49 protein-coding genes and 1 tRNA gene are annotated in these 57,532 nt (G+C 35.5%); 22 read left to right on the forward strand and 28 right to left on the reverse strand.

From position 1 onward, the window contains the following. The first annotated feature begins 267 nt into the window (after positions 1-267). Entirely contained in the window at positions 268-2,355 is a 2,088-nt protein-coding gene (locus H5T45_01080) for a sodium-translocating pyrophosphatase (GenBank protein ID MBC7128310.1), read from the forward strand. Here H5T45_01080 and H5T45_01085 read toward each other — a convergent pair whose 3' ends face one another. Further along, on the reverse strand, positions 2,356-4,761 hold the full coding sequence (locus H5T45_01085) for an SMC family ATPase (protein ID MBC7128311.1): 2,406 nt from the start codon (positions 4,759-4,761) through the stop codon (positions 2,356-2,358). Beyond that, positions 4,758-5,858, reverse strand: a complete 1,101-nt coding sequence (locus H5T45_01090; protein ID MBC7128312.1) for an exonuclease SbcCD subunit D — start codon at positions 5,856-5,858, stop codon at positions 4,758-4,760. Before H5T45_01090 ends, H5T45_01085 begins: the two co-directional genes overlap by 4 nt. A 46-nt stretch (positions 5,859-5,904) precedes the next feature. On the opposite strand from H5T45_01090, the gene H5T45_01095 reads away from it, so the two are divergent. The 9 genes from H5T45_01095 to H5T45_01135 all read left to right on the forward strand — a co-directional run bounded on the left by H5T45_01095 (position 5,905) and on the right by H5T45_01135 (position 21,054). Continuing rightward, complete coding sequence (locus H5T45_01095; GenBank protein MBC7128313.1) at positions 5,905-6,189, forward strand: PRC-barrel domain-containing protein; 285 nt, start codon at positions 5,905-5,907, stop codon at positions 6,187-6,189. 37 nt (positions 6,190-6,226) lie between these two features. Next, positions 6,227-7,156 (forward strand): hypothetical protein, encoded by a 930-nt coding sequence (locus H5T45_01100; protein ID MBC7128314.1) that lies wholly within the window; start codon positions 6,227-6,229, stop codon positions 7,154-7,156. Position 7,157: 1 nt separating this feature from the next. Beyond that, positions 7,158-8,585, forward strand: coding sequence for a hypothetical protein (locus tag H5T45_01105; GenBank protein MBC7128315.1), 1,428 nt, complete (start codon positions 7,158-7,160; stop codon positions 8,583-8,585). Continuing rightward, a complete protein-coding gene (locus H5T45_01110) occupies positions 8,582-9,493 on the forward strand; it encodes a hypothetical protein (GenBank protein MBC7128316.1) in 912 nt (303 codons plus the stop codon). Before H5T45_01105 ends, H5T45_01110 begins: the two co-directional genes overlap by 4 nt. A gap of 453 nt (positions 9,494-9,946) precedes the next feature. Continuing rightward, positions 9,947-10,396, forward strand: a complete 450-nt coding sequence (locus H5T45_01115) for a hypothetical protein (protein MBC7128317.1) — start codon at positions 9,947-9,949, stop codon at positions 10,394-10,396. Between the two features lie 3 nt (positions 10,397-10,399). Further along, positions 10,400-11,479 (forward strand): NERD domain-containing protein, encoded by a 1,080-nt coding sequence (locus H5T45_01120; GenBank protein MBC7128318.1) that lies wholly within the window; start codon positions 10,400-10,402, stop codon positions 11,477-11,479. 678 nt (positions 11,480-12,157) lie between these two features. Then, positions 12,158-14,929 carry an ATP-dependent helicase gene (locus tag H5T45_01125; GenBank protein MBC7128319.1) on the forward strand — a complete coding sequence of 924 codons (2,772 nt, stop codon included), beginning with the start codon at positions 12,158-12,160 and terminating at the stop codon, positions 14,927-14,929. Between the two features lie 2 nt (positions 14,930-14,931). Next, the gene (locus H5T45_01130) at positions 14,932-17,883 is read left to right on the forward strand and encodes a site-specific DNA-methyltransferase (protein ID MBC7128320.1); all 2,952 of its coding nucleotides are present in this window, start codon (positions 14,932-14,934) and stop codon (positions 17,881-17,883) included. A 6-nt stretch (positions 17,884-17,889) separates the two neighbouring features. Next, positions 17,890-21,054, forward strand: coding sequence for a DEAD/DEAH box helicase family protein (locus tag H5T45_01135; GenBank protein ID MBC7128321.1), 3,165 nt, complete (start codon positions 17,890-17,892; stop codon positions 21,052-21,054). Between the two features lie 33 nt (positions 21,055-21,087). On the opposite strand, the gene H5T45_01140 is transcribed toward H5T45_01135, so the two are convergent. From H5T45_01140 to H5T45_01170, 7 genes are all read right to left on the reverse strand, one after another. Continuing rightward, positions 21,088-21,312 (reverse strand): hypothetical protein, encoded by a 225-nt coding sequence (locus H5T45_01140; protein ID MBC7128322.1) that lies wholly within the window; start codon positions 21,310-21,312, stop codon positions 21,088-21,090. A gap of 64 nt (positions 21,313-21,376) precedes the next feature. Next, entirely contained in the window at positions 21,377-22,321 is a 945-nt protein-coding gene (locus tag H5T45_01145; protein ID MBC7128323.1) for a tyrosine-type recombinase/integrase, read from the reverse strand. Beyond that, positions 22,309-22,872, reverse strand: a complete 564-nt coding sequence (locus tag H5T45_01150) for a hypothetical protein (protein ID MBC7128324.1) — start codon at positions 22,870-22,872, stop codon at positions 22,309-22,311. The genes H5T45_01145 and H5T45_01150 overlap by 13 nt, the downstream gene beginning before the upstream one ends. A gap of 46 nt (positions 22,873-22,918) precedes the next feature. Continuing rightward, positions 22,919-23,002 (reverse strand) — tRNA-Ser (locus H5T45_01155). Next, on the reverse strand, positions 22,998-23,972 hold the full coding sequence (locus H5T45_01160) for an RNA-guided pseudouridylation complex pseudouridine synthase subunit Cbf5 (GenBank protein MBC7128325.1): 975 nt from the start codon (positions 23,970-23,972) through the stop codon (positions 22,998-23,000). Before H5T45_01160 ends, H5T45_01155 begins: the two co-directional genes overlap by 5 nt. Continuing rightward, positions 23,957-24,601 carry an FAD-dependent thymidylate synthase gene (locus H5T45_01165; protein ID MBC7128326.1) on the reverse strand — a complete coding sequence of 215 codons (645 nt, stop codon included), beginning with the start codon at positions 24,599-24,601 and terminating at the stop codon, positions 23,957-23,959. The genes H5T45_01160 and H5T45_01165 overlap by 16 nt, the downstream gene beginning before the upstream one ends. Before the next feature lies 1 nt (position 24,602). Next, positions 24,603-25,505, reverse strand: a complete 903-nt coding sequence (locus H5T45_01170) for a transcriptional regulator (protein ID MBC7128327.1) — start codon at positions 25,503-25,505, stop codon at positions 24,603-24,605. A 42-nt stretch (positions 25,506-25,547) separates the two neighbouring features. On the opposite strand from H5T45_01170, the gene H5T45_01175 reads away from it, so the two are divergent. Further along, positions 25,548-26,819 carry a DUF1743 domain-containing protein gene (locus H5T45_01175; GenBank protein ID MBC7128328.1) on the forward strand — a complete coding sequence of 424 codons (1,272 nt, stop codon included), beginning with the start codon at positions 25,548-25,550 and terminating at the stop codon, positions 26,817-26,819. On the opposite strand, the gene H5T45_01180 is transcribed toward H5T45_01175, so the two are convergent. The 4 genes from H5T45_01180 to H5T45_01195 are packed head-to-tail and all read right to left on the reverse strand — an operon-like array spanning position 26,816 to position 30,140. Beyond that, a complete protein-coding gene (locus H5T45_01180; protein ID MBC7128329.1) occupies positions 26,816-28,351 on the reverse strand; it encodes a hypothetical protein in 1,536 nt (511 codons plus the stop codon). The genes H5T45_01175 and H5T45_01180 overlap by 4 nt on opposite strands. A gap of 29 nt (positions 28,352-28,380) precedes the next feature. Then, positions 28,381-29,760 (reverse strand): amidophosphoribosyltransferase, encoded by a 1,380-nt coding sequence (gene purF, locus H5T45_01185; GenBank protein ID MBC7128330.1) that lies wholly within the window; start codon positions 29,758-29,760, stop codon positions 28,381-28,383. Continuing rightward, positions 29,753-29,911, reverse strand: coding sequence for a 50S ribosomal protein L37e (locus H5T45_01190; protein ID MBC7128331.1), 159 nt, complete (start codon positions 29,909-29,911; stop codon positions 29,753-29,755). Before H5T45_01190 ends, purF begins: the two co-directional genes overlap by 8 nt. Before the next feature lie 13 nt (positions 29,912-29,924). Next, positions 29,925-30,140: a small nuclear ribonucleoprotein gene (locus H5T45_01195; protein MBC7128332.1), complete on the reverse strand. Its 216-nt coding sequence runs from the start codon at positions 30,138-30,140 to the stop codon at positions 29,925-29,927. A 589-nt stretch (positions 30,141-30,729) separates the two neighbouring features. Here H5T45_01195 and H5T45_01200 point away from each other — a divergent pair. The 5 genes from H5T45_01200 to H5T45_01220 are packed head-to-tail and all read left to right on the forward strand — an operon-like array spanning position 30,730 to position 35,059. Next, on the forward strand, positions 30,730-31,764 hold the full coding sequence (locus H5T45_01200; protein ID MBC7128333.1) for a 4Fe-4S dicluster domain-containing protein: 1,035 nt from the start codon (positions 30,730-30,732) through the stop codon (positions 31,762-31,764). Next, positions 31,757-32,602 carry a cytochrome-c3 hydrogenase subunit gamma gene (locus tag H5T45_01205; protein ID MBC7128334.1) on the forward strand — a complete coding sequence of 282 codons (846 nt, stop codon included), beginning with the start codon at positions 31,757-31,759 and terminating at the stop codon, positions 32,600-32,602. The genes H5T45_01200 and H5T45_01205 overlap by 8 nt, the downstream gene beginning before the upstream one ends. Next, positions 32,599-33,381 carry a sulfhydrogenase 1 subunit delta gene (locus H5T45_01210; GenBank protein ID MBC7128335.1) on the forward strand — a complete coding sequence of 261 codons (783 nt, stop codon included), beginning with the start codon at positions 32,599-32,601 and terminating at the stop codon, positions 33,379-33,381. Before H5T45_01205 ends, H5T45_01210 begins: the two co-directional genes overlap by 4 nt. Continuing rightward, positions 33,378-34,652, forward strand: coding sequence for a Ni/Fe hydrogenase subunit alpha (locus H5T45_01215; GenBank protein MBC7128336.1), 1,275 nt, complete (start codon positions 33,378-33,380; stop codon positions 34,650-34,652). The genes H5T45_01210 and H5T45_01215 overlap by 4 nt, the downstream gene beginning before the upstream one ends. After that, positions 34,649-35,059 (forward strand): hydrogenase maturation protease, encoded by a 411-nt coding sequence (locus H5T45_01220; protein ID MBC7128337.1) that lies wholly within the window; start codon positions 34,649-34,651, stop codon positions 35,057-35,059. Before H5T45_01215 ends, H5T45_01220 begins: the two co-directional genes overlap by 4 nt. A 2-nt stretch (positions 35,060-35,061) precedes the next feature. On the opposite strand, the gene H5T45_01225 is transcribed toward H5T45_01220, so the two are convergent. Genes H5T45_01225 through H5T45_01235 form a run of 3 tightly spaced genes read right to left on the reverse strand, consistent with a single transcriptional unit; the run spans position 35,062 to position 37,990 of the window. Then, positions 35,062-35,418 (reverse strand): DUF4870 domain-containing protein, encoded by a 357-nt coding sequence (locus H5T45_01225; GenBank protein ID MBC7128338.1) that lies wholly within the window; start codon positions 35,416-35,418, stop codon positions 35,062-35,064. Positions 35,419-35,451: 33 nt separating this feature from the next. Then, a complete protein-coding gene (locus tag H5T45_01230) occupies positions 35,452-36,234 on the reverse strand; it encodes a serine/threonine protein phosphatase (protein ID MBC7128339.1) in 783 nt (260 codons plus the stop codon). Continuing rightward, positions 36,221-37,990, reverse strand: coding sequence for a hypothetical protein (locus H5T45_01235; protein MBC7128340.1), 1,770 nt, complete (start codon positions 37,988-37,990; stop codon positions 36,221-36,223). Before H5T45_01235 ends, H5T45_01230 begins: the two co-directional genes overlap by 14 nt. 83 nt (positions 37,991-38,073) lie before the next feature. Between H5T45_01235 and H5T45_01240 the strand changes: the two genes are divergently transcribed. From H5T45_01240 to H5T45_01250, 3 genes are read left to right on the forward strand one after another with little or no spacing between them, the layout of a single operon-like run. Next, positions 38,074-39,246, forward strand: coding sequence for a M20/M25/M40 family metallo-hydrolase (locus H5T45_01240; GenBank protein ID MBC7128341.1), 1,173 nt, complete (start codon positions 38,074-38,076; stop codon positions 39,244-39,246). Further along, positions 39,243-40,277, forward strand: a complete 1,035-nt coding sequence (locus H5T45_01245) for a radical SAM protein (GenBank protein ID MBC7128342.1) — start codon at positions 39,243-39,245, stop codon at positions 40,275-40,277. The genes H5T45_01240 and H5T45_01245 overlap by 4 nt, the downstream gene beginning before the upstream one ends. A gap of 29 nt (positions 40,278-40,306) precedes the next feature. Beyond that, positions 40,307-41,134, forward strand: a complete 828-nt coding sequence (locus H5T45_01250) for an MEMO1 family protein (GenBank protein MBC7128343.1) — start codon at positions 40,307-40,309, stop codon at positions 41,132-41,134. Here H5T45_01250 and H5T45_01255 read toward each other — a convergent pair. Further along, positions 41,124-41,483: a prefoldin subunit beta gene (locus H5T45_01255; GenBank protein MBC7128344.1), complete on the reverse strand. Its 360-nt coding sequence runs from the start codon at positions 41,481-41,483 to the stop codon at positions 41,124-41,126. The genes H5T45_01250 and H5T45_01255 overlap by 11 nt on opposite strands. 95 nt (positions 41,484-41,578) lie before the next feature. Here H5T45_01255 and H5T45_01260 point away from each other — a divergent pair, with 95 nt between their 5' ends. After that, positions 41,579-42,157 (forward strand): 50S ribosomal protein L15e, encoded by a 579-nt coding sequence (locus H5T45_01260; protein MBC7128345.1) that lies wholly within the window; start codon positions 41,579-41,581, stop codon positions 42,155-42,157. Positions 42,158-42,180: 23 nt separating this feature from the next. Then, positions 42,181-42,441, forward strand: a complete 261-nt coding sequence (locus H5T45_01265) for a hypothetical protein (protein ID MBC7128346.1) — start codon at positions 42,181-42,183, stop codon at positions 42,439-42,441. Here the strand turns inward: H5T45_01265 and H5T45_01270 are convergent. The 11 genes from H5T45_01270 to H5T45_01320 all read right to left on the reverse strand — a co-directional run bounded on the left by H5T45_01270 (position 42,436) and on the right by H5T45_01320 (position 52,820). Further along, positions 42,436-43,068: an MBL fold metallo-hydrolase gene (locus H5T45_01270; protein MBC7128347.1), complete on the reverse strand. Its 633-nt coding sequence runs from the start codon at positions 43,066-43,068 to the stop codon at positions 42,436-42,438. The two genes, H5T45_01265 and H5T45_01270, sit on opposite strands and share 6 nt — an antisense overlap. After that, complete coding sequence (locus H5T45_01275; GenBank protein ID MBC7128348.1) at positions 43,062-43,493, reverse strand: hypothetical protein; 432 nt, start codon at positions 43,491-43,493, stop codon at positions 43,062-43,064. Before H5T45_01275 ends, H5T45_01270 begins: the two co-directional genes overlap by 7 nt. A gap of 36 nt (positions 43,494-43,529) precedes the next feature. Further along, a complete protein-coding gene (locus H5T45_01280; protein ID MBC7128349.1) occupies positions 43,530-44,510 on the reverse strand; it encodes a transglutaminase family protein in 981 nt (326 codons plus the stop codon). A 4-nt stretch (positions 44,511-44,514) separates the two neighbouring features. Next, positions 44,515-45,849, reverse strand: a complete 1,335-nt coding sequence (locus H5T45_01285) for a hypothetical protein (protein MBC7128350.1) — start codon at positions 45,847-45,849, stop codon at positions 44,515-44,517. Positions 45,850-45,911: 62 nt separating this feature from the next. After that, complete coding sequence (locus H5T45_01290; GenBank protein ID MBC7128351.1) at positions 45,912-46,952, reverse strand: response regulator; 1,041 nt, start codon at positions 46,950-46,952, stop codon at positions 45,912-45,914. Continuing rightward, entirely contained in the window at positions 46,949-48,577 is a 1,629-nt protein-coding gene (locus H5T45_01295) for a HAMP domain-containing histidine kinase (GenBank protein ID MBC7128352.1), read from the reverse strand. The genes H5T45_01290 and H5T45_01295 overlap by 4 nt, the downstream gene beginning before the upstream one ends. Positions 48,578-48,690: 113 nt before the next feature. Next, entirely contained in the window at positions 48,691-48,987 is a 297-nt protein-coding gene (locus tag H5T45_01300) for a hypothetical protein (protein ID MBC7128353.1), read from the reverse strand. Positions 48,988-49,016: 29 nt separating this feature from the next. Beyond that, positions 49,017-50,891 carry a hypothetical protein gene (locus tag H5T45_01305; GenBank protein MBC7128354.1) on the reverse strand — a complete coding sequence of 625 codons (1,875 nt, stop codon included), beginning with the start codon at positions 50,889-50,891 and terminating at the stop codon, positions 49,017-49,019. A 29-nt stretch (positions 50,892-50,920) separates the two neighbouring features. Then, on the reverse strand, positions 50,921-51,589 hold the full coding sequence (locus tag H5T45_01310; protein ID MBC7128355.1) for a hypothetical protein: 669 nt from the start codon (positions 51,587-51,589) through the stop codon (positions 50,921-50,923). Then, positions 51,586-52,536 carry a replication factor C small subunit gene (locus tag H5T45_01315; protein ID MBC7128356.1) on the reverse strand — a complete coding sequence of 317 codons (951 nt, stop codon included), beginning with the start codon at positions 52,534-52,536 and terminating at the stop codon, positions 51,586-51,588. The genes H5T45_01310 and H5T45_01315 overlap by 4 nt, the downstream gene beginning before the upstream one ends. Further along, positions 52,533-52,820 (reverse strand): MTH1187 family thiamine-binding protein, encoded by a 288-nt coding sequence (locus H5T45_01320; GenBank protein ID MBC7128357.1) that lies wholly within the window; start codon positions 52,818-52,820, stop codon positions 52,533-52,535. The genes H5T45_01315 and H5T45_01320 overlap by 4 nt, the downstream gene beginning before the upstream one ends. A 156-nt stretch (positions 52,821-52,976) precedes the next feature. On the opposite strand from H5T45_01320, the gene H5T45_01325 reads away from it, so the two are divergent. Further along, positions 52,977-57,532: right-handed parallel beta-helix repeat-containing protein (locus H5T45_01325; protein MBC7128358.1), on the forward strand; the 4,556-nt coding region annotated here is incomplete at its 3' end.

Consider the following 57,532-nt stretch of genomic DNA (forward strand, 5'->3'; position numbering starts at 1 on the left):
TTAACATTTGTTCAATCATTGCCTTTTATTCACAAACGGTTAGATTAGAAAAGAATTGATTTGATGTATTTTTGCTTGTTTTTCAAATCGATCATGCATTTTTACGGAATAACAACCGCAAAACACAAACTATTTTGTTGAAAAATTTGTTATTGCTGAGCTCTCACAATAACAAAATACAGATTTAAAAACGGTAAATCTGTATCTGCCTATTCAACACAGCAAAGAATTCCCAAATTTTAAATATGTTTTTTTCTATATCCTGCCATGGATGCAACTCTGTTTGTACCAATAGGAAGCTTGTTAGCGCTTTTGTTTGCGGTTTATTTAACAATTAAAGTTTTAAGAGAAGAAGAAGGAACCGAAGAAATGAAGAAAATATCTCAGGCTATCAGGGAAGGAGCGAAAGCATATTTGAAAAGGCAGTACAAAACAATAGCGATTTTTTTTGGGGTGATGGTGGCGATAATTGTTCTTCTTTCCTTGCAGGGGCTGCTAACCCCTTTTGTTCCCTTTGCCTTTCTTACAGGAGGATTTTTCTCTGCTTTATGCGGTTACATTGGTATGACAATAGCAACAAAAAGTAACTCAAGAACCGCCAACGGAGCAAAAAAGAGTTTGGATAGAGGATTAAAAATTGCTTTCAGAAGCGGGGCGGTAATGGGGCTTGTGGTGGTTGGATTTGCCCTTCTTGATTTGAGTGTCTGGTTTTACTTTTTGAAATGGTATTATAGCATGCAGGGGCTCGGTCTTGAGGAAACAATAAAAAATATAACGAGCACGATGATAACCTTTGGTTTGGGGGCAAGTTCAGTTGCTCTTTTTGCAAGAGTGGGCGGAGGAATTTATACAAAAGCTGCGGATGTGGGAGCGGATTTAGTTGGAAAAGTTGAGGCTGGAATACCTGAGGATGACCCTCGCAATCCAGCTGTAATTGCTGATTGGGTTGGAGACAATGTTGGGGATGTTGCGGGGATGGGAGCTGATTTATATGAATCTTACGCTGGTTCAATTATCGCAACGATGGCTCTTGCAACTGCTGCATTTTATGGTAGGGGGCTTGCTTTGCAGGCTGTTACAATTCCGATGGTTGTGGCTGTTCTTGGAGTTATTTGCTCAATTTTTGGCATTTTTTTAGTGAGAGCAGAAGAGGAAGCAAGCTATGCGGTTTTGCTAAAAAGTTTGAGGAGAGGAATAATAACAAGCTCAATTTTAGTAGCGATTTTTTCTTTCTTTGCGGTTTATTTCATATTAGGAAAAGAATACATTGGAATTTATTTTGCAATTCTATCTGGATTGATTGCGGGAGTAGCAATTGGGTTTAACACTGAATATTTCACTTCTGCAAATTACAAGCCAACCAAGGAAGTGGCTTCTTCTTCAAATACTGGCTCTGCAACAGTAATTCTTTCTGGAATGGCAACAGGAATGAAAAGCACATTTCTGCCAGCGATTATAATTGCTATTGCAACAATTGCAAGTTACTTTTTAGCCGGAAAAGGAGATGGAGCAATAGGGATATATGGGGTTGGCCTTTCTGCGGTTGGAATGCTATCAACACTTGGTATAACTCTCGCTTCGGATGCCTATGGACCTGTAGCTGATAATGCGGGAGGAATTGCAGAATTTACTCGTCAAAAGCCTGAGGTAAGAAAAAGAACCGATGCTTTAGATGCTTTAGGAAATACAACAGCTGCAACTGGTAAGGGATTTGCCATTGGCTCAGCAGCGATAACCGCTTTAGCATTAATTGCAGCATATAGGGATAGAGCATTTGAAATAAAAGGAAGTTTTGAACTAAGCCTTCTCGACCCGAAAATTATAGCTGGGATGACAATAGGAGCAATGCTTCCTTTCCTTTTTTGCTCTCTTACAATAAACGCGGTACAAAGAGCGGCGGGAAAAATAGTTGAAGAAATAAGAAATCAATTTAAGAAAATTTTCAACGAAAACGCAAAACCAGATTATGGAAAATGTGTTGATATAACAACAAAAGCAGCCCAGAAAGAAATGATTTTTCCCGCTTTGCTGGCTATAATTGTGCCAATTGCTGTTGGATTGACTCTTGGGGCGGAGGCGCTCGCTGGCTTGCTCATTGCTTCATTGCTAAGTGGGTTCATGCTTGCGATATTTATGGCAAATGCTGGTGGGGCATGGGATAATGCGAAGAAATACATAGAAGATGGGGCTTTTGGAGGGAAGGGCTCGCCGCAGCACAAATCGGCGGTAATCGGCGATACAGTAGGGGATCCTCTAAAAGATACTTCTGGCCCATCGCTAAACATTTTAATAAAATTGATGAGCATGGTTTCGATAGTTTTCGCTACTTTTATCTTAAAATTTTCTATCTTCTGATTATTCTATCTCTACTCTCGAAGAGCCATCCTCATTCTCATATATCTTTATAACATTTTCAAGAGATTCTTTTATTTCGTCTATATGTGTTATAAGAATAATCTGAGAAAATTGATCTTTTAGTTCTGCAAGTGCATTTAAAACACTTCTCCTTCTTTCCCTGTCCTGTGAGCCAAATATCTCATCAAGAGCAATCAGATTTAAGGATACATCGCTCCTCTGGCTTATTAATTGAGAAATTGCAAGCCTTAAAGAAAGATTTGCAATATCTTTCTCCCCTCCAGAAAATCTATCTATATCGAATTTTTCCCCTCCATCGTAGATGCCGATATTATAATTTTCATCTATCTCTATTTCTTTATATTTCCCCTGAGTAAATTTTGAGAAAAATTGAGATGCAAACATTGAAAGAGTTGGACCAATTTTTGAAATTAAATATCTTTTGAAATCATTCAGCAAACCAGTTTCTCTGTCACCAGCAAGCATTTCAAGATTTGCAATCTCTTTCCTCAAAAATTTTATTTTTTTCCTCTTTTCTTCCTCTTCTACTATCTCTTTATCCATTCTTTCAATCTCTCTTTTAATATTATCTATATCTCCTTCCAACCTTATGAATTCCTTCTCCTTACCATTTATTTTTTCTTTTAGATTTTCATGTTCTTTTTCAATTCTTGTATATTTTTCTTCATCAAAAGATAAATTCTCTATTTCTGCTTTTATACTATCTATCTGGGAAGAAATAAAGTATATATCCTTTTCTATTTCTTCTATCTCCTTTTCCATCTGAGGAATCTTTTTTATCTCATTTTCAAGAATGGCACTTTTATTCTTTATCGGCAAAAGTTCTTTTAATCTTTTGGAGATTTTATTATATTCTTCCTCATCAAATAAAATTCCTTCATATTCCTTATTTTTCAAAATCAGCAGATTTTTTTCTCCTATTCTAATATTCCTCTGTTCATCAAAAATTTTTATTTTTTCTTTTAATAATAAAACTTTTTTTGCAATTTCTTCCATTTTCTTTTTTCTTGCCTCATTTTCTCTATTCTCTTCTTCAAGTTTTTTATCTTCCTCTTCTATTTCCTTAATTTCTGATCTTATTTCCTCTATCTTTCTGGCATATTCATCTATTTCTTTTTCAATATTACCCAGTATTTCTTTATATTTCTCCTTAAGCGGCCTGCCGCAAGTAGGACAATTACTCTCCTCGCCTACCTCTTTTAATTCTTTTAAATTTTTCTCCAAAACTTTTTTTCTTTTTTCCTTTTCTTTAATTTCTGCACTTTTTTCATTTCTTTCAATTCCAATTTTTTCTCTCCTCTCATTTACTTCTTTAATCCTTTTTTCTATTTCTTCCATATCACAAATCAATTTTTTCTCTTCCTCCGCCTGGCTGGATAATTTCTTTATTTCCTCTTCAAGGTGCAAAATCTCCTTATCTTTTTTAAATAATTCTTCCTCAATCATCTTTTTCTTTCTATATTTCTCCAGAGTATTATCCATTTCTTCCTTTATAACTGAAATTTTATCATATTCTTCCACAAAATTTTTTATCTCTTCATATTCTCTCTTCTTTTCCAAAATTTCCTCTCTTTCCCTTAACTTTGCTTCCCTTACTTCAAATTTGTTTTTTATTCTTTCTTCGAGAAGTTTTTTGCTGTTACTAAGCTCTTTAAATTTCTCCGCCTTTTCTTTCTCTCTTTTCCTTTCTTCTTCCAAAAATTTAAGTTCCTCTAACATTTTTTTTATTTCATTTTCAATCTCCATTTTTTTGTTGATTAGATAATTCAAATTTTCTTTTTTTATTTCTAAACTCTTTTTTAATTCATCAAGATTTCTCAAATTTTTTTCTATCCAGTCAAGAATTTCTTGTTTATTTCTTCTATCCTCCCTAACCTTTTTAATTGCATCATCTAGCAAATCAATCCTCAGCATTTTTAGCATGCTTTTTTTTCTTTCAGAGGATGATTTATTTGAAAGAGCATTGAGCTCCTGCTGCCTTGCAAATATAGATGTATAGAAAGATTCGCAGTCCATCCCTATTTTTTTCTCAAGAAATTCGGTAACGCTGGCGGAAGAAGAAGCCATTATACTCCCATTTACCTTTACCCTCCCATCGGTTGAATTTCCACTCATTATTCTCGTAACTTCATAAACATTTCCTCCCATTTCAAACTTCAAATTAACCCAGCAATCCTCGCCCGGCGGCGCCCATTGTGTTTTTATCTGCTTCTGGTCCCTGTTCCTTAAAGCCCTGCTCCCGTAAATTGCCCAGCCTATTGCCTCTATTATTGTTGATTTACCCACTCCATTGTTGCCAACGAGCCCGATTAATCCAGTTGGAAATTGTATTTCTGCATCTCTGAATTTTCTGAAATTATGCAATCTAAGGCTTATAAGCTTCAAGTTTTCGCCTCCTCAAGATATTTAAGTGCCATTTTTTCCAGTTCTTCTTTCTCCTTTATATTCAGCTGACTTATATATTCTCTCCACTCTTCTTCGATACTTCCAATTTTTGTTTTTCCCTTCACATTTTCAATTTCAAGAAATTCATGAATAATTTCAAAATGGAGTGCAATTGATGCTACATCTTTTATTTTTTCCCATTCAAGCATTTTGTATTTTTCCCTGCTTATACTTTTAAATTCTATTCTTGCTATTTTTTCCTTTATATCATATTCTTTAATTCTTTCTAAAAACTCTTTCATTATTTCATCAGATGAAATTTCGGAACAATCTATTTTTCCCAAATCAATCATACCCCTGACTTTTAGAGGAATAAAATTCAATTCCAATTTATCGGAAATATTAACCTCATAAAATCCCTTTGTTTCACCCGCTTCCTTAAATGAAAGATGCTCTGTTGAGCCACTATAATAAGCATTTTTTGTTACCTGCACACCTTTATGATAATGCCCAAGTGCAATATAGTCAAAATCCTCTGACAGATAGCCAGAAGGTATAATCTGTTCGTTTAAATCACCGCTCCTGAATTCCTTTATTCCAATAATTCCAACATGCATGGTAAGTATATTTAAAAAATCTTTTCTTATCTTTAAACTATCTATGTTTTTCTTCAATTCTTCATTTGAAAAGCAGTGAGGGATTGCATGTACTATGGCTTCACCAATTTCTATTTCCTCCAATTTTCCTTTATATACTGGATAAATGTAAGGTATGTGCTCGAATATCTTCAGTATGCTACCTGTCTCTCTTAATTTTGGTGTTTCGTGATTTCCTGATATTATTATAAAAGGAATTTTTGCCTCAGAAATGCGAATTAATTGTTTTATAGCAAAAACTATTGCCCTGTTGTTTGGGCGAACGCTATCAAATAAATCGCCTGAATGAATTATTAAATCAGGTTTTTTTTCTATGGAGTAATTTACAAATTGCTCAAAAGAATTATATACATCCACCTCTCTCTGGTTTAATCCCTCTTCTGATATTTTATGATAGGCTGAATATCCAAGGTGGGTATCTGAAACATGAAAAATTTTCACGAAAGTTAAATGAATAAATATTTAAAATAATTTTGTATTATGACTTGTGATCAAAATGGAAGTAACGGACTTTGTTAATATGCCTGTTTATACGAGTAAGGGAAAATATGTGGGAGAGGTAAAAGAAGTTCTTGTCGATACGGAAGGATGCAAGGTAGATAAGCTTATAATAACTGATACAAACAGAGAGATTGTTCCAAGTGGTACAGATATAGGTGTGCCATACAGGTGGGTATCTGCGGTAGGGGACATAATAATTCTGAGCTATATGCCAGAGAGGGTTGAAATGCCCGCTGAAAGAAGTGAAGAAACTGAGGAAGAAAAAAAATAAATATTAATTAAATGATAACAGATATTGAGGGATAAAAATGAAAAAAGAGTTGCTGTTTGTAGTGGCGTGTTTTTCGATTATTTTAGCAGGCAATAGCTCCGCAATCTCCTGGGGTAAAATAGATGCAACGCCAAGCTCATCAATAGCTTATGTTGAGAGGTATGGACAGGAAGAAATCTCTCTGGATGTAGTATATAATCCCTATTTAGTTGGTTTTATGCCTATATATGTAGATGTCAGTGCAACATATCCCGATTGGCTAACAGTTGCATCAAATCCTCAAACATTTGTCCTTAAACCCGGAGAGCACTATACAGTAAAGGTTCTATTAAAAGTTTCCAAACATGATGTTGTCGCAGGCACATCTTCAACGGTTGAGATATCCCTCAGGGGAAGGCTGATAAGTGGCGGCGCCCTCCGCCAGATAGATGAGGCAAAGGTTACTCTTGTTGTTGGTTATAATCCATTTACAGAGATTGCAATAAGATCCGTTACTCCTATTGAAAGGACCGCCCCAGATAGAGAGCTAACATTTATTGTTGAAGTAGTTAATTATGGGAATTCAAGAGTTATTGTAAATCTCTATCCTGAAAAAGAGCCAGAAGGATGGAACTATGTTATAAGTCCTCCTCAGGTTGTGATAGACCCAAAGAAGGCGGGAGATGAAACTTTCCCGTATGAAACTGTAAAAATAACATTAACTTCTCCTCACGGAACCGCAATTTCATATCATAACAAATGGCAGGATTTTGCTATAAGTGCAAAAGCGATAGCAGAAACTCCCTACTGGGTAAAGAAAGGAGGAACATGGAGCAGGTCAACAGAAGAAATAGAACTTGTAAATACTCATACTGTCACAGCTTACTTTTTGGCAAAAAATAGGGGATTTTACATTCCAGGATTTGACTCAATTCTACTAATAGCAGGTATTATTATAGCAGGCCTCTTGTTAAGGAAAAGAAAGTAACATGCGACCTTTTTTCCTTCCTTTAATCTTTTTTCTATTTCTCACGACAATTTTTATTCCATTCTCTTATGCTGAAGAAAAATACCCATTTCTTATAAATTTAAGAATTGAAGCGGTTAATGAATCAATTGCTGAAATTGAGCCATTTGGTTCATACTGGTTTAAATTCAAATATTACAACGGAGGAAATTTTCAAAAAAATTACTATGCATTTTATGTTAAATTCAGTGTGGAAGTAGAAGGAAGCGGCTGGCAGGCGTTTGTTGACCCAGAATGGGCTTATTTTTATCCAAATGAAACAAAAATAGGGCAAATTAGGGTTGTTGCATCTGAAAGGCCATCAAATTACGCATACATAACTCTGCATGGTGAGCTATATGATATATGGGGAAATATTCATCCCGCAAACTATACATTCCAGATTAAATCATCTGCATATCACACTTTTGATGTAAAAATGGAGAGAAATTATATAGAAGCAAAACAGGAGCAATACTATACCATACCTGTTAAAATAAAGAATTATGGAAACTACGAGGAAAGATTTTCAATTATAATTGATTACTGCCCTTCGGGGTGGCTGGCTACAGTATCCCAAAATCCTGTTATAATCCCACCAAAAGGGGAGGAGATGACTTATTTAAGCTTTGTTGTGCCTCATGAAAAGTTATATCTTCAGAGGACTGTGTATTTTATCAGGTATAGGGTTGATGCGATTTCAAGCGGTTCAAGTAAAGTTATGTCTATTTTGGTTGTTCTTGAGGGAGGGCATCTCACATTGGGGCAGATTGTTGCTTTAGCCAGTTCGATGCCGTCTTTACTGATTCTTGTTGCTTTGGGAGTTGTTTTTTACAGGAGGAATAATTTATGTACATATGTTCCCAAGATGTGGGTTGAGGAAAAGGAAGAGCTATTGAAAATGAATAAAAGCGAGAGAAAGAAAGCGAAAAAAGAATTAAAGGAGGCGTGGAAATCCGCAGTATATTTCTGCAAAAGCTATTCTGAAGAAGAAAAGGAAATTAAAAAGTTGAGAAAAATTGCAAATAAAAAGCAAAGAAAAATAGAAGAGAAGATAATTAAAACTTATGAAAAAATGAACGAAGATTTGAAAAATGCATGGAAAGAAGAGTGCAGAAAAATAGATGATTTATATGAGAGAAGAAAAAAAAGAGTAAAGCAGGATGTACAGAAAATTTATCCTGCAGAGCCAAAAAGAGTTGAAATGCCAGATATTCCAAAATATGAAATAAATGAAGAAAAATTTGAAATAATTGAGCCAAACAAAATAAAAATTAAGGAATTGTTTGATAGAACTGATAGAGACAAGCTTTCTGTAGAAAGAGAAATTTTAAAAATAAGGGAGATGGGAAATGAAATAAGAGAAAAAATTAACAGGGATTTTGATTTAATCGAAAAAATGAAAAAATGAAAAAAATTCTGGTTGCTTTTGCTATTTTTTTGCTTTTTGGATGCATTAAAAATGAGGATATGGACAAAGATGGATTGCCAGATGAAATTGAGCAAACTGGATGGAGTATAACAGTGATTTATGCTGGAGAGAAAAATCCTGTAAAATATAATGTTACTTGTGATCCATGCAAGACAGATACAGATGGAGATGGATTAACTGATTTTGAAGAAAGTCCTTATTCAGGAAATCTTTTTCCAAGTGATCCATGCAAGACAGATACAGATGGAGATGGATTAACTGACTTTGAAGAAATAAAAATTTTTGAAACAAATCCAGCCAACTGGAAAGACGATATAGATGGTGATAATGTATGGTGGGGTAGCGATTATGAAGAAATAAATTTTTATAGAGGCATTGGGATAGATGATGAAAAAATAAAGGAATATATTCGAAATCCTGATGTTGATGGAGATGGGGTAAGAGATGGAGAGGATATAAATCCAATAAGAAATCTGAGTGTGGATGTAGTTATAAAATATATAAAGATTACATCTGATATGGGGGATAGTGACAACCTTATAGATTTGGTAATAAATATTTCGAGTGGAATAGATTGGGTGCAAGCAGGTCCAATATATGTTTTACCCAATGAGAATTTTACTTTAAATCAAACTTTCCATTTGGATTTAAATGATGAAGGCGAACCAGGCAACGGAACAAGCCCAATATGGATAGTATTATATGATATGGATACAAAAATCACAGAGAAAAATTATAGCGATTATGTCTGGGATTATGATACAATAAATGTTTATGGAAATACTTCTTTCTACAAAAATTTAAAAATACCAGATGATTGCATAGAATATCACATAAGAGGAACAGAAGGAGAAATGGGTTTTGAAATAATTGATACTTCTTCCTGAAGCGCTGAGGGTGGGAGTTTTTTGATTTTTTAATATTAAAATTTTTTGTAAGCCAAGAGAAGCCGAATTGTTTTGGTTAAATGTATATATTGCTCCGCCACCCTGAGATTGATAAAAATCTAACCAATTTTTTAAAAAGCTCCTCCAAAACTCTTAGACTTTTTTAAACATTTTAGTTAAATGTATGTATATCTCGCCTCTAGTAAGCCAGCCTTTTAAAAAGGTGCTCCAAAACTCTTAGACTTTTTTAAACACATTTTAGTTTTAGTTAAATATATATAATGGCGTCCATCAAACTAAATGATTCTCGAAAAGAGTAAAATATGATTTCAACTATATTCTAATTTATTAGAAAATTAAGAAGGAAAAGGAGTTTTGTATCAGGTTTAGAAATTGCAAATCAAGCCCAGCCAAAAATAATAAATAATTTAAATTTGTTTTGTATTTACATATATGGCAAAGAGGATTTTGGAGGCAGGGTTTAAACTTTTTCAGCCATGGGCAAATGATGTAGTAAAAGGAAAATTGCATCTTCTGGTTCGTTCCATTCCTACGAAGAGAAGGGGAAGAGTAGCAGTTATAGCAACAAGAGGAATAGATGATGTTTGGCTGAGAAATGCAAGCGAAAAAGAGTTAAAAGAAATAGAAAATAAAATAGGAGCAATAGGAAGTGTGGAAATAAAAGATTGCATTGAAGTAAAGCCAAATATGGTAAAAGAAAAACTGATTAAACTTGCTGGCAAAAAATATTGGGACTACTATCCGAAATATTTGATTCCAAAAAAATTACAAAAAGATATGGTTTATATTTGGGTACTAGAAGATGCAAGAGAATGGAAGAAGCCAAAACGGATAGAAGGGGGAGGAATTATTTGGGCAAAATTAAAGTTGGAAGACGAATAAACCATGAACAGCAATATTAAATTGTATGTTGGAAAATCGTTTGAAAATAGACACGAAATAGAAGAATTTAATAAGATACTGGCAATAATAAAGGAAAATATAGATAGCTTAGGAGATTTTGTTGTAATTTTTGCTAGTTTATTCTTGGAAGGAGAAGAAATTGATTTAATCTTTTTCAACCAAAGTGCGATAATTATTATTGAAATGAAAAGTTGGAGTGGAGTTATTAAAGGAAAAGAAAATGGTGATTGGGAAGTAAACGGTAAAAAAGAAAAAAACGCTTTTCAGCAATGCATAAGAAAAAGATATGCGTTATTCGAGCATCTGAATAAAACTTATCAAAGTATTGTAAAAATTCGCTTTGATGTCTGTGCTTGGGTAGTATGCGATTATGGAGCAGATTGTTCCGGTGTAGAGTGTAGTGAAAAAAATAAAAAATGGTTTCGTACAATATCTTTGGATGACTTAGGCAAAGAATTAATAATTCAGAGATCGCCTCATGTGATAAGAGGGGGTATAGATGAAATAGAAAAAATAGCAAAAAAATTAGCTCTTAAAGAAAAGAATTTTTCAGATTGGATGAAAACAACATTGGATAAACAATATGAGGAGATAAAATATTTGTTTCCAAAAATAGAAGGAGATTATAAAGAATATGTTCTCGAGAAAAACTCTTACCAAGAATATGTAATAAGATACCCTCCTATTGAGAAAAAGGATATGCCTGTAGTTTGTTTTGTAAGAAATAAAATTACTGGAAAGGAATATATTTCTGCAGCAGTAAGAGTGCCACTCAAAATATGGGAAGATGTTGAGAATTATATCCAGAATGTGGAATACTCGTGGGATGAACTAGAGAGGGAGGACATAGATATGCAAGAAGAAGGTTTGAGTGTTAGAGTTGGTCCTCTCATTTCTCATAAAAAAGAGGGAGTACAAGTTGAAATATTAAAAGATGGCAAAAGTTTATTACCTAGCCCAAAAAGAGTATGGTTTAACATGAGGGGCATTGAACAATTTCAGGATATAATAATGGAAAGAAGAAACGAGGAAAAAGAAGGGAAAAAATGCAAGCCGAACTAAGAGAAAAGATAAGTAATTTCTTGCCTACAATAAAATCTCCAGACAATATTTATGAATTTTTTAAGTTATTAAACTATCCCAAAGAAATCCTGCTCGATAGTTCTTTTAAAAGGAAATTAGAGGGCAATAAAATTTAAGGAGAAAAACAATAGAAAATGGTATAAACTTCATAAATTGTGCAATAGCAAAGGGGAAATATTAGCTTTTGCAATAACTGAAGAAATGTAAATTCGTCTCTTTTTGAAGATTTTATAGAGCATATAACTGCTTGGCTCTAAAATTTATGGGGATAAAACATATTTTTCAAGAAAGAATTAAAATATTGCTGAAAAGTCTTCTCTTAAGAAAAATGCTTTAGCTAAATGAGAGAGTAAAAAATTTGCAGAAGAAGTTAAATTATTAGGATATGAAAAATGGGTAGATAGTTATAAAGAAATATTTAACAAAGGATATTTTTTCAAGAGTTATTTGAAAAACATAAGAGCAATTACTCTTACGAGAATTGCTATTACTCTTGTGAATAATTAATGCAATAAAGTAATTTAAAAAATTTAAGAAGGCAAAAATGATTAAAGGCAAAAATAGTAGAATCTATCTTTATTTATTCTTCATGCCCACTAATTGCGAAAGATTTATTAAGAAGAGTTATAATTATATTTTTAGGTAAGGAGAATAGAAATGATAAAAATATCCAGAGAGAGGGGTACTTCATTTTCGAGATACCCGAAGTTGGTTGAAAAAATTTTGGGTAAACCTTTTCAGCTTTCGCTCGATCAAGAGGAGACTGTATTGTCTAGTTCAAAGTATAATAAGGTTATCGCCGGTGCTGGTGCTGGGAAAACTGAGATTTTGACGAGGAGGATTGTTTACCTTATTTTGGTTAAGGGTGTGGAGCCTTCTTCTATTGTGGCTTTTACTTTTACTGAGCGGGCAGCTCAGGCAATGAAGAGTCGTATTTACCAGAGGGTGGGTGAGCTTGACGAGAACAAGTTGGGAAAGTTGGGCGAAATGTATGTTGGAACGATTCATGCGTATGCTAAGAGGATTCTTGATGATTATTTTAAGTTTGGGAATTACACCGTTTTGGATGAGAATCAAGAGATTGCTTTTTTGATGAGGCATGGTTGGGATATTGGGATTAAAAATTTTGGGCGGAATTATTCTGAGGCTTGTCGGGTTTTTCTTAGGACGGTTAATATGGTTTGGGATGAGATGCTTGATCGGAAGAAGCTTGAGGCTAAGGCGCCTGATTTTTGTGAGAAATTGGCACATTATGAGTATCTGTTAGAAAAGCATAAGCTGCTGACTTTTGGGCGCATGATTCTTCTTGCGGTTCAGAAGCTTCGTGAGAATCCTGAGACTTTGAGCCACGTTAAGCATCTGATTGTTGATGAATTTCAGGATATTAACCGGGCTCAGGAAGAGCTGATTCGCCTTGTTGGACGGAATGGGGAGATTTTTGTTGTTGGTGATCCCAGACAAAGCATTTATCAGTGGCGGGGCTCGGACGAGAAGTTTTTTGATTCTTTTGAGGAGACTTTTAAGGGGACTAAGACTTTTACTATTAGGGAGAATCGTAGAAGTGGCAAAAGAATTGTGGTGAATGCTAACAAGTTTGCCGGAACTTTTAAGAATGCTCATTATGAGCCTATGGAGGCAACTCGTGGAGAAGACGGTTTTATTGGTTTGATTGAGTTTGAATCACCTGAGGATGAGGCTGTTTGGATTGCGGATCAGATAGAGGATTTGGTGAAGAAGCGAGGTTTAAATTATTCGGATATTGGTGTGCTTACTCGTAGTGTGCGCTTGGCTGCTGATCATCTTGTTGGTATTTTGAAGGAACGGAGGATACCTTACATTGTGGGCGGTAAAGTTGGTTTATTTAAGCGTGATGAGGCACAGGCGTTGGGGCGTATTTTTGCTTGGTTTTATGAGAAGGGATTTTGGGTTGAGGATCCTCAGCGATATGGCAAGCGGATAACTGGTGATGATCTTCTTTGGACGGCTCTTGATTGTTGGCGTTCTGTGTATCAGTATAGGATGCCTCGTGATGTGGAGTCAAGGCTTAGGGAGATAAAGGCTAATCTTAACTCGAAGAACTCTTCATATGATAATTTTACGAGCATATACCAAGATGTGCTGATTATCTTGGGTTTTGAGAATTTGATTCATACTGATCCCAATGATGCAACGATTATGGCTAACTTGGGTCGGTTTAACAATTTGTTGACTGATTATGAGACTGCTAATCGGGTTGGGGGTAGGGCTCCTCATTGGAAGGAAGATTTGAGGGGTCTTTGTTGGTTTATGAATAGTTATGCTGCTTGGGCGTATGAGGAGCAGCCGGCTGATGACATTCGTGGTGTGGATGCGGTTCAGATTATGACCGTGCATCAAGCGAAGGGGTTGGAGTGGCCTGTGGTGTTCTTGTTTTCGACTGTTGAGGGGCGTTTTCCTTCTAAGATGGTTGGGCGCGAGCTTAATTGGTGTGGTATTCCGCGGGATTTGTTTGATGCGCGTAGGTATGAGGGTGATTTGGAGGATGAGCGAAGGTTGTTTTATGTGGCTATTACTCGTGCTCGGGATGCTTTGATTGTTAGTTATTTTAAGCGGATGAAGAAAAGTATGAGTAGAAGTCAGTTTATTGATGATTTAGATCTTAATGTGGTTACGCCTCTTGGGAGGAAGAGGCTTCCGAGTTTTCCTGTTGCCAAGTTGGAGGTTGCCGATAGTATGTTAACTTTTTCTGCGAGTGAGATTACTGCGTATTTGAGGTGTCCTTATATGTTTTTGTTGAGGAATGTTTATGGATATCAGCCTGAGCTTGATGAAGCTATTGGTTTTGGTAAGGGTGTTCATTATTGTTTGAGGAGGGCTGTTGAGCTTCTTAAGAAGAATGAGGGGCTTGGTCCTATTACTGCTGCTGTGCAGGCTGTAGATAACGAGTTTTTTATGCCATTTGTGGCTGGAGATGTTTTCGAGAATTATAAGAAGGGTGCGCGTCGGATTGTTTTGAATTATGCTAGAAACTTCGGCGAAGATTTGAGGCAGAGTAGTGAGGTTGAGTATAGGATTGAGTTCCCTATTCATAATGCGACGATTACGGGGAGGATTGATGTGTTGGGTGATAGAGAGGTTAGGGATTATAAGACGTTGGATTATAGTGAGACTGAGGGTTCGGTGACTATGCAAGAAGCTGAGTTGCAGGTTAGGTTATATGCTGCTGGTTTGAAGAGTGTTGGCAGAGCGGTGAATGGCGGGTCTGTGGCGTTTTTGAGTAGTGAGGCTCCGGAGATTGTGCCGGTAGATGTTGGCGAGACTCATGTTCAGAGGGCAGTGAAAGAGGCTGAGCGGGTAGTGGCGAGTATCCGGAATAAGCAGTTTAACTCGAATCCTGGAGAACATTGTGGGGATTGTGATATGAGAGATATTTGTAGGTGGAGGTGGTAAGTATGGTGGTTGGTAATATGGAGAGTAGTCGTGAGAAAGTTAGGCGTTTGTTGAGGGAGCTTTTTCAGTTTGATGCGCAGGATTTGGATTTTGGGATTTACCGTATTTTGAATTTTAGGCGGAAGGAGATTGAGCGTTTAATTGAGAAGGATTTGATTGCGGCTGTTGAGGCGGAGTTTAAGGAGTACGCTAAAGCAGGTATGGTGGAGTTGCAGAGGGAGGTTGAGAGGCTTAAGGCTGAGATTATTCGAGATTTTGGCGAGGGAACCATTGATGCACAAGGTCGGGTTATGAAGCATGAGGATGCGCCGAGGATTAAGGAGTATCTGCGGAAAGTTGAGGAGTTGAAGAGTGCTGAGGTTTCTGAGGCTCAGATGAATGAAGTTTTCAATCATGTTTACGAGTTTTTCTCGAGGTATTATGACAAGGGCGATTTTATTTCTAAGCGGAGGTATGGTGGCAAAGAGAAGTATTATATTCCCTATAATGGTGAGGAAGTTGTTCTTTATTGGGCAAATAAGGATCAGTATTATGTGAAGACCGCTGAGTATTTCAGAAATTATCATTTTAAGGCTGGCGGTTACCGGGTTAACTTTTTGCTCAGAGAGGCTGAAGTGGAAGTGAACAATGTTGTTGGAGCGAACAAATATTTTGTCTTATGCGATTCAGATTTTATTAAGGTTGATGAGGAGAAAAGGGTTGTTGACATTTACTTTGAGTGGAGAGCGCTTACGGATGAAGAAGAGAGGAAGTTTGGAAAGCGGAATGTTCAAGATGCGCTTGTCGTAGATGCGGTTGACAGAATTTTCTCTGAAACTAGCGGCAGTGATGTGAGTAACGTGCTTCGGGTTAAGGAGAATGGCGAGAAAACGGTTCTTGAGAAGCATTTGAGCAATTATGTGCGGAGGAATACGACTGATTATTTCATTCATAAGAATTTGAAGGCTTTTCTTGAGCGAGAGTTGGAGTTTTACATAAAGAATGAGGTTGTGGACCTTGACGAGTTGGAGAATTTGGATGAGAGGAGTTTGCGTATTGCTAGGGCTAAGGTTAAGGCGATTCGTGAGATAAGCCGGAAGATTATCGAGTTTTTGGCTCAGATTGAAGACTTTCAGAAGATGCTTTTCGAGAAAAAGAAGTTCATCATTGGCACGGAGTACGTCATAACTTTGGATAAGATTAAGGAGTATGCTGGCGAAGAGTTTATTGAAAGCATTGTGGAAGAGATTTTGAAAAACACGAGGCAACTCGAAGAATGGAAAGAGCTTTTGGGCATAGAAGTTAAGAGTAAAAAAGATTTGGTTGAAAGGCAGATGTTTGATGGAAAAGAGTGGAAGAAGCTTCCTCTAGATACAAGACATTTTGGAACAGACTTCAAAAACCGGTTACTTGAGGCTCTAAGTGAAAGAAATGATTTAGATGAAATTCTTGACGGGATTCTAATAAAGAGTGAAAATTGGCAAGCCTTAAACTTACTTCTTGGCAAGTTTAAAGGAAAAGTTCAATGTATATATATTGATCCGCCGTTCAACACGGGAACAAACGAGTTTCTCTACAAAAACAACTACCTTGACTCATCTTGGAACTCTATGATGTATGACCGTTTGCGATCAGGAGAAATACTATTAGAGAAAACTGGAAGCATCTATGTACGAATAGACTATCATGGGAACCATTATGTTAGAATGCTCATGGACAATGTCTTTGGGAAACAAAACTTCAAAAATGAAATTATAATCAACAGAACCAAAAAAGTTTTTGAAGGCGCCAACAGGTTTATCACAGCCAATGATTCTCTTTTTGTGTATTCAAAATCTGAAGGCGCTTTCTTCAATATTGCTAAAAAAGAAAGAGGAGAGCAAAAGTGGATACAGGCGCATTCGCCTGGAATTAGATGGTCGGAAGTGAGCGAAAAATATCTTAGTTATTACAAATCAAGTCAGCTGAAACTTGAAAAGGGGAAATACTACTCTCGAGGGAGGGTTTTCAGAGGAAAAGTTTGTATGCCCCCTAATGGTCGTCATTGGACTTTTTCGCAGGAAAGGCTTGAAGAATATGACAAAGAGGGCAGAATAAGACTGAATGAAAAAGGTATATTAGAATATCTTACTTCGCCTTTAGAAACCGTTGATTCAAATTGGACTGACATCCCGGGATATGTTGTTCCTTCAAAATGGGGCTTTCCAACCGAAAATTCAGAGCAGCTTCTTCAACGAGTTATCGAGACTTCTTCGAACAAAGGTGACTTTGTTCTAGATTATTTCTTAGGTAGTGGCACAACAACTGCAGTAGCGCATAAGCTTGGTAGGAAGTGGATTGGCGTTGAGATGGGTGACTTTTTTGATAATATTCCTCTTAAAAGAATGAAGGCTGTTTTAGCTGGTGAGCGGTCAAGCATTAGCAAAGAAGTTAATTGGAAAGGTGGAGGCTTTTTCAAATATCATTATGTTGAGCAGTATGAAGATACGTTAAGCAACATTGTTTTCAGAGAAAAAGACAAGACCCTCCAAGAAACGCTGGAAAGCTTTCAAGACTACTTCCTACGATACATGTTGGATTATGAAACCAAAGACAGCCCAACAAGGCTTAACGTAGAACAATTCCAAACACCTTTCGACTACAAAATATTGGTAACCACTGCCGGCGAAAAAAGACTCGCCACAGTAGACCTCGTTGAAACTTTTAACTACCTTCTCGGCATAACCGTAGAAAAATTCCGTACATTCAAGAACCAAGAACAAGAATACCATTGTGTTTTTGGAAAACTCAACCAAGAAAACATCGCCATTATATGGCGCAACACAAAAAACATAGACCTCAAAAAAGACAAAGAATTCATAGAAAACACAATACTAGCCGGAACAAAACCTGACCGCATTTTCATCAACGGCGACGGCCTAGTTGAAAAAGCCGAACCAATCGAACCTGAATTCAAAAGACTAATGGGGGCGTAGACTACAATGCGAAAGCAAATCAAAGTCAAACAACCAGGTAAATTCCGGCTCGAAGACCACCTCCTCCTAGCAAAATTCATAGCAAACAAACTTGGCATAAGCAAGCTCTCAGATATCAAAGACTTCAAAGACGTGCCAGAAGAATTCGATGCCGAAGGCAGAAGCCACATGTTCCACGCCATACTAATTCGCCCGGGCACCACCATACCCGAAGATAAACTCGAACAATACGACGACAACATCAGAAAACACTTCGAAAACTGGAAAAAACGCAGAAAACCAAACCTCACCCTCAAATACTTCCAATACCTCGCTCTGCTCTTCACAGAAATATTCCTCGACAATTACTTCAACAACCCAACACAACTCCTCGAACAAATAAACAACTGGATAATAGAAAAAGCCGAAGAGCCAGGCTCAGGCATAACCATAGACTACGTTTTCGGCAACATAAACAAAATCGCCTATTGGATGGCAACAGGCTCCGGAAAAACCATGATCATGAACATAAACTACTGGCAATTCATGCACTACAACAAAGGACCACACAAAATAAACTACGAAAACATCATACTCATAACACCATCAGACGAGATGTCCAACCAGCACCTCGAAGAACTAAAAACAAGCGGCATACCCGCCATACTCTTCCAAGGAGATACAGCCGGCTACTTCACCACCGAAGACAAAAACACAATCAAAGTCCTAAGCATACACAAACTCAAACTCCCAGAAGACAAAAAAGGAGAAGGCATAACCATAGACGTCTCAAGTCTCGGAACCAAAAACCTCGTATTCGTAGACGAAGGGCACAAAGGACAGAAAACAGAAGACATGAAATGGAAACAAACCCGAGACTGGCTCGTCAAAGACGGTGGCTTCACATTCGAATACAGCGCAACCTTCGGGCAAGCCATATCCAGCCCAGCCGAAGCTGCATTCAGAGAATACTCCCAAGCCATACTCTACGACTACTCATACAAATACTTCTACGGCGACGGCTACGGCAAAGACTTCCGCATACTAAACGTAAGTACCAAAAAATTTGCAGACACAGACGTGATAATAATCCAACTCGCTAATTTAATGTCATTCTATGAGCAACTCCTACTATACGAAAAACTTCAAAAAGCCATCACAGAATACAATATAGAAAAACCATTATGGATATTCGTCGGGAGCAAAGTCAACGAAGCCACATCAGATGTATTACAAGTGGTAAAATTCCTAAACTGGTTCCTCACAGAAAACGAGAACATAGTTAAATCTCTAATGAAGAAAATACTCGACGGAAACACGGGCATACTAGATCCAGAAAAAAGAGACGTCTTCGCACCAAGATACCCTGAAAAAAACTTCCCATACCTGAGAAGCGAAAAAATGGCTCCAGAAGAAATCTACGACGACATCCTAAACAAAATCTTCCACACATCAAGCAAAGCAACAATAAAGAAACTACGCCTCATAAACCTCAAAAAAACAGAAGGCGAAATAGGACTAAAAGCAGGAACATCCGAAAAATACTTCGGCGTCATAAACATTGGAAATAGAGCCGAATTCATCAAACTAGTCGAAGAAAAAGCAAAAGAAATACCCGTAGAAAATGATGTAACCACACAATCTCTATTTGACCAAATAAACGAACCAAACACAACACTCAACATGCTAATCGGCGCCAAAAAATTCCTAGAAGGCTGGAACTCATGGCGCGTCTCCAGCATGTGCCTACTCAACATCGGCAAACGCGAAGGCGCACAAATCATCCAACTATTCGGAAGAGGCGTACGCCTAAAAGGAAAAGGCTACTGCCTAAAACGAAGCCGCTTCATTGAAGGACCACACCCAAAATACTTAGAGCCCCTCGAAACACTAAACATATACGGCATAAAAGCTGACTACATGGAAACCTTCCGTGAAGTCATAGAAAGAGAAGACGTGCAAGCCTACCAAGAAATACCACTTAAACCAGAACCAATCGAACCTTTCCCAAGCTACCTAAAAATTCTAAAACCAAAAGAAGAAAAACCATTCACCCAAGAAATATTCATTCTCCAACCAGAAGAGGGCATCGAAGCCAGAATAGACCTACTACCCCGCGGGATAGTAATCGACGGCAGAGAAGAACAAACAATGATCACAACAACCCTTATGCAACCCAAAACCATAGACAAAAAACTACTCGACCTCGTAGACTGGAATGAAATCCTCTTCTCCATACTACAATACAAAAACGAAAAAGGCTGGTACAACTTCATAGTCACCAAAGAAAACCTAAAACAAATCATACACCAACAAAAATACCAACTCTTCTGTCCAGACACCTACCTAAGCAGCCACGGCAATAACTTCTCAGAAACCTACGAACGCATAACAAACCTCGTCACCCTAATCCTCAAAAAATACTTTGAAAGATTCTATGCTCAGAAAAGAAACGAACACGAAAAAGACAAGTACAAGGTAGACTTTCTACGATATACAGATGAAAACATACTGAAAGAATACAGGCTAAGAATAGCCGAAGACGACCAAAAACTAATCGAAGAAATCAAAAAACTCATAGAAACAAAAGAAATATTCACAACAAAAGGAAACATCACCCTCTCCAACGCATACTTCCAAAACCACCTCTACCAACCCCTACTAATAAGACCAAACACAAACAAAATAATAACAATCCCAGCTGGACTAAACGAAGGCGAAGCAAAATTCGTCGAAGACCTCAGCAACTACCTCAAAAGCAATCCAAACAACCTAAAAGACTGCGAAATCTACCTCCTAAGAAACCTAACCCGGGGCAAAGGAATAGGTTTCTTCCAAACTAGCACCTTCTACCCAGATTTCATACTATGGATAATCAAAAAGAAGCAACAAAAAATAATCTTCATAGACCCAAAAGGACTCACATTCATACGTAACCTAGAACACCCAAAACTAAACCTACACAAACATCTTAAAACCAATATCCAACCAAATCTCAATGACCCACAAGTAACACTCGACGCTTTCATTATCTCATACACACCCTACAACAAAGTAGAACAAATGTTTCGACACTACCACGTGGGAAGAACAGAACTAGAAACAAACAAACACATACTCTTCCAATATGAAAGAGAAGGAGTACCCAACCCCACATACATAGAAAAAATGTTTGCTTTGTCCCAAAATTGATTACTTACATACATTATCGTTAAAATCCTCTTTTCACTTTTCCTCTGCCACTCTTACCAAATACTCTTTTCCTTCAATATCTGTTCTCAAAATTGCTATTTTCCTTCCCTTCAATTCATTTAGTTGAGCTATCAAGGATTTATCTTTTATGCAGACATTGCCGAATGACATGCAAAGAATTAATCCTTCCTCTGTTTCTTTTATTTCCTCAAGCTTTCCATGGGCTTCTTCCCATGGCTCTAAACATCTTAGTTCCACGAGTAATAAAATACTCTCTTCCTGCATATATATTTTATCTTTGGCTTGTAAGAGAAGAGCTTTTTTACGCTATTCCAAGCTTTGGAATGCAGGCGAGATAAGATTTCCTCAATTCTTCTCTATCTATGTGGTAATAAATGTCTATTGCATCACTTCTTGCATCTCCTCTTAGCTCTTGTATATACTCTCTGGGCATTCCATTTCTCCTGAGCCATGTTGTAAACCAGTGCCTGCAGCAATGAGGGGTAAAATGATCCTCAATTCTATCTGAATTTGGATTGTGCAAACAAGCTCTTTCCGCCCAGTAAATGAAAGAGTTATAGAGACCGCTTCTATCAAGCCTCTCTCCTGTTTGGTATGAAATAAAAAGTGCCTTGCAGTTTTGCTTTGCTATTGCTTCTCTTTTGCTTATCCATTTCTTTAAAAGCACTGCTGTCTCATCATCAAAAAATACTATTCTATTGCTCCTCTTTGCAGTTGGCTTCAAAATTATGCTCATTTCCTGCCAGTTTATATCATCTAAATCAATTGCAACAAGCTCCTTCCTTCTTATTCCTGTTTTTGCAAGAAGTGCTACCATTGCCTTATCTCTTATATCAGCTATTGAATTGATGAACTTTACCATCTCTTCAACACTTATAAGCTTTCTATGGGCATCATTGTTATCGCTTTTATAAGTATGGAGGTATCTCTTCCTCACTTCAAGGGCAACATTCTTGGCTATAATTCCTTCATAGACCATGTATTCACATAATGCTGATATGGCTGAGAAGTGATTTTCTATGGTTTTGTAATTTAGTCTTTTTTCCCTTAAAAATCCAACATAACTCCTTAAAATATCTCTGTTAATGCTTATTAAGTCAATTCCATTTATTTTTAAAAAGGATGAAAATATTCTTAAACAAGATTTGTAGCTTTTAATGGATCCCTCTGTAAGTCCTCTTATTTTGCAGTCTTCCTCAAATCTTCTTATCAATTCCTCATTCTTTAAATTTGTTAATACTTCCATATCCACCACCTTCCCTTGTCTTCAATTAAACCATATCTTTCAAGATTTTCTAACTGCCTGTTTATTCCCTTTGCAACATCAGCCTGCTCCATCGGATTTATTCCAACTATATCAAACACTTCTCCTTTCTCTATCTTCCCTCTCAGCCTAAAGGCATCTATTATCTTCCTTTCATATTTTCTAAATCCCTCTATCTCTTCTAAAAATGGCATTGTTCTATACCTCTTATTTTCTTCTTCAAGCCTTTCATAAGCCTTTGACAGAATTTCATATTTTTTCTCAATTTTCTCAATTTCTTCTTCCAGCTCCTTTATCCTTTTTATAAAATCTGCTCTTGTTCCATATGAGGCATCTTCATTTTCCTGGCTAAGCGAGTTTTCAACATGCTCTATAACAAATCTTGAAATTGACAAGCCAGATTTATCTGCCAATTTCTGCCATTTTTCCTTCATCTCAGCACTTGGCAGATAAACAAGAACAGCCCTCTTCATTATTGTATCCGTCTTGTATTCCTTTTTCCTTCCTTTCTTCTCAAATCTTTCCTTTGTCATTGATAAAGTAACAGATAGCTATATATAAAGTTTAATATTAAAAAAGCGCTGAGGGTGGGATTTGAACCCACGAGGAGCATAAGCCCCACAGGCTCTCCAGGCCTGCGCCTTACCGCTTGGCTACCTCAGCTTTTCCACATTTTTGGATATGTTCCGGGTTTCATTATAACTCTTTTTGTATCCGCTACTATGCCACGATCTTTTTCAATTATTTCCCTTGTGCTCATCAGTGCCTCTGCAATTGCAACAACTTCTCCCTTTAAAGTTTTTATTGCAATCTTGCTTCCCCTTTTTATTCCTGTTTCAACCATTGCAACTCCTGGAATCATGAGATTTGCTCCATGGCATATTGCATCAACTGCCGAATCTTTTATTATTATATCTGGGAGATGCTCTACAAGTGTTTCAACTGGATAAATAATTTTTTTGATAAATTCTTTTCCCTCCTCTTTCCAGAAAATATAGGCATCAAGTAGCTCCTGCAAAAATATTGCATCCTCCTCCTCAAAAATTCCTGTTTTTGTTCTTCTGAGTTCTTCCATATGTGCCCCTACTCCCAACTTTTTTCCTATATCCTCACACAAAACCCTTATATATGTTCCTCCCTCGCATCCAACTTTAAAAAGAACATCCTTTCCATCCATTTCAATTATGTTTATATAATATATAGTTCTCTGCCTTCTAACTCTTTTCACAGCAGCTTCCTTTGGTGGAGTCTGCCATATTTTACCGACAAAACTTTTTATAACTTCTCTTAATTTTTTTTCATCAACATTTGAATGAAGTTGCATCACACACACATATTCCTTTGATATTTCATGCATAAGCCCTATTGCTTTTGTTGCGTTCTCCAAGGCAATTGGTAAAACACCGCTTACATTTGGGTCAAGAGTTCCTCCATGCCCCGCTTTATTTAAATGAAGAATTTCTTTTACCCATGCAGCCACCTGGTGGGATGTTGGCCCGCAGGGCTTATCTATAATAACAACTCCATTCTCAATTGCTTCTTCAATACTTCTCTTGCTCGGCTCTTTCCCAAAAAATGGGCTTGCCTCCTCCTCACTTTTTACAAACCTTTTTCTTTTTATTTTGGGTACCATCTGCAACTCCTCTTCTTCATCGGACAAATTTTCTTCGTTTTGCAGGGTGGGCCAGCATTTTCAAATATTGTTGGGGCAACCTGTTTAACTAATTTAAGCATTTTCCATGCGAGCATTCTTATTTCCCATTGGGCATGAAGACAGCATCTCAATTCAAAAAAATTCAAAAGAGAGCGGGCATTCATTGAAACAATTATTGAAGTGCAGGCTGCGTTTGGTAAAATATAGCGGGCATCTTCAATTGGCACATCCTTCCTCATTTCATCATAAAGTTCCCATATTTTTTTAATCATTTCATTATATTTTTTTCCATATTTTTTTCTTAATGAAGGAGGGACAACATAACTCATTTCCTGAACAACATATCTCTGACTTTGCTGCGAGTAGGATGCTATTCTATGTCTTACAAGTTGATGGGTCAATGCTCTTGAAACACCCGATATTTCAAAAGTAAAATATGCATGTTCAACAACGCTTGTATGCCCCATTTCAATTACCGCCCTTAAAATTTTTTTAACCTTTTCCTCTTTTTGCAGTTCTTCAAATTTTTTTTTTGAATGGGTAAAAATAGCAGAAATTCCAGCAATAATATCTGGCTCAGGTGTATAAGCTATTAATCTAACATCCATTTTATTCCGTCTCCAGCAAATCAATTAATTCTTCCGGATCTCTAACCCTCTTTAATTCATCTTTCTCAATCACTGGAATCCCTTCTATAAATTTTACTTTTGATTTTTCTGCAAGAATAAATGATTTTCTTTCAATAACTCTTGATATATTTGAGATTATCCCTGCTCTTTCAAAAATCTTTCTGTCGTTTATCCCAACTATAAAAATTTCATCTAAAAGCTTTGAAACTGCGTTAAATGGGCTTCTGTAAGTAGGAAAGATGAAAGCTCCAATATCTTCCATGATTTTAAGCATTTCATCCCTTATTTCCTTCATCTCTATCTCCTCTCTTTCTATTTCCTCAAATAAAGTTATCGGCTTGATGAAATCATATCCAATATAGCGAGCCATTCTCTCAGCAACTTCAACACTTGCACGCTCCCCTCTCTCATACATCTGAATTGTTTTTCTTGAAACACCAGCTATTCTTGCCAGCTGCCCGATAGAAAGCTCCTTTTCCTTCTTTAGCCTGCTAAAAGCTTCTCCATCTATATTCACATAAAATCCCCCAGGCGCAGCGCATACAACAGGCGGGCGCCCCCTGATGTAGTTCTCGAGAGTTTTGAGGGTAAGAATGGGCACTCCATATCTGAAATATACAATATCATCTTCAAGAAAAGTGGAGCATGTTTTTTCTCCTACTATTATGGGCAGAGCACCTAAAAATCTTGATATTGAAATAAGTTCCTTCGCGTTTTCTTCGTTTATTGAGTCTATGTTGTTCAATACTTTTATGATTAAGAGCAGGTTATCCCTTCTCGCAACAAAATCAAAGCTACTCGGTCTTATCTTACATATCCTGCTGCAGTAAAACCCCGATCTTGTAAGAAGCATTTGTGTTGATTGAAGCAGTTCTTCCTTCATTATGACTATATACTTATATATATAAAAACTTAATTAAAATTTGTGTGGATTGGAATAGATGATACAGATGCTCTAAACAAAGGATGCACAACTTTTGTTGCAACTGAAATTATAAAAGATATTGTTTCCTTGGGATATGACTTAATTGGTTATCCCCGCATTGTTAGGTTGAACCCAAATATTTTATGGAAGACAAGAGGAAATGCTACGATTGCCATTCAGGTTGGAATTGGAGGAGGTAGAAAAAATTGCATTGGGGAAATTGGTGAAAAAATATATATTTATGAAAAGAAAAAGAAGGAAGCAGATGAAGAGGATATAATAGAGGTTGTTGATAGAATTATAAGAGAAAAATCAAGCGAGGAAGCAAATCCTGCATGGGTAGTGAGCAAGAGAAAGTTCAGCAGAAAATTATACAGCAAAGCGGTAAAAGAAATTGTTTCAGTGAAAGAAGTTAAAAAAATTTTACAGGAAAATGGAGCAAAATATAGATGTTATAGAGGAGAAATAGGATTGGTTGGGGCTTCTTCAGCAATTTCATGGAAACCATATGATAGGACATATGAACTCCTTACTTATACAAGTGGTAAAAAATATATTGAAAAAGAAAGCGTAATAAAAATGGACAGGTTATTTCCTTCCACATTTAACAATTATGATTATGAAAATGATTATATAGCAATTTTTCCGAAAGCAAATTCTCCTGTATTTTATGGGATAAGAGGGGAAAATGCGGAAGATTTAAAGGAAGCAATGAAAATTTTGGTTTCCTCTCCTATCGAGAGATGGCTTATTTTTGAAACAAATCAAGCAACTGATGAGCATTTGCAGAGAAAGAAAATAGAAGAAATAAAACCATATGAATCTGTGATTGTAAAAGGAAAGGTTAAAAAAGAGCCATTTCACATAGAAGGAGGGCATTTAATATTTTCAATAATTAATGGAAGGGAAATAGATTGCGCAGCATATGAGCCCACAAAAAATTTCAGGAAATTAATAGAAAAATTAAAGCAAGGAGATGAAGTGATTGTTTATGGGGGGGTTAGAGAGAAGCCGTTTACAATAAATATAGAAAAAATAGAAATAAAAAAAGTTGTTGAGATATATAAAAAAATAGAAAATCCTTTTTGCGAAAATTGCAATAAGCATATGAAATCAATTGGAAAAAATAAGGGATACCGCTGCCCCAAGTGCGGGAAAAAAGCCGGCGAAAAAGATGCAAGGTATATAAAAATAGAAAGACCAAAACCAGGAATATATGAGGTTCCAGTAATGGCAAGGCGCCACCTCTCAAAACCCCTAAAAAGATTTTAATTTATTAAATGCTCTATTATATAATCATGAACTCTTTCATTTATTGCAATTAGCGAAATGTGATCTTCTTTTCCGAGAGGCCATGCTGCCCCTTCCAAAATATAGAGTGGTTTTCCTTCGATATAAGGGCTTTCTGTGGGGCATAAACCATCTGAGTAGTGGGCTATACCATCGTTATCAAAATCTCTTGGAAAATCTCCAAAAATAATACCTATGTCTCCTCCAATTGCATAATAATCAATTAAATCGCTTGTATTGTAACCCATTGCTTGTAAGAAAGGAGAATTATAAATCATATCTGGAACTTGAGCAATCCACCATGGAAAATATGCATATTTTATTATGTTTTTCAAAAAATATTCATTTATATTTGGTGGAACTCCATGGCAGGGCGTGCCAACAACAATTAAATCATCTATTTGGTGGGGTCCTATTGCAACATCAGCATCTCCATCTCCATACCATGGATTACCATTTCCATCCCAGCTATCATTCCAGTAATCTACATCTGACATATAATGCTCAGCCATAAATCTTGCAATAAGACCACCCATGCTATGAGCAACTATATCTATTGTTTGATTTGTGGGATAGCCATTTAAAACAAGAGCATCCCTTATTTTTTGGGATACTTTTGCAGCAATCCATGGAATATGGTGCTCACTCCATTCTGGCTCATAAGTAAGCCATTGTATTCCTGGCTTGTTTAAATCAAAATCAAGCACCTTAAATCCTTTTTCCTGCAATTTTTGTGTTAGGTTCCACCATGTATAATTTAAAAGTGCGGGACTTACGCTTCCAACCCATCCATGAATAAGAACAATAGGAAAATCGCCTGATTTTTCAGGAATTATCGATATTTTTATGCTTGTTTTACATCCTTCATAATCTATATAGCCAGAAAGATTTCTTTCATATTCAGCAAAAATTTCAACTTCTGATGTTTCATTAACATTTGAAAGAAAGAAAGGAACTTCCGCCAATCCATTTTTATCCGTATAACTAATTTTTTCAATAAACTTTTTTCCTTTAACAAAAAAACTCCATTTCACGCTTGCATTCTCAATCGGCTTTTTCTCCTCTCTTGAAATTAGGCTTGCCTTAAAAAGACAAGTTTCTCCAGCAACAATCTCATTTCTGCTACAACTTAAACTTATTTCAGTTTCATAAATTTTTGGATAAATAACTAAACTTGCAAAATCTTCTATGACATACTCTCCAACTCTTACAATTGCAATTATCTTAACCTTGTATTCCTCTTCATTCACATCATAGGGTGCAAAATAATTCATCTCCAAAATCCTTCTGTTATCTTCGCAATAATCATTTTTTTTCTCAAGTCTGCCAGTGCTTTCATTTGCCTCAATGCGCCAGGTTATTTCCGCGCTGCTTGCGTTTCCCTCTATAGTTAATGTTAAATTTGTATTTTTTCCCTCTTCAATATATAAAATTTTTGGAGTTAGCTTTATTTCTATTCCCTCCTTTTTTGGATTTTTTAAAAAAAGGAAAGATGCTAAAATAATAATAGACATGATAATAATTATAACAAAGATTTTATTTTTCATGTTAGCACATTTTGAAATCTTTGCTTTTCTCCTTTAATTTTTACAGGATACTCTCCAGTTATGCATCCAAGGCATAAATCTTTCCTATCTTTTCCAATTGCTTTAATCATTCCATCTATTGATATGTAAGCAAGTGTATCCGCATCTATTTCCTTTCTTATCTCTTCTATACTTCTTTTTGATGCTATTAATTGCTCTCTTGTTGTCATATCTATCCCAAGATAGCAGGGAGCGATTATCGGAGGAGATGCGATTCTTACATGCACTTCTTTTGCTCCATAATCACGGAGCAATCTAACAATTTTTTTCATTGTTGTTCCTCTTACTATAGAGTCATCAACAATAATTATTCTCTTATCCTTTATAATACTTCTAACAGGATTTAATTTGAGCAAAACAGCCCTTTCTCTTACATTTTGAGAGGGCATTATAAAAGTTCTTGTAATATACCTATTTTTCATAAGCCCCTCCGCCATAGCGATGCCACTTGCTTTTGAATAGCCATATGCATGAGCCCTTCCAGAATCTGGAATTGGAACAACATAATCAGCATCTACTGGACTTTCCTCAGCGAGAATTTCTCCCAATTTTTCTCTTGTTTTATAAACATCAACTCCATCGATAAGCGAGTCTGCTCTTGCAAAATATACATACTCAAAAAAACAGTGTGCTTTATGTTCTTCCTTTGAAAGAATATAGCTTCTATATTCATTTGGCTTTATTTCTACAAGCTCACCTGGCTCAACATCCCTTACAAATTCCCCTCCAAGAGCATCTATTGCAACAGATTCAGAACATATGATATAGCCATCATCTATTTTTCCAATACAAAGAGGTTTTATTCCGAGAGGATCTCTTAAACCAAAAACTCTATTGTTTATCATAAATGTAAATGAATAAGAACCCTCTATTCTTTTTATAATTCTTTTTATAGCTTTTTCAACATTTACATCCCTAAGATAATCAGAAAGCATGTAAGCAATTGCTTCCTCCTCGCTTCCATAAACAAAATTATATCCCTTCTTCATCATTTCCTCTTTTATTTCAGATGAATTTACGATTATTCCATTGTGGGCAATTGCAATGTCACCAGCAGAAGTATGTAGGCTGAAAGGCTGGGCATTTTCTGGGGTAGAAATCTTTATAGAATAATATACATGTCCTATTCCTTCGCTCCCCTTCAGCTCTTCAAAATTTGTTTTATTAAAAGCCTCCTCAGCCAGTCCTACCCCCCTATATAATTTTATTCCCTCATCATACAATGCCATTCCCGCCGCCTCTTGCCCGCGATGCTGCATTGCTACGAGAGCAAAATATATTTTTTCAGCTACATTTTTGCGGGATGAAATTGCGACAACCCCACATTTTTCATTCATTTTTCCAGTTATATTTTCTCAATCTTTTAGAGCGGCCAAATCCGCAGTAGGCACAGTATTTTTTCCTTACATGATAAGCATGCCTTCCACATCTTCTGCATACAATATGCGTCTTTTTTCCTCCTTCTTTTGAAGGTGTTCCCTTACCCATTTTATCACTCCTCTTAAGCCATTATATATATTATATTGTCTCCCCTTACAATAACCTTATCCAAATCCCTCTTTTTTTCCCCATTTATTATTTCCTCTGCGTTTTTGAGTATTAAGTTAAGGTGAGGGTGGTCATATCCTTCAAGTATGCCTCGATATTCTTTATCGCCCTTAATCTCAACAACCACCCTTTTCTCAATGCTTGAATGAATTAATTCCAAAGGTTTCATGTTATTGTATAAATAGGAGTTAATAAATTTTTGCTTTATTCGATGCTTTTAACTTAACCAAAATTTTCGGTAAAAATATGCATCCCATAGAATGCATTTGGTGATAAATGCAAAGGGATGCAATTATTGAAAGAAAAATGTATCGTTATGAGAGATAAAACCAGTGGAATTCATATATTCGTAAGGAGAAGCAGAACTGCCATATGGAACTGGCTGCACAAATTCGGAGTGTATTGAAAAATAGCATCGCAGATAAAATGCCCTATTGTGTGCGATGCAAAACAGATGGAAGGGCATGGTATTTGATACTGAAAAGATAGAACATTTTGATACCTATTTTCCAAGCAAGAGATGGAAAATAAAACATGTGAAGCTCTGGTTTTCCATTTATGTTTTCTATTATAATTTGATACGGAGCCATCAGAGTTTATCCAAAAAATCCCCAGTTTTTTTATTGTAGAGGGGTAAAAATGGATAATGAACATGAAAGATTCATAGTAGCATTTGCAGGAGGTAATGCAATGCTAAATTTAACAGCACCTTCACATGTTAGAAAAATTAATATACACAATTTTTATCCCTACTTGAAATGAGATATTTAAAGATAGAAAAAGATAGGACATATGAATTTCTTGAAAAATTGAAAAAATATGGAAAGCTTTACGCTCCTGTTAAGATATCTGATAAATTTTATCTAAGGAAAGAAATAGAGGATGTAAAAGAAATTGCGTTTGATTATCAGCGCACATTGTTGCCTCTTAAAAAATATTTCCTGCCAACATGCGAAAAAATGTTTGATATAGATATTGAAAAAAATGAATATAGGGAAAATCTGGAAAAGATTGAGCCATTTGTTATATTTGGGGCTCATGCCTGCGAGATTGTCGGGCTTCGAATTCTCGATGGAGTATATTTAAATGTTTATCCTGATATATATTATGCAAGAAGGAGGAAGGCAGGAATAATAATAGGGCTTAGTTGTTTGCCAGATGAATACTGTTTTTGCAATTTAAGAAGAACTGATTTTGTAGATATAGGGTTTGATTTGTTTTTTCATGAATTGCCAGATGGCTATTTAATAAGGGTCGGAAGTCAGAGAGGGCACGAAATTGTTGATGAAAATATAGAATTGTTTAAGAGCGTTGAGCAAAAAGACATAGATGCTTTTAGGGAATTTGAAGAAAGAAGGCAAAAATCATTTAAATATCAGGGAAGCTTTGATAACATTCGCTACATTCTTGAATTAACAGCAAATGATAGGTTATGGGATGAAGAAAGTGAAAAATGCCTTGGGTGTGGAAACTGCACAATGACATGTCCAACATGCAGATGCTATGATGTGCAGGATATACCGAGAATAAATTTAAAAAGCGGTGAGAGAATAAGATTCTGGGATTCATGCCAGTTCAGGAGCCACGGGCTTGTGGCGGGCGGGCACAATTTCAGGGAAACAAAGAAGGATAGATTCTTTAATAGATATGTGTGCAAGAATTCTTACTTCTATCCGCTTGGCACTTCCTATTGTGTAGGGTGTGGAAACTGCACATATTTCTGCCCGGCAAACATTGACTTTCAAAAAAATCTGGACAAAATAAGAAGCAATTATGAGGTGATACATGGATAATGTTTATTCAGTTTATAAATGCAGGGTGCTCAGAACTTATGATTTGACGGATGAGGAAAAATTATTTCTTTTTCGCTTCGAAGATTCTGTAATAGCAGAAAAATGGGGCTTTATTCCCGGGCAATTTGTTCAGCTTACTCTTCCCGGTGTTGGAGAAGTGCCAATTTCAATATGCTCTTCACCAATGAGAAAGGGCTTTTTTGAATTATGCATAAAAACCGCAGGCAGAGTTACCCAAAAAATACACGAAATGAAGCCAGGGGATATTGCAGGAGTAAGAGGTCCATATGGTAACGGTTTTCCAGTTCAGAAATTTGAGGAAAAGGACTTATTGCTTATAGGATGTGGAATTGGGATGGCTCCCCTTCGCTCAGTCTTTATGTATGCTGTCGATAACAGATGGAAATTTGGAAATATTACAGTTATAAACAGCGCAAGAACAGGAAATAAGCTTCTTTTCAGAAAGGAGCTCGAGGCAATGCGCGATATGGCGGAAGCAGAAAACATAAGAATAATTCAAACGGTTACACGCGACCCCGACTGGCCTGGCTGGGTTGGCAGGGCGCAGGAGCACATAAGACATGCAAACACCAATCCTAAAAATTCCTATGTGTGTGTGTGCGGGCCACCTCAGGTTTATCATGAAATTTTTGAGAAGTTAATAGAAGGGGGGTATAATCCTCGTAACATATATGTTACTCTTGAAAGAAGAATGAAATGTGGCGTCGGAAAATGCGGGCATTGTATTGCGGGTTCATCAACATTTCTAAAGTACATATGCATAGATGGACCAGTATTCGGTTATTATGATATAATTTCAGTATCTGGACTTATATGAGGGAAAAAATGAAACTAAAAATTGGAATATATGGATTAACTTCCTGCTATGGCTGCCAGCTAAGAATGGCGAGCGTAAAAGATATTTTAGAAATTTCAAACAATTTTGAAATAGTTTGCTGGAAGATGATGTCAAGTAAAGGGGAAATAGAGCAGTGTGATATAGCATTTGTTGAAGGGAGTGTCACAACAGAGAAGGATGAGGAGGAGATTAAAATGATAAGGGAAAAATCAAAAATTGTTGTTGCAATGGGTTCATGCGCAATCCATGGAGGAGTGCAGGGCTCGCTATTAGGTGAGGATTATAAAAAAATTTTTAAGGAAGTTTATGGAGAAAATTCAATTGATTATAAAGCAAAAATTGGAGAGCCATTAAAGAAATATATAAAGGTTGATTATAATTTGCCAGGTTGCCCGCCAGAAGAGAATGAAGTAGTTTATTATCTCGCAACTTTTGGCATGGGAACATATCCTGAAGAAAAGGACTATCCTGTATGTGCTGAATGCAGAAGAAATGGTTATCCGTGCCTGCTTATAGAAAAAAATGAACCATGTCTTGGTCCAATAATAGTTGCGGGATGCAATGCAAGGTGCCCCGCTCATAATGTTGCTTGCATTGGTTGCAGGGGTGCATTACAGCATAATGTCGCTTGGTTTGATTCACTTGCAATTACATTCAAAAATAGGGGAATTAATAAAGAGGAGATAAAGAAGAGAATGGAAATATTCTGCAAGCAGAGCGAAAAAATCGAGGAAATTATTGAGAAGGTGTTTGGATGAAAATAGAAAGGGAAATAAGAAATGACCATCTCGCAAGGATAGAAGGGAAGGCAGGCGTTGTTGTTGAGATAGGTGAAAAGATAAATGCAAGAATAAATGTTACAGAGGGGCCAAGATTTTTTGAGGTTCTTGCAAGAAATAGAAAATATGAAGATGTGCCATCAATATGCTCCCGCATATGCAGTTTTTGTTCCATACCTCATAAACTAACTCCTATAGAAGCAATAGAAAATGCTCTTTCAATTGAGGTTAGCGAGCAGACAAAAGAAATAAGAAATATGCTATATTTTGGAAATGTTGTTGAAAGCCATGCTCTCCATCTCCTTCTTTTTGTTTTACCTGATTATCTTGGATTTGCGGATGCATTTTCAATGGCTAAAAATTATCAAGATTTGATGAAGAAAGGTCTGTTGCTGAAAAATTTTGGGGCAATGGTTCAGGAGATTATAGGGAAAAGGGAGATACATCCAGAAAATCCAGTTGTTGGAGGATTTGGTAAATTGCCAGAAGAAAAAGAAATTAAAAAAATAATATATGGTGGAAAAGAAGCAGTTAGAGCATCCATTGAATTAGTTGATTTTATGGTTGAATATGAATATCCATCTTTTATGAATATGGAAAGAAATCATCTATCAATAAAACCATATTCTGGCTATGGAGTTTATGGGGATGAAATAGTTGCTTCTGATGGAAATAAATTTAAAATAAACGAATATAAGAACAATATAGAGGAAAGAGTTATTCCCTATTCATTTTCGAAAGGGAGCTATTATAAAAATTCACCTTTTATGGTGGGCGCCCTGTCAAGGCTTGTAAATAATGGAAGTTTGATTGATGGGAGTGCAAAAGATTTGCTTAATAAATATTCAAATTTCATCAGGGCTGACAATTGTTTTGCAAATAATTTTGCTCAGGCAGTAGAAATGGTTTATTTTATAGAAAAAATTGTTGAAATTGCTGAAAAAATTAAGATAAAGAAAGAGGAAAAGGCAAAAGGAGGAAAAAGCGGACATGGTTTTGCTGTTACTGAAGCCCCAAGAGGGATACTTATATATGAAGTAGAAATAGAAGATGAAATTGTAAAATATATGAATGTAATAACACCAACCGCAATGTTTTTGCCAATGATGGAAAGAGATGCTGAAAACATGGCAAGAGGTATGTGGAATAATGGTTATAGAGATGTAGAGCTTATAGGGAAAAAGGTTGAGATGGCAATAAGAGCTTATGACCCGTGCATTTCTTGCAGTGTTCATGCAGTTAAAAAATGAATCTTGTTGTTTTTCTTGGAAGTGAAAATGGAGATGATTCTGCAGGGTATGAATGCTATAAAAAAGCTATTTCAAGAATAAATGCAAGAATGCTTTTCCTTGGAACAGATGTTTTTGAAATTTTGAGAAAATATGAAAATGAAAAAAGGGTAATAGTTGTTGATGCTTTTTATGGAGTAGATAATATTATACATTTGAAAAATGATGAAATTTTTAATATCGAAGCAAGGAGCGAACACGCCCATTACATTTCGCCAGTTGAAGCGATAAAAATTTTAAAAGAGGCTGGCTTTTCGCCCGAGGAATTGCATCTTATAGGAATACCAGCAAAAAGTTTTGATAGAGTGACATATAGCGAAGAAATGATTGAGAAAGCAATAGAAAAGATAGAAGAGTTGTTAAAATAATTTTATAAGCCCTTTTCTGCAATATCTCCAACTATTGGAAGTTTGAACATTTCTCCTTGGTAAGCTTTTAAAATAAGAATTATCCAGAGTATAAAAATTAATATCCATATAATCCATGATATAACTGTAAATATGTACCATAGCCCATACCAGTACCAGAAACTCAAACCAAAAAAGCCCCCAAAAATTATGGATAAAATCCATAAAGGCAGGAATGTAAATATTGATTGCTTTGCATGAAATTTTACAAATTTATTATCTTTTTCCAGTATATAGAAAATTATTCCAGTAATCCATCCAAGCACATAGCATAAAGCCCCTTCCAGATTTTCTTCCAAACCAAGAGATGTTTTTGCCATAACAAGTATATAAACCATAAATAAATACTTTTTCTATATTTTCTTTGCCTTATATTTTTCTTTACTATATATGTCCTCAATTTCTATGTCATCCATGCTGTTTATTTCTCCATAAATTTTTGCAATAAGCACACCTTTATTTCCTTCATTTTTATATATGCGAGAGGAAAATATAGTAAGGCATTTTTCATAAACAATTATTCCATTCAAATTGTAGTCATGCCCTCTTATAAATGCTTTTGCTCCTATATTTTCAAGAAATTCATCTAAATCCTTCTGGCTATAGCTTATTCCCGCTCCTCTATAAAGATTTGCAATTTCTGGATCACTCCATGTAATTGCTTCTATGTCGTGAATATCATTTTTATCAATTTCTTCGATTTTTTTATCCTTAATTATTCCCCCATGAGAAGCAAAAACATTGTTCAGCAGGCAGGCGAGAGGCATCTCTCTGAAAACTTTTGCGTAATCAGCATATTTTTCCCCCATTTCAATCTCAAAATCATTTGGATAGCATGGAATTGCATAGTTTGCTTCGTGATTTCCTTTTAACAAAAAAATTTTATCTGGATTTTTGCATTTTTCTTCGAGCAAAAAATCTATGTTTTCAGAAACACTCACATCCGGCGGATTTCTATCGACATAGTCACCAAGAAAAATAAGAAAATCAAATTTTTCTTCATAAAATCTTTTTACAATTTCCCTTGCAACCACTGCATCCCCGTGTGTGTCGCCGGCGAGCATTATTTTTCCATTTAGGCGAAGAAGAGAAGGCTCCTTTTCCATTATCTTTCTTGCTATTTCAAGATAATTCATTTTCAATGTAATTCCAATCTAATTCATAAATTTCAGCCCAGTGCAACACATTCTTCATGATTTCCTCATTTTTATAGTCCATGCAATCAATTGTTGAATTTATTTTTTCTAAGGGAATTTTGTATGTGCAATTTCTGTATATAAGTTTAAATGGCATTTCCTGAAATTTTTCATATGAAGCATTAGTGATGGCAATAGATTTATAAACATCAATTACAACTCCTTTTTTTACCATTATGTCATCTATTACAATATAGGATATTCTTTCTCCTTCAAAAGATAGCTCATCTATGCAATTTCTCCAGTCATCTTCAGTCCATATTTTATATTGGCACCATGTATTACCATTCTTATCGTATGTTGTGTTAAAACCATATGCAAATAAAAGATTGGATATTCTGTGGTCAGATAATATTAAGTTATCTTTTGATATACTTTTATTCATCCATTCAATTAAATTAATCGTGCTTTCTGGAATTCCCTCGCATATGTTTGCTGAATATTCTCCGAGAGGATATATACTTGCAACATTTGTTATCAAAAGAATTGAAATAAATATTGCAAATGCATTGTATGAAAAATTTATTTTTCTTGTGGTAGATATTTCATAACTTTTGATATGCTTCGCTACATAACTTATGCCGTATCCTACAAATATTGCGAGTGGCTCACTTAAGTATTCGATATGTCTTTCGATGTATAATGATTTTAAATCAAAAGATATGGAAAAAATTATTGATGAAAAAATTGCAAGAAGCCATCCCTTTATATAATTATTTTCTGTTTTTCTCCATCCTATTGCGCCGAAGCCGCCTATAAGGGAGAATGGAATTGAAAAAGCAACAAATTTAATTGAGATGTATCCCAAGATGAGGAATTGCCCGACTGCCACGCAGATTATTGTTATCAATGGAACCATCGAAAATGTCAGGAAATCATTTTCAAATTCAATTTTTTTAAAAACAAAATATTTTCTTCTTAGTTTTATAAATATGAATGATAAAAGAAATAGCACATATGAAAGAATTATTATTTCAAGTGGAGAAAGATGTTTTCCTTCCATAAAAAGATAAACTGGTTTGGCAATAAATGCCCAATACAGGAATGTTGATGTAAGAGAAAATAATACATAAAAAACATCTTTTACAATATTTTTGCTCCATGAATTATTTTTAATTTCACTCCAGAATATAGCAAAAATTATTGATATTAGGTAAAAATAGGTTGTGAGATGATGGGAAAATATAAGCAAAATGGTTGAAATATATAGGGGAATATACCATCTGCCATCTTTCTTTGTTTTTAGATAAAATAAAAAAGAAACAAGCAGGAAAAAATGTCCTACTGTAAGAGGAGCGGAATGAGATGTTTGGTATGCATGAACTGGAAGAACAGCAAGTATTATTGAGCACATTAAGGAAAGTTTCTTTTCAAAGCCAATTTCTCTTGCGATGAAATAAAATATAAGAATGCAAAGCCCCCCAAAAATAGGTCCGATGATGGAAAGGGCATAAATCTCATTCATTCCAAAAAAACATAAGATTGAGGCTGATATATATAAAGTCGGGAAAAAATTATAAGATGAGCCCCATCCCGTATAATTTATAAAAATATCTCTTGTTTCAATAAATTTTTTCGTCAGATAAAAATATATCCCAAAGTCATTTCCCCATGCCCCATATAAAATTATAGGGATTGCTCTTATGATTACCGCTGATGCAAATATTATTAGCAATAATAAATTTGTCCTCTTCATTTTTAGTTTAATTAATTTAGAATATAAAAACATTTTTAGAAGATTAACAAAAAAGTTATAAATAATGGAGAAAAATTAACAGCATGAAAAAAATTGCAATTTTAATAGCATTTCTGATGTTGCCTGTGCATTTTTTAGCGGGAGAAAGTCAATCAAAAGTATTGGAAATAATAGATTCCATAAATGAGGAAACGCTTCTTTTTTATGAAGAAAGCCTGCAAAGCTTTGGCCCTCATCCAACTGGCAGTGACGCATGCAATGCGGTGGCAGATTTTATATTTAATGAGTTTGAAAAAGACGGGCTGGCGGTGGGGTACCAGCACTGGGAGAGAAATGGTATTAGCGGGAAAAATGTTGTAGCAACAATGGAGGGAAAAACAGATTTTATTGTTATAATCTCCGCCCACTATGACACAGTTGAAGTTTCTCCAGGAGCGGATGATGATTCATCTGGCGTGGCTATGGTTTTAACTGCCGCAAAAATTTTATCAAAATATAACTTTCTGCATACCATAAAATTTGTTGCTTTTTCTGGAGAGGAGCAGGGGTTATATGGAAGTGAATATTTTGCAAGAGATTCTTATAGAAGAGGGGAGAAAATAATAGCGGATATTCAGCTTGATGGAGTTGGTTATGCAGTTAATGAAGGGAAAAAGGTAAGAATATCTTCAAATGATGCATCTCTTTGGATTATTGGTATAGCAGAGCAGATAGCAAAAGATTATAAAAATAAGATTGACCTTGAAATCAGCAGGCATGATTACACAGGAAGTGACCATAAATCTTTTTATAATTATGGTTACGAAGGAGTATTTTTCCTTGAATATGAATTTAATCCAAATTATCACACTTCTGAGGATAAAATTGATTACATCAATATAACATATATGACAAAAGTTTGTAGGTTAGCAATCGCAACTCTTGCAACAATTGCAGATAAAGAAGTAAATGTGATGGTTAGAATAACTGAGCCTGAGCTTGGAAGCGTATATTTTGCTGGTAGAAAAATAATTGAACTTTATACCCACGCTACAATTTTGATTGGTAAGATAACATCTGCTGCTGAGATAATAGCGATAAAAGAAATTGAGAAAGTTGATTTCTATCTCGATAAAAGATTTTATGGAACGGTTTATGAAGAGCCTTACAGATTTACATACAAGACATTTGCATTCTTGAAACATAAAATAAGGATTTTTGCTTATTCAGACACTGAATTTGATGAGAGCGAAATAAGTGTAATATGTTTCGCATGATAGGCAAAGAAGGTAGAAAGGAGAAATGTGTTCTATGCAACAAAATAAGTGAGGAAATTTCATCCACCCTAAAAATATGTCTTTCCTGTATAAGAAATAAGCCAGATGAAGCGGTTAAAATAGCGATGGATGCCCATAAAAAAATAAGGGGCGATTTCCGCCTGCCCGCATTGCCACCAAGGGATGAGAATGGGTTGGTATGCGGGATATGCGCAAATGAATGCAGGCTGGCGGAAGGAAAAACTGGATATTGTGGAATAAGAAAAAACTCTGGCGGAAAAATTGTTGCGCAGGTAATTGCTTTTACTTATTATGACCCACTTCCAACAAATTGCTGTGCGGGCTGGTTCTGCGAGGGGAGCAGGGAAAAAGGATATAATTTAGCTGTATTTTCCTTTGGATGCTCATTCAACTGCATTTTCTGCCAGAACTGGGAGCATAAATTTGTTGATGGAGGTGAAAAAATAGATGAAAAAATTTTGCTGGAGAAGGCAAGACATGCAAATTGCATATGCTATTTTGGTGGCTCACCTGAGCCAAATTTGCCACTTTTTTTGAAGGCCAATAAAAGAATAGTTGAAGAATGCAAGGCAAGGATATGCTGGGAATGGAATGGCTCTGCAAATAAGAATTTAGTAAGAAAGGCTGCTGAATTTTCATATGCTACAAATGGAACAGTAAAGTTTGATCTAAAAGCATTTGATGAAAATTTAAATATCGCTCTTACTGGTGTATCAAATAAAAGAACACTTGAAAATTTTGAGATGATAGCAAATGAATTTGATAGAGATATTTTAACCGCAACAACTCTCCTTATTCCTGGTTATATAGATGCGCAGGAAGTTGAGAAAATTGCAAAATTCATTTCATCTCTAAATCCAGATATACCCTACTCACTTCTTGCCTTTCATCCAGATTTCAAAATGCTCGATATGCCATTTACAACAAGAAAACTCGCTATGGAATGCTATAATGTAGCGAAAAAATATTTGAAAAGAGTGAATATAGGAAATGAACATTTATTATGGTAAAGTTTTTTTAATGCTTTATGATTATTTTCATGGAAAGAAAAGCTGTTGTTGCCGGTTCATTTTATGAAAAGAATAAGGAAGAACTTATTAATGAAATAAAGGAATGTTTTTTAAAAGGACCAGGAGAAATTCCTGAAGTTAAGGAAGGCAGGGGAAAAATAAAAGGAGTTGTTGTTCCTCATGCTGGCTATATATATTCTGGATATGTCGCCGCACATGTTTATCATGCAATCGCAAAAGATGGTTTTCCAGATAGATTTATAATTATGGGACCAAATCACTATGGATATGGCTCACCAGTTGCAATATCAACACATGGCTCATGGCTTACTCCCTTAGGAAAAGTTTTTATAGACGAAAATGCAAAAAAGCTGGCTAAGGGAATAATATGCGAGGATGAAATTGCCCATACATATGAGCATTCAATAGAAGTTCAAATTCCTTTCCTTCAATTTTTAGGAGAATTCAAATTTATTCCAATATGCTTTGCAATGCAGGATTACGAAACTGCAAGGGAAGTGGGAGAAATAATAAGTGAGGAAGATGCTTTAATAATCGCAAGTTCAGATTTCTCTCATGTTAGTTTTTCAAAATTTCCTAGCAGGGAAGATATAGAAGAAGTAAGGAGGATGGATAGAATTGCAATAGATGAAATCCTAAGGATGGATGCAAAAAGATTGATTGAAAAGGTTGAGGAAAATGACATAACCATGTGTGGCTACGGCGCGGTGGCGGCGATGCTGGAGGCGGTGAAAAAAAGGGGGGCGAAAAATGCAAAACTTCTGAAATATGCCACTTCATACGATGTTGAGCCGGGCACATATTGCGTTGGATATTCAGCGATTGTTATTGAGTAGGTTTGAGGGCTTCCTGAATTTTTGATTGAAGCTCATTTATCCTTTCCTTCAGCCTGTTTTCCTGGCTTTCCATTGTCTTTTTTCTTATCTCCAAGTTTTCTTTTTCCTCCTGCAATTCCTTAATCAGCTTGCTTTTTTCGGATTTTACTATTAAATTTCCCACTCCTTTATATACATCAGCATTTTCCTCCAGTTTATTAAGTTCTTCGAGAGCATCTTTTGCATCTCTTAACCTTATTTCAACCTGCAATTTCTGCTGTAAAAGCAATTCCATCTGTTGCTGGAGTTGTTGCAATTGCCTCAGTTGATTCTGCACTTGCGGAGGTAAATCTTCAAATTTTGTTGCCATAGATTGCTATCTAATTTAGTTATTTAAATTCTTGGTTTTGAATGACTGATTAAAAACAAGCAAAATATTATATATTGCTTTTATTTTCATTTCAGATGGCTAAAGGAATGTATCATTATTTAAGAGAAGCATGGAAAAAACCTGACACATCTTATAATAGCCCTCAGTGGCATCGCCTGATAGAATGGAGAAAGCAGGGGGCGATTGTAAGAGTTGCCTCACCTTTACGCTTGGATAGAGCAAAATCTCTCGGCTATAAGGCGAAACAGGGCTTCGTGGTTGTGAGGGCGAGGGTGAGGGCTGGTGGAAGAAGGAAAGAAAGACCAAATAAAGGAAGAAAACCATCAAAAATGGGTGTTAATAAGATAACTCCTAAGAAATCGATAAAAAGAATAGCGGAGGAAAGAGTAGCGAGGAAATATCCAAATATGGAAGTTTTAAATTCTTATTGGGTGGGGAAAGATGGAAAATATCATTATTATGAAGTAATATTGGTAGATAGAAGTCATCCCGTTATAAAAAGTGATAATAAGATAAACTGGATTTGTGATGAGAGAGGACGCGCCTTCAGAGGGAAAACATCTGCGGGGAAGAAAGGAAGGGGTTTAAGAAAAAGAGGCAAGGGAGCAGAAAAAGTTCGCCCGAGCGTGAGGGCAAATAAAAGGAAAGAATAAATAATAAATTTCAATATATTTTCATGCCAATAGCTGTCTGTCCAAATTGCAGGGGAGAATTTATAGTGAGGGATGAAATAACTGGAAAATGCCCCTATTGTGGAATAAAACTTTTATTCAGAGGAAAAGATGAAATTATTGAAAAAATAGATATAGAGGAAATAGAAAAAAGAGTAGATGAAATTACTAAGGAAGATAGTAAAAAGCATGAAAAAGACATAATAAAAATTTTAATTGATGAAGAATATTTTTCACAAATAGAGGAGGAGGTTGATAAATTATAGTGAAAATACCCATATTTCTGTATTCTCGGGTAAATCTTCCTGGGTTAATTCTACTTCATTTGCTACATATAGTATTTCCATGTCCTCCGCCATATCAAGAAATTTATCCAATCTATCAATTGGGAGTGAAAGTCCCTCTATCTTGTAGTGCATTGGAATAACAACCTTTGGTTTTATTTTTTTGCACATCTCCATGGCTTCTTTTGCATTTAATGTGAATGTTCCACCAACTGGAATAAAAAGAATATCTATATTACCTATTTCCTTTATTAATTTTTCATCTACTTCCCCTATATCCCCAAGATGACAGAGTGTTATTTCTTCATATTTAATTTTGAAAACTGTAATTTCTCCTCTTTTTCTCCCCTTCTCCCTATCATGATATGATGAAAAAGTTTCAATTTCTATTCCATCTACTTTTTTACCATTTTTTAAAACAATACTTCCTTCCTTTTCAACAACTTTTGCCTGATTGTGGTCAAAGTGTTCATGTGTGATAAGGATTATATCACCCTTAATTCTCGGCGGCGGGATGCCAATCGATACGCCGTCATGAGGATCAAAAACTATTGTTTTTCCATTTGAGATTGAAAAACAGGAGTGGCCATACCATCTTATTCTCAACATTTTTTCCTCCTAAAAAATTCGAAAAGTCCCTTCTTTTTGTAAGGAATATTTTCATGCCATTTTTTTCCAAACCATAGCTTTGGTCTATCTCCCATTAAGACAGCAATCTCTTCTTTTTCCGCTGAGTTTTTGTCATTAAATACGCCTGCTTCATGCCATATTTCCATTATTTTAACTTTTGCCTTCCCTTCCTCTATTTCAATAAAAGAATTTTTTGAAAGGTCTTCAATTACTTCCGCTTCCCTATATTCAACTATTTTCCTTGCTTCTTCCTTCCATTTTTCAATTTTTGATTTGCTTATATCTGTAGTTAAACTCAATGATTCGGTATCTGCAAAAATAAGTTCTTCAACACTTTTAATTCCAGCCTCCCTCAATTTTTTTTCATAGACAATCCCTATACCCTTTATATTTTTCAGGTCCATTTATTCATAATCAAAATTTAATATAAAAATATGTTGTTATCCGTTTCTAAAAGCTTTTACCTCCTCAATGCTTGGAACTTCTATTTTAACTTTTTTTCTCCCTTTATTATATTTTTCCTTCCCAATTTCTTCAATTACCTTCCTTCCTTCATCCCTTATTTCATCGAGTTTTTTATTTACCCTGTCAACAGTATCCCTTAAAATGAGTGCCATTGCTACGAGAAGATTTTTAAAAAATACTGGAAATCCTTCAAAAATTATATCTCTCTCTGGAACTCTTATCCTCCATTCTGGTTCTTCCCCAAATTCACTAATTCTGAGACCCATTCCTGCTTCCAGTGCATCTGAAAATGTTGGGTCAAGCTGAACCCATTCTCCATCTATATAAAGCTCGGCACATCCATGCAGCGAATCAAGAAAACCCAGCATTTCATAGGTTTCCCTTATTATGGGGTCATCTTTTATCATTAAATCAAAAAGCTCCTGCGTTGGTGCAAGCGCATAAAGGCGATATCTCGCCTTAATTCCGCCCGCCCTTGCGAGCGCTATCAGCAAATTCATTTGATCAAGGCATACGCCTCCCTTGCTTTTAAGCACTCCTAAAGCCCCAACCATAGGCTTGAAGACGAGATATTTCTCATTTTTTACAAAATAGAATATTGACTTTGCATATTCATAAGGCTCTTTTTCGTATGCACCAAGTTTTTTTGCAAATGCCCTTATTTCTGGGGCATCGCATTCACATAATCTTGTAGGGCGGAGATATTTTTCGTCACTTATAGGAGGTAAATCCTTGAAATCTTCTTCTCTTAAAATTTTTGTGCTGTCATACATGCTTTCATCATCAAGATGAGCCCATGGTTTGCGCGAATTATAAATCCTTTTTTTCCATGCTCTTGCATTTCTTGCCAGCGCTTTCGGATTTCTTGCAATTACATATAGTAGAGGCAATGATGTTTTTATAAAATTCTTTAAAAGAGGCAAAGGAATAAAGTCTCCTCTATCTGTAATATCCATAAAATCACCTCATCTCTCCAGCCATTATCTCCCTCATTAAGTTTCCGCAGCCCTTGCTTTCTTCCCCCTTCATTCTTGTTACCTCCCCCTCTATAACAAATCCACTTCTTCCGCACTCCGGACAGCTTTCAAGCACCTTTAGCTTATCTCCTGTAATTATAAAGCCAGGATAGCTATTAGATGCTGGATCAAGGAAAGCAAATCTTCCTTCTCCACAATTACTGATTTCGTTATTTTCATCAATTATTAATGGATAAATCCATGGGGGAATATGCTTGTATCTTTCCTCGCATTCTATAGCCAGCCCGTTCATTTCTGACATTCCATAAATATCTCTATAATTGTTTATATCTATTCCAAAAAATTCTTCTATTCTTTTTGCAAATTCTTCAGATGAAACCTTTTTGTTTTCATATATTTTCCATCCTCCCCCAGTTATAATAACTGAATCTTTTGTAAGATTTAGGTAAAATCCCTCTTCTTCCATAAGGTTCATTAAATCATTTAATTGATATGGAAAAGTTAGAATATAAACCTGCTTTCTTTCTTTTTCAATTTCCTTGAGCAAATTTAATAACTTTAATTGTCCTTTTTGCATCGCCTTTTTTATCAAAATTAACTTGAATTTATCTCCTATTCCATTTATCTGCCCTGACATTATTCTAACTATATCAATCGTTAATGCTCTATCCGTTAAAAAATGTCTGTCTTTTTCATTAAAAATTTTTGTTCCTTCTGAAATCCATCTTCCCATTGTAAGATGTGTTTTTATAGGGCCAGGATAAACAAATTGAGCGTTATCTCTCGGCTTTTCTATTGAGAAAAGGAGCATTTTGTCGGCTGAATAAAACATTCTTTTTGTTGTTAAATCATCTCTGAACATAAAACTGAATTTTCCTGATGTGCCCGAGGAATGTGTTACTACACCATTGAGTTTTTCTTCAGCCCATGTTAAGAAATCCTGCAAAGATTTTCCATTAAAATCAAATTTTCCTATATCAACAGAGCAAACCCTATATAGCCATTCATATAAGTCCTTTGGATTTTCTGAAGGATAATCCTTGAAAAATTTATCTGGCAATAGAGGAATTTTATCTATATCTTTTTCATTTTTTATATCTTCTGGCTTTACATTGTTTTCCTTGCAGTATCTCTGATAAAAAAGATTATTTGAATAATGATGTTTGAAAGCATCTTTTATTGCCTCCATCCTCACTTTATTTATTTTTTTGTCATCATAAAGAAAATAGTCATCGAGCCCAAAAATTATTTCATCAACCCCTGCCCACTTTTCTTCTGGCAGATAAAACTCTTTTTTCAGATTTTCCATCAGATACATATTTTTTTAATGGCTTAGCAAATATAATTTTTATTTAAATAAAGATTTATCAAAATTAAATTCTATTTAAATGACATCCAGAAAGGTCTTTTCATCTTATTTTCTTTCATATTTTTCAAAAATTCTGCTATTTCCTTTCCAATTTTTGATAATCTGTATCTTTTCTCATCATCTTGCTCCAAAACACCATCATCTTTTAATTTTTTAAGATGAAAACTGAGCTTTGGGTTATCATCTATCCCTATTTCCTGAGCTATTTTTGTAAATGGATAGCTTCCTCCGTCTGAAAGCAAACTTATTATTTTCCTCCTTATATAACTTGATATGGATTCCGAGAATATTCCCAGATGAACATCTACTATCAAATCCTGTAAAATTTGCCTTTCCTTTGCATTTATCTTTTCAAAATTTGCAGATATTATAAGTTTTGAATTTTTTGAAGCACTTTTTTTATTCAGCCAGTCAAGAAATTCCCTTGTAGCAATAAAATTGTTATTATTTAAAATATATTCAAGGTTCATAAGAAGAATAACATTCCCTTCTTCTATATTTTCCTCTATTTCCCTCTTAATTTCCTCTATCTTTCTTGGTTTCAATTCCCTTTCAAGAGGGATAATCTTTATATTTTTTGCATCTTTCAGAACATCAAATTCCCTTGTAATGCATATTCCCTTTCTTTCTTTAGTCATCTTTAGAAATATATCAAGATAATTTTCTTCATAAAATTCCTCAAATTTTTTAAATTTTATATCCTCTATTGCTGCCAGTATGCTTTTTTCAAGTTCCTCAAAATCAAATGGCTTCCTTATATAATCACTTGCCCCTTCTTTCATTGCCTCTATGGCGGTATCAACAGTTGCATATGCAGTTATCATTATCACAGGCAAAAATGGCTTCCTTTTTTTAATCTCCTTAAGCGTTTCAATCCCGTTCATACCTGGCATTTTTATATCAAGAAAAACAATATCAGCTCTTTCAATTTTTTCCAGACACTCCTTCCCGCTTTTGGCGGTAATAACCCTATACCCATATACTTCAAGAGATGTCCTCGCTGCTTCAAGAATTTCCTCATCATCATCAACAAAAAGTATCTCCTTTATCATGTGCACCTCATAACTATATGAAATCTCGCCCCCTTCCGCTTGCTCTCCGCCCATATCCTTCCCTCATGCGCCGCAATGATATTTTTTGTTATTGCCAGCCCCAGCCCCGCGCCGCCGTCCTTGCCCCTATAGAATGGCTCGAAAATTTTTTCTATCTCGTCATTGGGTATGCCAGGACCTGTATCCTCTATTATCAGATGGGCAGAGTTTCCTTCTCTGAAACCTTTAACCCGTATAGAGCCATTGCTTGGAGTGTATTTTATTGCATTTGAAATTACATTTTTTATTGCTTTTTCAATCAATTTTTTATCACCCTTTGCATGTAGCCTATTTTCTATATCTATATGAATTTTCTGATTTTTATCTTTTATTGTTTCATCAAGCTCGTTAAATATATTTTCAATAACATCTTTAAAATAAAATTTTTCTTTTCTCAACTCCAAATCCTGCATATCCACAGAAGGAATGTGAAGCATATCGTCTATTAGCTTTATTAAACGCTCTATATTCTTTGCCATTTTTTCAAGGCTTTCCTTCTGCGATTTTGTTAATTTCCCGAGCTTTTCTTTTCTGAGTAAATCATTGTATGTTTTTATTGCTGTCAGAGGAGTTTTTAATTCATGTGCTATTGTATCAACAAAAGTTGATTTCATTCTGTCAAGCTTTGCCTCCGCAAGCCTTTTGTATGCCTCCTCAAGTTTTCTCTGCCTTTCAATTAACTCTTCCAGAGATTTTTCTCTGCTGATAAAAGTTATTTTTTCTTCTTCAAGAACCCCTTCAGGGAGCTTCTTTATAAAATCATATTTATACAATTCTTCTTTTATATTGCTTGGCAATCTCCTAAAATTTTCTGTTAATTTTTTGGGGGCATTTTTTCCATAAAATTTAAGAAATATAGGATAGCATTTATTCAAGAAATCCATATATTTTTCCTCTCTTTCTTCTTCAGTAAATGAATATATCTTATGAAAGTTTATCTCTCCCTTTTTATTTATTTTAATTCCTTCAACATCCGTAGAAATTCTTATTTCCTTTATTTCATCTGAATTACAATCTCTTATCATGGGTTCAAAAACAAGCTTGAAGAATGCAAAAGGAATAAACCATCTAATTATTTTCCTGTCTATCTTTTCCATTTCTTTTCCTATCTCTTCAATTATTTCTTCATAAGGAACAAAAGCAGAATATATCTCAATGAGTTTTGTTATTAAATATAAAAATCCTTCAGCCATATTTTCTTTTTCTATCCTATCAATACTTTCCTCAATTGCTTTTGTCTGCAGATTATCATCTATTCCTATATAACATCCTGTAAGAGAAGGATATAAATTTGTTGTTTCTTCCAAAATATTTTTTATGCTATCTATTCCTAAAAGGGGAGATATCTTGCTTATAAGATAATTTGATAATTTCTGAAAAGCTCTTAGCAATGCCACATCTTCCCTTAGCAATATTTTATATTCTTCCTCCTTTTCGCTTTTTATTGAAGAAATTAAAATTTTCTGCCCCGCTATTATTGTTAGTTCTACAATTATCATGAAGGAAGGATATATGATTATCCATTCAATAGGCAAGGAGCGGATGAATTCAATCATGGAATAGATAAAAATTAATGGAATAAGCAAGATTGATAGTATAAAAAATTTTAAATATTTTTTTCTGTAGGTTATATATATTTTTATAGCGAAGGATATAATGATTAAGGAAAGAAAAAGATTTAGAATATTTAGAAAAATAATCATATTTTAAGCCCCCTCCATGTAAAATAAATTTTTATTACAGCATAAAGAAGAATAAATAGGGCAATAGATATGAGGGAATAGGAAAGCAATCTTATCTCATATATGTCCCCACCAACAAAAATCCATGGGAGAAGAAAGAAAATATAGGCAATGAGGAGAATTATGCATGCTATAAAAATTAAATTTCCAACTCTTATTTTAATCAGTTTCATTATTTTGATGAAATAATTATAGGAAAAAATGGGCAATATAAGGGAAATTAAAGTTATAGCTCCAATTATTAATTGAAACATAATAAAAAAAAAGAAAGAGGTTTAAAAAATTAGCTATATCCTCCTATTTTCAGTGTGGGGTCGCCAAGCAAAACCCATTCCTGCACTGTTTTGCAGTCAATCTCATCTTTCATAACAGGGAAATTTGCAACATAGTTTGCAATTGCTGTTGAATGAATTTCTCCAAGAATTCTTTTATTTTCCTGTCCATAAAGCCTGAAAAATTCTATGTCAATCCATCCTCCAAGCCCCTGTATGCAATCAGGTATTCCATCCTTGTTCCCATCGCCCACATATCCATAGCCAAGCCCAGTGCAACCAATGCTTGCTATTGCCCCCCCATCTATTTTTCTTACAATCCATTCTCCAAAGCATCCAGGGCTCCACTCAGATTTATAATATGTCTCGTAAAGCTGTTTAATCTTCAGCAAATTGAACACACTTACATTGAACTGGCTGTTGTGGCAACCACCAATAACACAAACTGGATACATATCCTTGTTAGAAAACATCGGGAACTGGGTAACATCTATTCCAATCCATGTGCTTTCATCATGCGGCGGGTGCGTCGCCCAGCTCATCGGGTTGCCGTGCCCTTCAAAGTTCAAAAAGCCACATCCACCGCTCACCGCATTTATTATATCGTTTGCGTCTTGAAGTGTTCCTGTTGATGTGTATAACTTTATTCCTTCATATCCTGCCATGTATTCAAGTGCCTTTTCTGTGCTTACTTCGCCATCAAAATATGGGTCGCCCTCTGCTGGAAATGTATCACCCGCAACAACTACCATCTTTTTGAACCAATCCTTGCTTGCCTGATTTTCAGATTCATATTTAATTATTTTGTCAATTACAACTTTTAGCTCAATTTTGCTTCTGCATGCAAGCCTTCCAATATAAACATCTGGCACCAAATCAAGTTTATCCTTTTTCATTCCCTTCCATTCAGCAAATATTCCATTTCCATTGCTGTCCCAGTCCTCAAAAACAATGCTTCCATTTTCATATTTATAAATATCAGCAAAATATAAATCACTTAAATAGCCAGTTTCCCATCCAGAGCGATCGTCTAAATTTGTATATCTTACTGGCATTAGCCATCTCTCATTGAAAATTCCTCCTTGCCTACCTCCTACAAGCATAACATATTTTATTCCCCATTCCTCAATTGCATTTTTAATGAAATATTTCACTTTTTCAGCATCATCCCTGCCATTGCAGGGGAAATATTTTCCGCTGTAAATTTCATTCAGCCCCACTGCTATTGTTTTTATTCCCTTGCTTTCCTTATGCTGCTTCAATGTTTCAAGCTCGCTCAGCCATGCATCTGGTGAAATTATTAGGAAATCATAAGTGGATGTTTCTGCATGCAGGGGATTTTCTTCATGATATATTTTTAAGTTTATCCTGTCGGTATATGTTATTGAATTTTCCTTAAAATCATATATATATGGCTGTAAGAAAACTGAAAGAATTATGCACCTCTGCCCATTATAAATGCCAGCGAGTAAGCTATAATCAACAAAACTTTCTGGAAATCTTTCCTCGCTGTATATTTCTCCTTCCTCAATTAGAATTTTTCCTGTTGTAAAAACTTTTGTAAAGAAAGGATATGGCTTTACTTTATTTTCAATTTTTATTTTATTTATTTTTCCAGCGGAAAACTCAACATTTATTTTTGTTCCAATTGGAAAAGTAAGTATTTCTGTTTTGTATGGTAAAACAGGATAGCCCTCCATCATAAATGAATTCATGCCATTTGCAGAAACTATCATGTAATTTCCATCCTCTGAAATTTCTGGCTCGGAGAAATAAAATGTTTTCTCTATTGCATTAGAAGTTTTTGTCTGCACATCTCTATATCCAGCAAGGGATGCGCTTATCAAAAAAAGCCCAAATATTGCCAATGCAACTATCTTTCTCATGTTTAGGAATGGATAAATAATATTAAAAATTAACGCTTGCAAATGCTTTTCAATGGGCATTCATTGCATTTTGGTTTTCTTGAACTGCATGTATATTTTGCCATCAGCCAGAAAAGAGCAACAACTTCTTCTTTATTTTCAATTTTTTCCCAAGGAAAAATACTGCTCAACCTTTCCTGTATTTCTTTATAGCCAGCTTTTTCATCAACGAGCTTAAGCCTTGTTGCTATCCTTCTCATGTGTGTATCAATTACAAATGCATTTTCATATCCATGTATTGAGGAAACTACAACATCCGTCGTTTTTTCTCCCACACCAGGTATTTTAAGAAGCTCTTCCCTCAATTTTTCCTTCATAAGATTATAAACCCATCCCATATTTCCATTCCATTCCCTGCATATATAGCTCGCTGCCTCCCTTATCCTTCCCGCCTTCACCTTGTGCAGGCCACCGCACTTTATCGCAACCGCAATCTCATCTTTTCCTGCATTTGCCAGGGTGAAGGGAGTAATATCAAATTTTTTGCTTAAGCTTATAAATGCTCTTCTTGTATTTTCTGAAGACGTGTTCTGTGAGAGAATTGTAAAAATTAGAAGCTTGAATGCATCTCTTTTTATCTCCTCATAATTTATATCATCCTTCCACCAGTATTTCTTATATTTTTCCAATTCCTTTAAAATATCATCTGTTAGTTTCATTTTCTTGAAACTGAAATAAGATATGCAATTAATGCTTCAAGCTGAATTCTTTCATTGCTTCCTTCCACAATTCTGAATTCTATTTCTCCAATTCTATCAACTATTTCTGCTTTCAATCTCTCGTTTATTGGAAGATCAAAAACTGCGGAATGCAATCCCTTTATTATATCCTCACCCGATAAACCATCCTCGATTAGCATTTTATCGAGCTTCTCTCTTGCCATCAAAAAATCTTTTTTAATAAGAGCAATTTCCAAAAGTTCGCGGGCATTTTCGGGTCTTAAAGCAGATGTAACCTTGTATATATCATCTGCACCTATTTCCCCTGATATGTTTGAAGCAACCTGTAGAACATTTATTGCTTTCCTCATATCTCCATTTGCAACATATATAAGTGATGCCATTCCATCTGGTTTAATTTTAATTCCTTCTTTTTCCGCTATTCTTCTCACATATTTTTCCATATCCTCCGCCTTTATGGTTGAAAATCTGAAAACGACACATCTTGATTGAATTGGTTCTATGATTTTGCTACTATAATTGCATGAAAGAATAAATCTACAAGTAGCTGTGTATCTCTCCATGATGCGGCGCAGGGCGGCCTGCGCATCGGGCGTGAGCGCATCTGCTTCATCGAGGAAAATTATCTTAAAGGGGGCGTCGCCGATTGGAGCGGTTCTTGCAAAGTTTTTTATTCTGTTTCTTACCACATCTAAACCACGCTCATCGCTTGCGTTGAGTTCTGCAAAGCTTTCCTTCCATTTCTCACCATACAATTCTTTTGCTATTGCAATTGCACATGTTGTTTTTCCTGTTCCCGCGGGGCCAGCAAAAAGCAGATGAGGGATACTGCCAGTTGCTACATAAGCTTTTAAGCTTTTTACAACATTTTCCTGCCCCACTATTTCATCAAGCTTGCTTGGTCTGTATTTTTCTGTCCATATCATATTACCGCCCTCTTTTTTGATTCAATTGTTGCTTCTTTATCCAATCTGCTATCAATTCTTAAATCAATGTGTATTCTTCTCGCTCCCATTTCAACAATTGCTTCATATGCTTTTTTAATTGCGGAAAATAGCTCTTCAAGATTTTTTGCTTCTATTGTTGTTGCCATTGCACCAGTTTCATGTTTTAGCCCACTTTTTTCTATTTCTTCTATTGCTCTCCTGACATATTTGCTCACTGAAACACCTTCAGATGTTGGAAATATTGCAAATTCTGCAATAATCATCTATTTTAATGCAGGAAAAGTTTAAAAACTTTGATGTGCGAAATTCGTAAAAATAAAAAAGAAAAATTTATATAAAGAAGATGCATTCCCTCTCACTTCCGCAAGGTTTATATATATATAAGATATTACTATTTATCAAAAAGGAGGCAGATAAAAATGAAAAGAAAATATATAATATGCGGGCTTGTTTTGTTTGGGTTAGTGATGGGAATAGTTGCAAATCCAGTAAATGCTCAGAGCATTGAAACAATAGAAGTTGGCGGTCTTTTTGCAACAAATGCAAATGCAATAGCAACATGTGAAAAGTTTAATAGCGGGGAAGGAAGCTGGAAAGTAAATGGCTCAACCGCTCCAGGAAAATTTGAAACATACATATATTGGTATGACGGAGCGGGTGGCTTACCAGATGTTACGCATAACTTGGGAGTTTTTACAATAGATGATATACAGAGCATTTCATATTATACAAATAAGCCATTGCCAACCGATGGAAGCAATCCACATAATTTCTATCTTGTAATTTACACCCTGCCAGATGGTAGCGATGATTATGGATGGTATGGATATGCCCTACATGCTGAGCCATATTTCTCAGAAAATCTCAGCGCCCCAGCAGATACATGGGTTAAATGGAGCACAGATGATGGAGCAAATAAATTAACATTCTGCGATCACTGGAAAAGCGGTACATATGGCTTTTATGGAGAACCAACTTTGCAGAGAATACAGGAAGGAATAATAAACTGGGGGCAAAATTATAGCCATGGATTTGATCAAGATATAGATTATGGATTGGAAACAGTTAAGGCAATTTCATTCCAAACCGCTTCTGGATGGTATCAACTCTTTGATGGATATATTGATACAATTACAATAACATTGAAGAATGGAACATCCCTGACAATAGATTTAGAAAATAAGGTATGGATAGATGATGATTATAATAGCTCAACATTTGGTTATGGATATGATCACTTCAACACAATTCAACAGGGTATAAATGCTGTTGGAGAAGGAGGAAAGGTAATTGTTCATGATGGAACATATAAAGAAAACATTGTAATAAATAAAGAAATTTCATTGGTTGGAGACCCAGTTATAGATGCTCAAGGCGGGATAGGAATAAGCATAGAAGCAAACAATACCCTTGTTGAAAATTTCACAATATACAATGGCACAACTGGGATTAGGGTTTATAATAGCTCATTTACAGTTCAAGATGTAATAATAAATAATTGCACAATTTATAATTTTACAGATAACGGAATTTCCTTTGAGAATGTTATAAATAGCTGGGTTAATAATACTCAAGTTAATAGTAGCTCCCGTGGTATCTATCTTTATTCCTCCTCCCACAATAACATAACAGATTGCATTGTACATCACAACACCGGCAATGGCATTTACATCAATCACACATCAAGCAACAACACTATAACAAATTGCAGTGCTTATAACAATAGCGTTGGTATTCATGTGAAGTGGTCGCATGATAACAAAATAATAAATTGCACTGTTTATAATAGCAGCGGGCACGGCATTTTTTTAGAAGATACTTCCTTAAATACTAATGTAATAAATTGTGAATCTCATCACAATGTAGATAGCGGAATAGCAATTGCTTACGCTCCAACTAATGTAATAAATTGCAGTTTTTATAACAATAGGCTAGGTATCAATCTTTGGCATGGCTCAGGCAATAACATCACAAATTGCAGTGCTTATGAGAATACTCAAGCAGGTATCGCTCTTACTACGAGTTCATCAAGCAATAACATAACAAATTGCAGTGCTTACAATAATTATTATGGTATCTGGCTCGATTCCTCTTCAAACAACAACATAACAAATTGCATTGTATATGAGAATACTCAACATGGCATTTATCTTTATTCCTCTCATTATGTTAACTTAATAGGATGTGAGGTGTATGAGAACATCGCAGGAATCTATCTCAATGTATCACATTTAGCAAATGTAACTTCCTGTGATGTTCACAATAACAATGAGAAAGGTATTGTTCTAGAATCTTCCAACTACAGCAACATTTCCTATTGCAATTTTTCAGCAAATCAGCAGTGGGATTTATATGTATTTTCATCGACTGAGAATGAATTTTATTTCAATCAATTCTCTTCTTATCCAACAAATGCAAGCATTCTTTCCTATAGTGGTGATTTTTCTGTTAAAGGAGTTGAAAGCCCACCAGATGATCCAAGCGGATGGGAAAATATAGGTAAATATCTGAATGTAAGCTTAATCTCTGGTAGCCCATGGGTTAATTTATCAATTTACTATGAAGATGAAACAAATGAAGATAAGTTTGAAATGCTTAAATATAATGAAAATAGCGGAGAATGGGAAAGAGATGAATGGTATGAAAGCAAAGGAATAGACACGACAAATAATTATGTATGGGCAAATATAACTTCATTTAGCATTTTTGCTCCAATGCAAGATATAACTCCTCCAACTACAACAAAAGAAATAGGAGAGCCAAAATATGATGAATGGCTAACCTCTCAAACTCCAATATGGCTAAATGCAACTGATGAGGGCTCAGGAGTAAATATAACCCTCTATAGAATATATTGCGACACCGGAGATGGCGCAAGGTGGCATCCAAATAGCTATAGCGATGCTTATTGCGGAAATGAAAATATAACAGCAATAGATGGAGTATATTGGTATATCTATTATGCCTGGAATGTTAGCTTTGGACCAATTTACTTCCATGAAGAATGCGAGCATATTATAGAATATGCCAGCATCGATAACTTCGGAAACGAAGAAGAAATTCATAATCAAACCCATTATGTTGATAACACTCCTCCAACAATTACAAAGGAATTTGAAGGACCAACATATAATAATCATATAACAAGCGATACAACCATTTGGGTAAATTCAACAGATGATGATGCTGGCCTATGTCCAGTTGGCTCAGTGCATTTGCATGTAGAAGTATATAATGCATCTGGTGAAACTCCAGTAAAAATCCTTGATGAATGGCATAATGTTACAAGTGGAACAGCAACAATTTCATTTAATATTCCTGAAGAATGCGAGCACTGGATAAACATAACATCAATAGATGATTTAGGAAATACTGCATATCACAATCAAACAGTATATGTTGATAACACTCCTCCAACAATTACAAAGGAATTTGAAGAAATAATAATATTTGAAGAATACTTTGAGGGAGCATTCCCACCAGCAGGCTGGACAGTAATAGAAAATGCTGATGCGGGCGGAAGATGGAGGAGAAATGATGAATGGGGCAGGCCAAACTATGCGGGAGGATATGGTTATTGTGCTGATGCAGATAGCGATGCATTTGGCCCAGATAAGACAATGGATACTGAACTCCGAACACCTCAAATTAGCTTAGTTGGCTATGATTCAGCAACATTGAAATTTATGGCAGCGTATCGTCACTTTGGAAATGATTATGCTGATGTTGATATAAGCATAAATGGTGGAGCAAGCTGGATTAATTTATTACACTGGGTTACAAGTCATTCTCCATGCGAGCTTGTAACAATTGATTTAACACCATATATTGGAAATAATGTGATAATAAGATGGCATTACGGAAATGCCTATTGGGGTTTGTGGTATGAAATAGATAATGTAACAGTTACAGGAATGGTAAAGCAATGGATAACAAGCGATACAATTATTTATGTAAATTCAACAGATGATGGCTTATGTCCAGTTGGTTCAGTGCATTTGCATGTAGAGGTATATAATGCAACTACTGGCCAGAAGATATATGATGAATGGAGCAATATTACTGGAGATAGAATTGAAATTAATGAAGGATTTGAAACAAGCGTTCCACCTCCTGGCTGGACAGAAGTAGATGTATATGGAACACAAGGAGATTGGGATCAAATATCAGTCGGCCAGCATCCATCTGGTGTTTCGCCGCATAGTGGAAACTATATGGCAAGGTTCAATTCATGGAGTGCATCTGCTGGCTGTTCAACAAGATTATATACCCCGCAAATTGACTTTACATCTTCTCCAAATGTTGCTCTCTCCTTCTGGATGTATCATGATACTGGCCTTCCAGGAAGTCCTGATAGAGTAGTTATTCAATATTCATTGGATGGAACATCATGGAATGATATAGCAACATTTAATAGATACGATGGTTCAACTGGATGGAAACAGCATACTGTTGATTTATCTTCATATGTAGGAGGGCAGAATGCATACATTGGCTTCCTTGGAGTAAGCGATTATGGAAATGATATTCATTTAGATGATATTGAAATTGTAGGGGGTGATATTGTTGCAACAATTTCATTTACAATTGATGAAGAATGCGAGCACTGGATAAATATAACATCAATAGATGATTTAGGAAATACTGCATATCACAATCAAACAGTATATGTTGATAACACTCCACCAGTTGCTGATGTTGATGAAATTATTCCATATTGCCAGATTGTAAATGAGACATATCCAATTTCGATAAATGCAACAGCCAATGATTTTCCAGATTGTGCTGTTGGTATAGCAAGCATTACTCTATATTACAGATTTTCAAGATATAACTCAACATTTGGCGATTGGATAAGCTTGGGAACATTAAACAGCGAGCCATGGCAATGGAGCTTTACTGCTCCAGATGGCTCTGGCTATTATCAATTCTATACAGTCGCCTATGATTTTCTTGGTCATCATGAGCCATTGCC

Source organism: Thermoplasmatales archaeon (assembly GCA_014361245.1).
Lineage (GTDB): Archaea > Thermoplasmatota > E2 > UBA202 > JdFR-43 > JACIWB01.

What these genes read in the sequence shown, in the direction of transcription:
- H5T45_01285 (MBC7128350.1), bottom strand. Translation starts at nt 45,849, where the DNA reads ATGTATCTGATGGAAAATCTGAAAAAAGAGTTTTATCTGCCAGAAGAA.
- purF (MBC7128330.1), bottom strand. Translation starts at nt 29,760, where the DNA reads ATGAATGAAAAATGTGGGGTTGTCGCAATTTCATCCCGCAAAAATGTA.
- H5T45_01100 (MBC7128314.1), top strand. Translation starts at nt 6,227, where the DNA reads ATGAAAAAAGAGTTGCTGTTTGTAGTGGCGTGTTTTTCGATTATTTTA.
- H5T45_01190 (MBC7128331.1), bottom strand. Translation starts at nt 29,911, where the DNA reads ATGGGTAAGGGAACACCTTCAAAAGAAGGAGGAAAAAAGACGCATATT.
- H5T45_01210 (MBC7128335.1), top strand. Translation starts at nt 32,599, where the DNA reads ATGAGGGAAAAAATGAAACTAAAAATTGGAATATATGGATTAACTTCC.
- H5T45_01240 (MBC7128341.1), top strand. Translation starts at nt 38,074, where the DNA reads ATGAAAAAAATTGCAATTTTAATAGCATTTCTGATGTTGCCTGTGCAT.
- H5T45_01200 (MBC7128333.1), top strand. Translation starts at nt 30,730, where the DNA reads ATGAGATATTTAAAGATAGAAAAAGATAGGACATATGAATTTCTTGAA.
- H5T45_01130 (MBC7128320.1), top strand. Translation starts at nt 14,932, where the DNA reads ATGGTGGTTGGTAATATGGAGAGTAGTCGTGAGAAAGTTAGGCGTTTG.
- H5T45_01230 (MBC7128339.1), bottom strand. Translation starts at nt 36,234, where the DNA reads ATGAATTATCTTGAAATAGCAAGAAAGATAATGGAAAAGGAGCCTTCT.
- H5T45_01250 (MBC7128343.1), top strand. Translation starts at nt 40,307, where the DNA reads ATGGAAAGAAAAGCTGTTGTTGCCGGTTCATTTTATGAAAAGAATAAG.
- H5T45_01265 (MBC7128346.1), top strand. Translation starts at nt 42,181, where the DNA reads ATGCCAATAGCTGTCTGTCCAAATTGCAGGGGAGAATTTATAGTGAGG.
- H5T45_01150 (MBC7128324.1), bottom strand. Translation starts at nt 22,872, where the DNA reads ATGACAAAGGAAAGATTTGAGAAGAAAGGAAGGAAAAAGGAATACAAG.
- H5T45_01110 (MBC7128316.1), top strand. Translation starts at nt 8,582, where the DNA reads ATGAAAAAAATTCTGGTTGCTTTTGCTATTTTTTTGCTTTTTGGATGC.
- H5T45_01260 (MBC7128345.1), top strand. Translation starts at nt 41,579, where the DNA reads ATGGCTAAAGGAATGTATCATTATTTAAGAGAAGCATGGAAAAAACCT.
- H5T45_01215 (MBC7128336.1), top strand. Translation starts at nt 33,378, where the DNA reads ATGAAAATAGAAAGGGAAATAAGAAATGACCATCTCGCAAGGATAGAA.
- H5T45_01170 (MBC7128327.1), bottom strand. Translation starts at nt 25,505, where the DNA reads ATGAAGGAAGAACTGCTTCAATCAACACAAATGCTTCTTACAAGATCG.
- H5T45_01080 (MBC7128310.1), top strand. Translation starts at nt 268, where the DNA reads ATGGATGCAACTCTGTTTGTACCAATAGGAAGCTTGTTAGCGCTTTTG.
- H5T45_01225 (MBC7128338.1), bottom strand. Translation starts at nt 35,418, where the DNA reads ATGGCAAAAACATCTCTTGGTTTGGAAGAAAATCTGGAAGGGGCTTTA.
- H5T45_01220 (MBC7128337.1), top strand. Translation starts at nt 34,649, where the DNA reads ATGAATCTTGTTGTTTTTCTTGGAAGTGAAAATGGAGATGATTCTGCA.
- H5T45_01125 (MBC7128319.1), top strand. Translation starts at nt 12,158, where the DNA reads ATGATAAAAATATCCAGAGAGAGGGGTACTTCATTTTCGAGATACCCG.
- H5T45_01290 (MBC7128351.1), bottom strand. Translation starts at nt 46,952, where the DNA reads ATGATAAAGGAGATACTTTTTGTTGATGATGATGAGGAAATTCTTGAA.
- H5T45_01145 (MBC7128323.1), bottom strand. Translation starts at nt 22,321, where the DNA reads ATGGAAGTATTAACAAATTTAAAGAATGAGGAATTGATAAGAAGATTT.
- H5T45_01305 (MBC7128354.1), bottom strand. Translation starts at nt 50,891, where the DNA reads ATGAGAAAGATAGTTGCATTGGCAATATTTGGGCTTTTTTTGATAAGC.
- H5T45_01245 (MBC7128342.1), top strand. Translation starts at nt 39,243, where the DNA reads ATGATAGGCAAAGAAGGTAGAAAGGAGAAATGTGTTCTATGCAACAAA.
- H5T45_01315 (MBC7128356.1), bottom strand. Translation starts at nt 52,536, where the DNA reads ATGATATGGACAGAAAAATACAGACCAAGCAAGCTTGATGAAATAGTG.
- H5T45_01120 (MBC7128318.1), top strand. Translation starts at nt 10,400, where the DNA reads ATGAACAGCAATATTAAATTGTATGTTGGAAAATCGTTTGAAAATAGA.
- H5T45_01320 (MBC7128357.1), bottom strand. Translation starts at nt 52,820, where the DNA reads ATGATTATTGCAGAATTTGCAATATTTCCAACATCTGAAGGTGTTTCA.
- H5T45_01165 (MBC7128326.1), bottom strand. Translation starts at nt 24,601, where the DNA reads ATGGATGTTAGATTAATAGCTTATACACCTGAGCCAGATATTATTGCT.
- H5T45_01115 (MBC7128317.1), top strand. Translation starts at nt 9,947, where the DNA reads ATGGCAAAGAGGATTTTGGAGGCAGGGTTTAAACTTTTTCAGCCATGG.
- H5T45_01255 (MBC7128344.1), bottom strand. Translation starts at nt 41,483, where the DNA reads ATGGCAACAAAATTTGAAGATTTACCTCCGCAAGTGCAGAATCAACTG.
- H5T45_01310 (MBC7128355.1), bottom strand. Translation starts at nt 51,589, where the DNA reads ATGAAACTAACAGATGATATTTTAAAGGAATTGGAAAAATATAAGAAA.
- H5T45_01300 (MBC7128353.1), bottom strand. Translation starts at nt 48,987, where the DNA reads ATGTTTCAATTAATAATTGGAGCTATAACTTTAATTTCCCTTATATTG.
- H5T45_01235 (MBC7128340.1), bottom strand. Translation starts at nt 37,990, where the DNA reads ATGAAGAGGACAAATTTATTATTGCTAATAATATTTGCATCAGCGGTA.
- H5T45_01180 (MBC7128329.1), bottom strand. Translation starts at nt 28,351, where the DNA reads ATGTCTATTATTATTTTAGCATCTTTCCTTTTTTTAAAAAATCCAAAA.
- H5T45_01105 (MBC7128315.1), top strand. Translation starts at nt 7,158, where the DNA reads ATGCGACCTTTTTTCCTTCCTTTAATCTTTTTTCTATTTCTCACGACA.
- H5T45_01275 (MBC7128348.1), bottom strand. Translation starts at nt 43,493, where the DNA reads ATGGACCTGAAAAATATAAAGGGTATAGGGATTGTCTATGAAAAAAAA.
- H5T45_01205 (MBC7128334.1), top strand. Translation starts at nt 31,757, where the DNA reads ATGGATAATGTTTATTCAGTTTATAAATGCAGGGTGCTCAGAACTTAT.
- H5T45_01135 (MBC7128321.1), top strand. Translation starts at nt 17,890, where the DNA reads ATGCGAAAGCAAATCAAAGTCAAACAACCAGGTAAATTCCGGCTCGAA.
- H5T45_01195 (MBC7128332.1), bottom strand. Translation starts at nt 30,140, where the DNA reads ATGAAACCTTTGGAATTAATTCATTCAAGCATTGAGAAAAGGGTGGTT.
- H5T45_01160 (MBC7128325.1), bottom strand. Translation starts at nt 23,972, where the DNA reads ATGGTACCCAAAATAAAAAGAAAAAGGTTTGTAAAAAGTGAGGAGGAG.
- H5T45_01270 (MBC7128347.1), bottom strand. Translation starts at nt 43,068, where the DNA reads ATGTTGAGAATAAGATGGTATGGCCACTCCTGTTTTTCAATCTCAAAT.
- H5T45_01280 (MBC7128349.1), bottom strand. Translation starts at nt 44,510, where the DNA reads ATGGATATTACAGATAGAGGAGACTTTATTCCTTTGCCTCTTTTAAAG.